This is a genomic window from Mycolicibacterium parafortuitum, from assembly GCF_002086815.1.
GTDB classification, from domain to species: Bacteria; Actinomycetota; Actinomycetes; order Mycobacteriales; family Mycobacteriaceae; genus Mycobacterium; species Mycobacterium parafortuitum.
Genome location: NZ_MVID01000036.1, coordinates 1 through 57,671 on the forward strand (window position 1 = coordinate 1; position 57,671 = coordinate 57,671).

The 57,671-nt window shown below is 69.1% G+C and carries 52 protein-coding genes and 1 tRNA gene (1 of these 53 running past the window's edge); 17 read left to right on the forward strand and 36 right to left on the reverse strand.

From position 1 onward, the window contains the following. Positions 1–352: 352 nt before the first annotated feature. The 5 genes from tyrS to BST38_RS26435 form a co-directional block, all read right to left on the reverse strand. Positions 353–1,630, reverse strand: a complete 1,278-nt coding sequence (gene tyrS / locus BST38_RS26415; protein WP_083146492.1) for a tyrosine--tRNA ligase — start codon at positions 1,628–1,630, stop codon at positions 353–355. An 18-nt stretch (positions 1,631–1,648) separates the two neighbouring features. Next, a complete protein-coding gene (locus tag BST38_RS26420; RefSeq protein ID WP_083146493.1) occupies positions 1,649–2,260 on the reverse strand; it encodes a DNA-3-methyladenine glycosylase in 612 nt (203 codons plus the stop codon). A 20-nt stretch (positions 2,261–2,280) separates the two neighbouring features. Continuing rightward, positions 2,281–2,487 carry a Trm112 family protein gene (locus BST38_RS26425; protein ID WP_083146494.1) on the reverse strand — a complete coding sequence of 69 codons (207 nt, stop codon included), beginning with the start codon at positions 2,485–2,487 and terminating at the stop codon, positions 2,281–2,283. 3 nt (positions 2,488–2,490) lie between these two features. Then, positions 2,491–3,027 carry a hypothetical protein gene (locus BST38_RS26430; RefSeq protein WP_083146495.1) on the reverse strand — a complete coding sequence of 179 codons (537 nt, stop codon included), beginning with the start codon at positions 3,025–3,027 and terminating at the stop codon, positions 2,491–2,493. Between the two features lie 64 nt (positions 3,028–3,091). Further along, positions 3,092–6,070, reverse strand: coding sequence for an acyl-CoA synthetase (locus BST38_RS26435; RefSeq protein ID WP_179963962.1), 2,979 nt, complete (start codon positions 6,068–6,070; stop codon positions 3,092–3,094). 112 nt (positions 6,071–6,182) lie between these two features. Here BST38_RS26435 and BST38_RS26440 point away from each other — a divergent pair, with 112 nt between their 5' ends. Together BST38_RS26440 and BST38_RS26445 are read left to right on the forward strand one after the other, a co-directional pair. Then, the gene (locus BST38_RS26440; protein WP_083146496.1) at positions 6,183–7,982 is read left to right on the forward strand and encodes an ABC-F family ATP-binding cassette domain-containing protein; all 1,800 of its coding nucleotides are present in this window, start codon (positions 6,183–6,185) and stop codon (positions 7,980–7,982) included. Next, the gene (locus BST38_RS26445; protein WP_083146497.1) at positions 7,983–9,269 is read left to right on the forward strand and encodes a hypothetical protein; all 1,287 of its coding nucleotides are present in this window, start codon (positions 7,983–7,985) and stop codon (positions 9,267–9,269) included. It abuts the gene before it with no gap. On the opposite strand, the gene BST38_RS26450 is transcribed toward BST38_RS26445, so the two are convergent. The 13 genes from BST38_RS26450 to pheS all read right to left on the reverse strand — a co-directional run bounded on the left by BST38_RS26450 (position 9,247) and on the right by pheS (position 22,987). Continuing rightward, positions 9,247–9,741, reverse strand: coding sequence for a hypothetical protein (locus BST38_RS26450; RefSeq protein ID WP_083146544.1), 495 nt, complete (start codon positions 9,739–9,741; stop codon positions 9,247–9,249). The genes BST38_RS26445 and BST38_RS26450 overlap by 23 nt on opposite strands. 5 nt (positions 9,742–9,746) lie before the next feature. Beyond that, positions 9,747–10,316: a hypothetical protein gene (locus BST38_RS26455; protein ID WP_083146498.1), complete on the reverse strand. Its 570-nt coding sequence runs from the start codon at positions 10,314–10,316 to the stop codon at positions 9,747–9,749. A 10-nt stretch (positions 10,317–10,326) separates the two neighbouring features. Further along, the gene (locus tag BST38_RS26460) at positions 10,327–10,956 is read right to left on the reverse strand and encodes a hypothetical protein (protein WP_083146499.1); all 630 of its coding nucleotides are present in this window, start codon (positions 10,954–10,956) and stop codon (positions 10,327–10,329) included. 11 nt (positions 10,957–10,967) lie between these two features. Further along, on the reverse strand, positions 10,968–12,380 hold the full coding sequence (gene argH, locus BST38_RS26465) for an argininosuccinate lyase (protein WP_083146500.1): 1,413 nt from the start codon (positions 12,378–12,380) through the stop codon (positions 10,968–10,970). Between the two features lie 4 nt (positions 12,381–12,384). Next, positions 12,385–13,587: an argininosuccinate synthase gene (locus BST38_RS26470; RefSeq protein WP_083146501.1), complete on the reverse strand. Its 1,203-nt coding sequence runs from the start codon at positions 13,585–13,587 to the stop codon at positions 12,385–12,387. Positions 13,588–13,629: 42 nt separating this feature from the next. After that, positions 13,630–14,115 carry an arginine repressor gene (locus tag BST38_RS26475; protein WP_083146502.1) on the reverse strand — a complete coding sequence of 162 codons (486 nt, stop codon included), beginning with the start codon at positions 14,113–14,115 and terminating at the stop codon, positions 13,630–13,632. Further along, entirely contained in the window at positions 14,112–15,047 is a 936-nt protein-coding gene (argF, locus tag BST38_RS26480) for an ornithine carbamoyltransferase (RefSeq protein ID WP_083146503.1), read from the reverse strand. Before argF ends, BST38_RS26475 begins: the two co-directional genes overlap by 4 nt. Next, positions 15,044–16,219: an acetylornithine transaminase gene (locus tag BST38_RS26485; RefSeq protein ID WP_083146504.1), complete on the reverse strand. Its 1,176-nt coding sequence runs from the start codon at positions 16,217–16,219 to the stop codon at positions 15,044–15,046. Before BST38_RS26485 ends, argF begins: the two co-directional genes overlap by 4 nt. Then, positions 16,216–17,121: an acetylglutamate kinase gene (gene argB, locus BST38_RS26490; RefSeq protein ID WP_083146505.1), complete on the reverse strand. Its 906-nt coding sequence runs from the start codon at positions 17,119–17,121 to the stop codon at positions 16,216–16,218. The genes BST38_RS26485 and argB overlap by 4 nt, the downstream gene beginning before the upstream one ends. Then, entirely contained in the window at positions 17,118–18,314 is a 1,197-nt protein-coding gene (argJ, locus tag BST38_RS26495; RefSeq protein ID WP_083146506.1) for a bifunctional glutamate N-acetyltransferase/amino-acid acetyltransferase ArgJ, read from the reverse strand. The genes argB and argJ overlap by 4 nt, the downstream gene beginning before the upstream one ends. Continuing rightward, positions 18,311–19,345 carry an N-acetyl-gamma-glutamyl-phosphate reductase gene (gene argC, locus BST38_RS26500; RefSeq protein ID WP_083146507.1) on the reverse strand — a complete coding sequence of 345 codons (1,035 nt, stop codon included), beginning with the start codon at positions 19,343–19,345 and terminating at the stop codon, positions 18,311–18,313. The genes argJ and argC overlap by 4 nt, the downstream gene beginning before the upstream one ends. A gap of 103 nt (positions 19,346–19,448) precedes the next feature. Further along, the gene (gene pheT / locus BST38_RS26505) at positions 19,449–21,944 is read right to left on the reverse strand and encodes a phenylalanine--tRNA ligase subunit beta (protein WP_083146508.1); all 2,496 of its coding nucleotides are present in this window, start codon (positions 21,942–21,944) and stop codon (positions 19,449–19,451) included. After that, complete coding sequence (gene pheS / locus BST38_RS26510) at positions 21,944–22,987, reverse strand: phenylalanine--tRNA ligase subunit alpha (protein ID WP_083146509.1); 1,044 nt, start codon at positions 22,985–22,987, stop codon at positions 21,944–21,946. Before pheS ends, pheT begins: the two co-directional genes overlap by 1 nt. A 137-nt stretch (positions 22,988–23,124) precedes the next feature. On the opposite strand from pheS, the gene BST38_RS26515 reads away from it, so the two are divergent. Then, the gene (locus tag BST38_RS26515; protein WP_083146510.1) at positions 23,125–24,012 is read left to right on the forward strand and encodes a bestrophin family protein; all 888 of its coding nucleotides are present in this window, start codon (positions 23,125–23,127) and stop codon (positions 24,010–24,012) included. A 12-nt stretch (positions 24,013–24,024) separates the two neighbouring features. Here the strand turns inward: BST38_RS26515 and BST38_RS26520 are convergent, their stop codons facing one another. Then, positions 24,025–24,888, reverse strand: coding sequence for an adenylate/guanylate cyclase domain-containing protein (locus BST38_RS26520; RefSeq protein WP_083146511.1), 864 nt, complete (start codon positions 24,886–24,888; stop codon positions 24,025–24,027). A gap of 159 nt (positions 24,889–25,047) precedes the next feature. Here BST38_RS26520 and BST38_RS26525 point away from each other — a divergent pair, with 159 nt between their 5' ends. The 3 genes from BST38_RS26525 (at position 25,048) to BST38_RS26535 (ending at position 28,261) form a co-directional block, all read left to right on the forward strand. Then, a complete protein-coding gene (locus tag BST38_RS26525) occupies positions 25,048–26,109 on the forward strand; it encodes an oxygenase MpaB family protein (RefSeq protein ID WP_083146512.1) in 1,062 nt (353 codons plus the stop codon). 4 nt (positions 26,110–26,113) lie between these two features. Then, positions 26,114–27,349 (forward strand): acyl-CoA dehydrogenase family protein, encoded by a 1,236-nt coding sequence (locus tag BST38_RS26530; protein ID WP_083146513.1) that lies wholly within the window; start codon positions 26,114–26,116, stop codon positions 27,347–27,349. A 132-nt stretch (positions 27,350–27,481) separates the two neighbouring features. After that, entirely contained in the window at positions 27,482–28,261 is a 780-nt protein-coding gene (locus BST38_RS26535) for an SDR family NAD(P)-dependent oxidoreductase (RefSeq protein WP_083146514.1), read from the forward strand. Here the strand turns inward: BST38_RS26535 and BST38_RS26540 are convergent. From BST38_RS26540 to infC, 4 genes are read right to left on the reverse strand one after another with little or no spacing between them, the layout of a single operon-like run. Continuing rightward, complete coding sequence (locus BST38_RS26540) at positions 28,258–29,007, reverse strand: TrmH family RNA methyltransferase (protein ID WP_083146515.1); 750 nt, start codon at positions 29,005–29,007, stop codon at positions 28,258–28,260. The genes BST38_RS26535 and BST38_RS26540 overlap by 4 nt on opposite strands. A gap of 23 nt (positions 29,008–29,030) precedes the next feature. Further along, on the reverse strand, positions 29,031–29,420 hold the full coding sequence (gene rplT, locus BST38_RS26545) for a 50S ribosomal protein L20 (protein WP_083146516.1): 390 nt from the start codon (positions 29,418–29,420) through the stop codon (positions 29,031–29,033). Between the two features lie 44 nt (positions 29,421–29,464). Beyond that, positions 29,465–29,659, reverse strand: coding sequence for a 50S ribosomal protein L35 (gene rpmI, locus BST38_RS26550; protein WP_083146517.1), 195 nt, complete (start codon positions 29,657–29,659; stop codon positions 29,465–29,467). Between the two features lie 8 nt (positions 29,660–29,667). Beyond that, positions 29,668–30,273, reverse strand: a complete 606-nt coding sequence (gene infC, locus BST38_RS26555; protein ID WP_232079953.1) for a translation initiation factor IF-3 — start codon at positions 30,271–30,273, stop codon at positions 29,668–29,670. A 239-nt stretch (positions 30,274–30,512) separates the two neighbouring features. Between infC and BST38_RS26560 the strand changes: the two genes are divergently transcribed. From BST38_RS26560 to BST38_RS26580, 5 genes are all read left to right on the forward strand, one after another. Then, positions 30,513–30,872, forward strand: coding sequence for a DUF1844 domain-containing protein (locus BST38_RS26560; RefSeq protein WP_083146518.1), 360 nt, complete (start codon positions 30,513–30,515; stop codon positions 30,870–30,872). A gap of 63 nt (positions 30,873–30,935) precedes the next feature. Continuing rightward, positions 30,936–34,241 carry a bifunctional lysylphosphatidylglycerol synthetase/lysine--tRNA ligase LysX gene (gene lysX / locus BST38_RS26565; RefSeq protein WP_083146519.1) on the forward strand — a complete coding sequence of 1,102 codons (3,306 nt, stop codon included), beginning with the start codon at positions 30,936–30,938 and terminating at the stop codon, positions 34,239–34,241. Positions 34,242–34,314: 73 nt separating this feature from the next. Then, the gene (locus BST38_RS26570; RefSeq protein WP_083146546.1) at positions 34,315–35,616 is read left to right on the forward strand and encodes an alpha/beta hydrolase; all 1,302 of its coding nucleotides are present in this window, start codon (positions 34,315–34,317) and stop codon (positions 35,614–35,616) included. 9 nt (positions 35,617–35,625) lie between these two features. Next, positions 35,626–35,883 carry a hypothetical protein gene (locus tag BST38_RS26575; RefSeq protein WP_083146520.1) on the forward strand — a complete coding sequence of 86 codons (258 nt, stop codon included), beginning with the start codon at positions 35,626–35,628 and terminating at the stop codon, positions 35,881–35,883. Positions 35,884–35,939: 56 nt separating this feature from the next. Further along, the gene (locus BST38_RS26580) at positions 35,940–37,118 is read left to right on the forward strand and encodes a winged helix DNA-binding domain-containing protein (protein WP_083146521.1); all 1,179 of its coding nucleotides are present in this window, start codon (positions 35,940–35,942) and stop codon (positions 37,116–37,118) included. On the opposite strand, the gene BST38_RS26585 is transcribed toward BST38_RS26580, so the two are convergent. Together BST38_RS26585 and uvrA are read right to left on the reverse strand one after the other, a co-directional pair. Continuing rightward, the gene (locus BST38_RS26585) at positions 37,115–37,621 is read right to left on the reverse strand and encodes a GNAT family N-acetyltransferase (RefSeq protein ID WP_083146522.1); all 507 of its coding nucleotides are present in this window, start codon (positions 37,619–37,621) and stop codon (positions 37,115–37,117) included. The genes BST38_RS26580 and BST38_RS26585 overlap by 4 nt on opposite strands. A gap of 3 nt (positions 37,622–37,624) precedes the next feature. Continuing rightward, positions 37,625–40,534 (reverse strand): excinuclease ABC subunit UvrA, encoded by a 2,910-nt coding sequence (gene uvrA / locus BST38_RS26590; protein ID WP_083146523.1) that lies wholly within the window; start codon positions 40,532–40,534, stop codon positions 37,625–37,627. A gap of 162 nt (positions 40,535–40,696) precedes the next feature. On the opposite strand from uvrA, the gene BST38_RS26595 reads away from it, so the two are divergent. Next, positions 40,697–41,374, forward strand: a complete 678-nt coding sequence (locus BST38_RS26595; protein WP_083146524.1) for an MBL fold metallo-hydrolase — start codon at positions 40,697–40,699, stop codon at positions 41,372–41,374. 35 nt (positions 41,375–41,409) lie between these two features. Further along, positions 41,410–42,312 (forward strand): fructose bisphosphate aldolase, encoded by a 903-nt coding sequence (locus BST38_RS26600; protein ID WP_083146525.1) that lies wholly within the window; start codon positions 41,410–41,412, stop codon positions 42,310–42,312. A 103-nt stretch (positions 42,313–42,415) separates the two neighbouring features. On the opposite strand, the gene BST38_RS26605 is transcribed toward BST38_RS26600, so the two are convergent. The 7 genes from BST38_RS26605 to uvrB all read right to left on the reverse strand — a co-directional run bounded on the left by BST38_RS26605 (position 42,416) and on the right by uvrB (position 48,801). Beyond that, the gene (locus BST38_RS26605) at positions 42,416–42,859 is read right to left on the reverse strand and encodes a universal stress protein (RefSeq protein ID WP_083146526.1); all 444 of its coding nucleotides are present in this window, start codon (positions 42,857–42,859) and stop codon (positions 42,416–42,418) included. Positions 42,860–43,480: 621 nt separating this feature from the next. Further along, on the reverse strand, positions 43,481–44,119 hold the full coding sequence (locus BST38_RS26610) for a cutinase family protein (protein WP_232079764.1): 639 nt from the start codon (positions 44,117–44,119) through the stop codon (positions 43,481–43,483). Between the two features lie 175 nt (positions 44,120–44,294). Next, complete coding sequence (locus BST38_RS26615) at positions 44,295–44,618, reverse strand: DMT family transporter (protein WP_083146528.1); 324 nt, start codon at positions 44,616–44,618, stop codon at positions 44,295–44,297. Further along, on the reverse strand, positions 44,615–44,941 hold the full coding sequence (locus BST38_RS26620) for a DMT family transporter (RefSeq protein WP_083146529.1): 327 nt from the start codon (positions 44,939–44,941) through the stop codon (positions 44,615–44,617). The genes BST38_RS26615 and BST38_RS26620 overlap by 4 nt, the downstream gene beginning before the upstream one ends. Positions 44,942–45,049: 108 nt before the next feature. Next, positions 45,050–45,120: transfer RNA gene (locus tag BST38_RS26625), tRNA-Cys, on the reverse strand. Positions 45,121–45,180: 60 nt separating this feature from the next. After that, a complete protein-coding gene (locus BST38_RS26630) occupies positions 45,181–46,602 on the reverse strand; it encodes an MFS transporter (RefSeq protein ID WP_083146530.1) in 1,422 nt (473 codons plus the stop codon). A gap of 39 nt (positions 46,603–46,641) precedes the next feature. Continuing rightward, complete coding sequence (uvrB, locus tag BST38_RS26635) at positions 46,642–48,801, reverse strand: excinuclease ABC subunit UvrB (protein ID WP_083146531.1); 2,160 nt, start codon at positions 48,799–48,801, stop codon at positions 46,642–46,644. Positions 48,802–48,956: 155 nt separating this feature from the next. On the opposite strand from uvrB, the gene BST38_RS26640 reads away from it, so the two are divergent. Beyond that, positions 48,957–49,460 (forward strand): ribonuclease FAU-1 family protein, encoded by a 504-nt coding sequence (locus tag BST38_RS26640; protein WP_083146547.1) that lies wholly within the window; start codon positions 48,957–48,959, stop codon positions 49,458–49,460. Positions 49,461–49,490: 30 nt separating this feature from the next. Next, positions 49,491–50,033 carry a hypothetical protein gene (locus tag BST38_RS26645; RefSeq protein WP_083146532.1) on the forward strand — a complete coding sequence of 181 codons (543 nt, stop codon included), beginning with the start codon at positions 49,491–49,493 and terminating at the stop codon, positions 50,031–50,033. On the opposite strand, the gene coaE is transcribed toward BST38_RS26645, so the two are convergent. The 4 genes from coaE to BST38_RS26665 all read right to left on the reverse strand — a co-directional run bounded on the left by coaE (position 50,009) and on the right by BST38_RS26665 (position 55,420). Next, positions 50,009–51,253, reverse strand: coding sequence for a dephospho-CoA kinase (gene coaE / locus BST38_RS26650; RefSeq protein WP_083146533.1), 1,245 nt, complete (start codon positions 51,251–51,253; stop codon positions 50,009–50,011). The genes BST38_RS26645 and coaE overlap by 25 nt on opposite strands. 25 nt (positions 51,254–51,278) lie before the next feature. Next, positions 51,279–52,505, reverse strand: coding sequence for a zinc metallochaperone AztD (gene aztD, locus BST38_RS26655; RefSeq protein WP_083146534.1), 1,227 nt, complete (start codon positions 52,503–52,505; stop codon positions 51,279–51,281). A gap of 115 nt (positions 52,506–52,620) precedes the next feature. Beyond that, on the reverse strand, positions 52,621–54,075 hold the full coding sequence (gene rpsA, locus BST38_RS26660) for a 30S ribosomal protein S1 (protein ID WP_083146535.1): 1,455 nt from the start codon (positions 54,073–54,075) through the stop codon (positions 52,621–52,623). An 88-nt stretch (positions 54,076–54,163) separates the two neighbouring features. After that, positions 54,164–55,420 (reverse strand): threonine/serine exporter family protein, encoded by a 1,257-nt coding sequence (locus tag BST38_RS26665; RefSeq protein ID WP_083146536.1) that lies wholly within the window; start codon positions 55,418–55,420, stop codon positions 54,164–54,166. Positions 55,421–55,488: 68 nt separating this feature from the next. Here BST38_RS26665 and BST38_RS26670 point away from each other — a divergent pair, with 68 nt between their 5' ends. Then, positions 55,489–56,682 carry a PrsW family intramembrane metalloprotease gene (locus BST38_RS26670; protein WP_083146537.1) on the forward strand — a complete coding sequence of 398 codons (1,194 nt, stop codon included), beginning with the start codon at positions 55,489–55,491 and terminating at the stop codon, positions 56,680–56,682. Positions 56,683–56,711: 29 nt separating this feature from the next. Continuing rightward, a protein-coding gene (locus tag BST38_RS26675) for an adenylate/guanylate cyclase domain-containing protein (RefSeq protein WP_083146538.1) crosses the window boundary here: on the forward strand, positions 56,712–57,671 show its 5' portion. 603 nt of this gene lie beyond the right edge of the window; the window shows 960 of its 1,563 coding nt (coding positions 1–960); the start codon lies at positions 56,712–56,714; the stop codon falls past the right edge of the window.

The window sequence follows — 57,671 nt, forward strand, 5'->3', positions numbered from 1 at the left end:
ACTGGCATCAAAAAACAACCCACCCCTAAACGGGAAAAAGAGGCGGATCAAAAAAACAACAAACAAAAACCACCAAACACACTATTGAGTTCTCAAACAACACGCCCCAGTCTGGCCGCGCAAGAAATCCCCGGCTAAAAGCCGTGGTCTCTGTGCGGACAGTAGAGGATGTTCACCGAAGTGAACTTCCCTCTGGAGGCCGCCGCGCTCTCCGGGTTTCTGGCCCGTGTCGCAGCGACTCGGTAAAGTTACGTCAGGGATAACTCAGAGTCAAATCGCCTGGTAGAGCCGGTTTTTGAACCGCGACCATGACGCCGCCGGGACGCCACCAGACGCCTGCCGGTTCCCGCCCTCATCCAACGCGCTCGACCCCGGCGATATTCCGCTTGCCCCGCCGCAGCACCAGCCACCGGCCGTGCAGGAAGTCCGATGGTTGCGGAACCCAGTCGTCACGGTCGATCTTCACGTTGTTGACGTACGCCCCGCCTTCGGCGACGGTCCGCCGCGCGGCGCCCTTACTCGCCGACAGCCCGGTGGCGACCAGGAGATCGACGATCGAGTCGGGACCCCCGGGTTCCAGCTGTGCGACCGATGCCTCCCGGACCGCGCCGGCCAACGTCGCCTCGTCAAGATCGGCGAGCTCGGCCCGGCCGAACAGGGCCTGGCTGGCGAGTTCGACCGCGGCGGTCGCGTCCTCGCCGTGCACCAGGTTGGTCAGCTCCCGCGCGAGGCGGCGCTGAGCAGCGCGTTCGTGCGGCCGCTCCGCGGTGGCCTGCTCCAGGTCGGCCAACTCGTCGGCGGTCAGGAACGTGAACCACCGCAGATACGGGATCACGTCGGCATCCGCGGTGTTGATGAAGTACTGGTACCAGGCGTACGGGCTGGTCATCTCGGGGTCGAGCCACAGACTGCCGCCGCCGGTCGACTTCCCGAACTTCTTCCCCTCGGAGTCCGTGACCAGCGGCGTCGTCATCGCGTGCACCGAGGCGCCGGCTTTCTGCCGCACCAACCGCACCCCGGCGATGATGTTGCCCCACTGGTCCGAGCCGCCGATCTGCAGCGTGCAGCCGTACCGCTGATGCAACTCCACGTAGTCGTTGGCCTGCAGCAGCATGTAGCTGAACTCGGTGTAGGAGATGCCGTCCCCCTCCAGCCTGCGCCGGACGGTGTCGCGGTCCAACATCACATTTACCGAGAAGTACTTACCGACGTCACGCAGGAACTCGATGGCCGACAGCTCAGCCGTCCACGACAGGTTGTCGGCGATCACGGCGCCGGTTGGGGATTCGTCGAACTCCACGAAGCGCTCGAGCTGACCGCGGATGCGCCCGGCCCAGTCGGCGACAGTGTCGGCGGTGTTCAGGGTGCGCTCCCCCACATCGCGCGGGTCACCGATCATTCCGGTGGCGCCGCCGGCGAGGACGATCGGCCGGTGCCCGGCCTGCTGGAACCGGCGCAGGGTCAGCAGCGGGATCAGATGCCCGGCGTGCAGGCTCGGCGCGGTCGGATCGAAACCGGAGTAGACGGTGATCGGGCCGGCGGCGAGCGCCTCGGCCAGCGCGTCACGGTCGGTGGACTGGGCGACCAGTCCACGCCATTCCAACTCGTCCAGGATGTCCGGCGTGCTCATGGCCCCGATCTTTCCGTACTAGTCGCTCTCCCCCGGAGCCGGTGCCCGCGGGCTGCGCCGATACGCCGACACCTCGGGGTGACCGGGAAGCCACATCCGCCACGGCCGGTCGGCCGCCTTGCTGACCCCGACCCGCGGGCCGGCGTCCCCGACCCGCAGTTCGCCGAGCCTCAGCCGCACCGGGGATCGCGGATCGAACAGGTCGGTCCCGTTGTCGTCCATGGTGATGCCCAACGCCGAGCACAGATTGCCTGGTCCGCGCGCCAACCCGGATTCGCGCACCGCCGCACCCCGTCGGGACCAGGCCACATCGAGGCCGGTGTCGACGACCGCCGCGCGGAGCAAGACCGCTGCGGCGACGCCGTCGGAGGCACATACAACGTTCGCGCACACATGGATGCCGTGGCTTCGATAGGTGTAGAGCCGACCGGGCGGACCGAACATCACCGAGTTACGCAGCCCGGGGCCCCGGTACGAGTGGGCGGCCGCATCCGGCCACGGACCGTCGGCGGGGCCGCCGTAGGCCTCCACCTCGACGACCGTCGCTGTCACACCGCGGCCGGTCAACTCGGCACCGAGCAACAGACGCGCCGCACTGAGCGGATCGATCTCCAGGTCCGCGGAACTCATCGAGAGGCGGAACCGCCCGGTTACGACTGTTCGGCAGCGGCGACAAGGCGCCGGTGCTCGTCATCGTCGACCGAGACGGCCTCGTCGATGAGCAGCACCGGGATTCCGTCGTCGATGCGGTACTTCCGCTTCAGCCTCGGGTTGTACAGGCATCCGTCGACCGCCAGCAGTGGCCCGCGGTCCTGCGGGCAGACCAGGATGGCGAGCAACGTGTCATCGAGCGCCATCGGTCAGCGACCGGGCATCGGGAAAATGGTCTCGCCGCCCTGCTGCATCGGATTACCGGGAGACCAGGCCGGCGAACCCATGCCGCCACCGGGGCTGCCCGGCGTGGCGACCGGCGGTGCACCGCCGCCCGACGGCATCTGGTTCGCCCCCTGCGCCATCACCTTGCGCTGGTAGATCAGCGTGGACTGAAGCGCGTCGATCAGCGGCTTCTGGTTCGGGCGGGCGTCGAGCCCGGCGAGCAAGGCCTGGGTGTTGGCGACCGACGGACGGATGCCGCGCTTGCGCAGCGTCATCACCTGCTCGATCAGCTTCGACACCTGGCCGCCGCTGGCTCCGGTCTGGTACTCCTGCGAGATCGCCATCAGCACCTGGTCGGGGTTGACCCGCGGGGGCGGCGGGACCTCGGCCTTGGTGGTCGGCTGCGCGGCCGCGAGCGGCGCGATGCCGGTGACCGTGCCGAAGGCCAGAGCGGCACCGAGGACTGCCCCCGCCGCGATGCGGGGCAGAGACACACCGTCGGTGCTGTTGTGCGAAGTCATTCAATCCTCCAGCGCGTTGGGGCAGCCGACCCGGCGAGCGTAACAGTGCGCGTCGGGCCCGGCATCACTGTGAAGTGCCCGCGAGCTCGCTGCGCACGGCAACGGTCAACCGCTTGTACCGATGGGTATCGGGGTCCAGGTACCAGGCGTTACGCGACGCTCTCGGCAGGCCCTTCTTCTGCAGCGGCCCGGCCAGCGGCCGGAACGTCGCGGTCAGCGTCATGTCCGGGGCGACGTGCACGATGTCGGGCGGTGACCCGACCGGAAGGTCGGCCAGCGCCTCCGACAGGTCCGCCGACGGGACGCTTCCGCCGGGTCGCAGCGCCAGCGCCGTGACGGCCAGCGTCCTGCCGTTGCTCTGCACCTCATAGGTGACCGCCATGTCGACCGCGTCCAGCCTGCCGACGGCGTCGTTGACCGTCGCGGCGAACACCACCCCCCGCGGGGTGCGGATCACCGCTGCGCGGTTGTCGACCAGCCAGTAGTCGCCGTCCTCGTCGCGGCGGAACAGGTACTCGGTGGACACCCAGGTGTCCGCGGGCGCGAACACGCCCCGCTTCACCGACGCCAACGGGTCGACCGGCCCGCGCGGGTGAGCCAGCAGCACACCCACCTCGCCGACGTCCGCGCGCCGGACGAACCCCTGCTTGTCTTCGAGGATCAGGTTGTCCTCGGGGTCGTAGGCGGCCAGCGCGATCTCCCCGCCGCCGGGCAGCGGCCTGCCCTTGCTGCCGATCTTGGCGCCCTTGACGTTGGCGAGCACGGCCTGGCCGTCGGTGGTCGCGAAGAACTCGACGACGTTCGCCGGGGCGAACACGTCCACGACGCGCTGCCACAGCCCGGCGGGCATACCGGCGCCGATGAACAGCCGCATGGGATGGTTGCCGTTGAGCGAGAAGCCCGGATCGTCGATGACCTCGCGCAGCATCGCCCACGTATAGGACACGACGGTGACGCCGTACTGACGGATCTCCTGGACGAAGCGGTCGGGGCGCAGTTCGCGCGACAACGCGATGCGGGAGCCGCCGACGACCGCGCCGCCGAGGCTGACCAGCAGCCCGGACTGGTGATGCAGCGGCGTCAGGCAGTAGACCGTGTCGTTACGGCTCAGGTTGGCCGCCGACGCGGTGCCGAACGCCGACAGCGCCCACCGGTAGTTGGTGATCTGGCGGGCGACGAGTTCGCCGCTGACCGTGCTGAACCCGATGAACGCCAGGTCCCGCGCCAGACCGGGATTGGGCCGGTACCAGCCGGGCAGTTCGACGCGGTCGGGGTCGATCTTCTCCATGTCGATGATCTGCGCGCGGGCACCGGACTCCGGCACGTCCAGGTCGCGGGATTCGCCGCCACCGAGCACGAGCACCCGCATGTCCAGTGCGCTGGCCGCGGCGAGGTGGGTGGGGTCGGCGATGATCTCGGTGACCGCGCCCAGGCGCGCGGCCTCGGCCAGGTCCGCGTCGGGCGGCATCAGCACCGCCACGGCACCGAGCCGGGACAGTGCCGCGATCGCGACCAGCGCGCTGGGCCGGGTCTCCATCAGCACACCGACGCGCGCGCCCTGCCGGACACCGACCTCGATCAGGCCGCGCACCACGTTGTTCACGCGGCGGTCGACCGCCTCGATGGTGTGCACCCGCCCGTCGAACAGCAGTCCCTCGTTGTGCGGCATGTCGCGAGCCTGCTCGGTCATGATGCGGCCCAGCGAGATCCTGGTGTGGTCGTTGACCTGTCCCAGACGGGCCAGCCGTGGCAGCGTGCGTGCGGTCTCGACGGCCAGGGTGCGGGCGGACCGGTTCGCCGCGACCAGCGCGTCGGCGGCCGACTTAGCCAGGGTCAGCGCCATCTCGGTGGCCGCCGCGGTGCTGTGCGCCAGCCGCGACGCGAGCGTCACGCCGCTCTCGGACGGCGCGGACGGCTGCACCGGCATCGGCGACACACCCTCGGGCATCGGGCCGCCGCTGTCGAGCCAGCGCACCCAGTCGGCGACGGTGGGCCAGGTCTGGGTGCTGGCCTTGGATCCGACGACCAGACCGAAATGCCCTGCGCGGATCAGGAATTCGTAGACGTCCGCTTTCGGTGCGGCCCTCTTGATGCCGCGCACCGACGCCGGCTGACCGATGTCGTCGACCTCACCGATGACAGCCAGAACCGGGATGTCGATGTCGGAGAGCGTGACCAGGTCACCGTGGATCGCGAAGCCGCCGCTCATCATCCGGTTGTGGGCGATGAACTGTTTGAGCAGCTCCGAGATCGCCGGGCCCGACCAGGCGATCCAGCCGTCGGACGCGAGGAACCGGCGCTGCTGCTCCCGCGGCAGCAATGCCTCCCGGTCGTGCAGCTGGCGCAGGAAGTCGATGCGCGACTGGGCCGTCTTGACCGGGTCGAGCATCTGGAATCCGGTGCGCGCCAACCAGCCCGGAATGTCGATCCGGCTGAACACGTGGTCGGCCATGAAGTCCGCGGCCGCCGGTGCGATGCTCGCCGGCAGGTTCATCGGCAGCGCGGCCAGCGTGTCGACCGGCGAACCGAACGCGACGATGCTGGCGAGGTCTTTGGACCGGCGGTACGCCGCGGTCTGGTAGGCGAACATCCCGCCCTGGGAGTAGCCGGCGAGGTGCACGTCGCGGCCCGTCACCGTCTTGACGGTGTCGATGGCCTCGCTCAGCCCCACGATGTGGTCGGCGAGGGTGCGCTGCATCCCGCCCTCGATCTTGTCCGGCGAACCGAAGTCGATGACCCACGGGTCCACGCCGGCCCGGTGCAGGATGCCGACGGCGCCGTCTTCGCGGGTGACGTCCCACATGTCGGCCGACATCATCATCGGGTGCACCATCAGCACCGGCGGTCCCGGCTTGGTGGCGCCCGGTCGCGAGTCCGGCGGGAAGTAGCGCCGCAGCCGGTACATCGGCACGCTCTCGATGATCTGGAACGGCGACGGCACGGCGCCGGTTTCGAGTCCGCCGTAGCGCAGCACCTCGAGACCGTTCTGGGCCGTAGCGACCAATCGTCCTACCGGCTTGGTGATCGCCGAGAGGTCCACCACTGCACGCTCCCCACTTTGCTGTTCGCTCCACCGATCGAGACCTGGTCATGATCGCACAGGGCCGACCGCCGGTTTCTGCTATCGACCGCGGGCCCACTAGTCTCGAAAATCGATGGCACACCTGCTCGGGGGCGAGAACCTCCACCTGGAGTACCCCACCGGGGTGGTGTTCGATTCGGTGACCGTCGGCGTCAGCGACGGCGACCGGATCGGCATCGTGGGTCGAAACGGCGACGGCAAGTCCACCCTGCTGGGGTTGTTGACCGGCCAGATCGAACCGCACGGCGGACGGGTCACCCGCCGCGGCGGTGTGCGGGTCGGCGCGCTGGACCAGTCCGACATCCTGGATCCCGACCGCACCGTCGGCTGGTCGCTGGTGGGTGGCCGCGCCGAGCACGAATGGGCCGGCGACGCCCGGATCCGCGACGTGATCGGCGGTCTGGTCGCCGACATCCCGTTCGACGCACCTGTGGGCACGCTGTCGGGCGGGCAGCGCCGCCGGGTACAGCTGGCCGCGTTGCTGATCGACGAATGGGACGTCGTCGCGCTCGACGAGCCGACCAACCATCTCGACATCCAGGGCATCACCTGGCTCGCCGAACACCTCAAGCAGCGGTGGGCGCGCGGAACGGGCGGGCTGCTGCTGGTCACCCACGACCGCTGGTTCCTCGACGAGGTCGCGACGGCCACCTGGGAGGTTCATCCGGGCGGCAGCGGCGTGCCGGGCAGCATCGTCGAACCGTTCGAGGGCGGCTACGCGGCGTACGTGCTGCAGCGCGTCGAGCGGGACCGCCAGGCCGCGGCCGTGGAGGCCAAACGGCAGAACCTGATGCGCAAAGAGCTCGCGTGGCTGCGTCGCGGACCGCCGGCCCGGACGTCGAAACCGAAGTTCCGCATCGACGCGGCCAACGCGCTGATCTCCGATGTCCCGCCGCTGCGCAACAGCGTCGAGCTGTCCCGTGCGGCGATGGCGCGCCTGGGCAAGGACGTCATCGACCTGCTCGACGTGTCGGTGACCTACCCCGGCGGCCGGGAAGTGTTGCGCGACATCGAATGGCGTATCGCCCCCGGTGAGCGCACCGGCATCCTCGGCGCCAACGGCGCCGGGAAGTCGACGCTGCTAGGCCTGATCGCGGGCACCGTGACGCCGACGGCCGGCCGGGTCAAACGCGGTAAGACCGTGCAGCTGGCGGTGCTGGACCAGGAGTCGCGCGAGCTCGACGCGCTGGCCGGTGACATGGTGCGCGAGGTGCTCGGGCGGCTGCAGACCACCTACCAGATCGACGGCAAGGACGTCACCCCCGCGCAACTGCTGGAGCGCCTGGGCTTTCCGCGCGCGCACCTGTCGGCGCGGGTCGGTGAACTGTCCGGCGGGCAACGGCGGCGGCTGCAGTTGATGCTCGTGCTGCTGTCGGAGCCCAACGTGCTGGTGCTCGACGAGCCGACCAACGACGTCGACACCGACATGCTCACCGCGACCGAGGATCTGCTGGACTCCTGGCCCGGAACCCTGATCGTGGTCTCCCACGACCGCTACCTGCTCGAGCGCATCACCGATCAGCAGTACGCGATCCTCGACGGACGGCTGCGCCACCTGCCCGGCGGCATCCCCGAGTATCTGCGGCTGACCGCCGACCGGCCCGAGCCCGCCGCGGCCCAAGCGAAACCCGCTGTCACAGAGCAGCTCTCGGGTGCCGAGCTGCGCAGCATCGAGAAGGAGATCTCGTCGGTCGACCGGTCGCTGGCCAAGCTCGCGGACCGCATCAGCGCCAAGCACGACGAGATGGCGCGCCACGACCAGTCGGACCATGTCGGTCTGGGTAAGCTCACCGAAGAACTGCGTGAGCTCGAAACCCAGGTGGCCGAACAGGAGTCACGCTGGATCGAGCTCTCGGAGAGACTCGAGGGCTAGATGACCTATCTGCTGCGGCCGTTCGTACTGTTCGTTCGATACTGGCCGCAGCTGGCCGCGTGTTATCTGCTCGGGCTGCTCGGCCGCCGCGGCGCCATCGAACTGGCGGCGTGGGCGGGCTGGGACAACGACGTGTGGGCGTCGCTGATCATGCCGCTGGCCGGCCTGTCCCGCCTGGGTTCGTATGTCGCGATGTTCTTCGTGCTGCGGCGGGCCATCCCGGCGCTGGCCGCGGTGCCGTCGCGTTCCGCACGGAGCATCGACGTGTTCTCGACCGTCATCGTGCCGTTCTTCGCGATCTATCTCGCGTGGAAGATGTTCGCCGAGGACTGGATCGCGTTCGAGGCGCGCGCGCTCGACTACCGGATCGGCGACGCGATGACGTCCCCGGCCCCGACCGAACTGCATCCGGAGACGCTGCCGATCAGCAATCTGACCTGGGTGCTGATCCTGGCCGCGCTGGTGGCGCGGTACGTGCTGAGTATGGTCAAGGACCGGCTGCCGGGATGGATGATCGGCGTCCGGGTCTACGTGGACACCCTGTGGGTGTTCCTCGGTGTCAGCTTCGCCGCCAGCAAGGACCTGACGTTCTTCCTCAATCCCACCGGATGGCTCTCCGAGCGGCGGATCGTGGTCTGGTTCAACGAGACCCGTGCGGGCCTGTTCTCGTATCTGGGACCGCTCGACGCGGTCTGGGACGCCATGATGTGGGCGGTACGCACCGTGTTCGGCGGCGCGACGATACCGCTGCTGTGGCTCGCGGTCGCGGCGATCGTCTACGGGGTCACCGCGCCCCGGGACTGGCGGGGAGCCGCGCGCCGCGTGGCCGGCCAGCGCGCCGACTGGGTCTTCGAACGCACCGCCGGGCGGCAGAAGCGGGTCCGGGAACGGTGGTCGCGGCTGCCCGAGGTGCACCGCGCGGACGCCCGGGACTGGTTCGTGTCGAAACTGGGCAACTACCGGACCATCACCGACGCCGCTCGACTGATCCTGCACGGCGGGGTGCTGGCGTTGTCGTTGTACGTCCTCGGATATCTCGGTCTGGCGTGGCTGGACATGGCGGGCAGTTTCTACCGTCCCGAGATGCGGGCCGGATATCTCTTCCGGGGCGCGGCCGAACTGTTCGGCCCGAACCCTCTGGCGTTCTGGAACTTCGCGCAACCGGTGCTGGTCCTGATATCCCACCTGATCGTCGAGCCGCTCCGGGTGTGCCTGATCGCGTCGACCGTCGCCTACTGCCTGGAGAACGTGCGGCCGAGCGCACCTACAGCAGCATCCGCACCGTGATCGCGTCGTTGTGGGTGACGTCCAGTGCGGTGGGTACGGCATCCTCGGGCAGCACGAACGCGAACTGAATGCGTCCCGGTGCATCGCATCGGGCCTTCATCCCGTCCGGCGGGATCGGCGCGAATCCGCCGAGCCTTTCGGCATCCCAACGACGTTCACCGTCGGTGAGGACCCCGGTACACAGTCCGGGCAGCGCCGTGCCGGACCAGTCCACGACGATCACCGTGATCACCGTGCCGTCGGGAAGCTGCGGCCCGAAGTTCAACGGTCTGCGGTTCAGCTGCCGGATGGATTCGATCTCCCAGGTCTGCCCGTCGGCGGCGCCGCTCTGACCGGCGGGCACGACCAGCTGGGGTGTCTGCGTGTGGCGATACGCCGACCAGGCCGGTCCAAAGTCGATGGCGGTGTAGGCGCCGAGAGCGCATGCGACGACGACGGCACCGATCGCGTTGCGCTGCCACAGCGCCGGCATCCGCATCACCGCCCGCTCTCCGTGCGCTCGGCGAGTCCGACGTCGTCGGCGCGGGTGATCAGCGGGTCGTCGGCCGGGATGTCGATGACCAACCGGGATCCCAGGTAGTCGCTGCCTGCCCACACCCTGAGCAACAGCGGCGTCGAGGACCCCGCCTCGACGAGCGGTGGGTCGACCTCGAACAGCCAGCTGCCGTGCTGGGCGATCCCCGGCGAGATCTCCTCGCCGAGCGTGTCCAGAGAGAACTGATCGGATCTGGCGTACGTGTTCGGTCCGACGATCAGGTCCGCGCGCGGCAGCTCGGTGGCCCGCACCGCCTCCAGGGTGGTGTCGATGACGACCCACATGCCTGCTGCCGGAACGGAATCCAGCCGGGGCCCGATGCGCACCGCGGTGACCGTGGCGCGCAGCGCGCTGCCCTGTACCGGTTCTCCCGCGCGGCCGCGGACCTCGAACGGGCCGTAGATGTCCAGCGTCGTCGGAAGGTGGTGCCACACCAGCGCCGCGGCGGCCACGGTCACGACGACGCAGAGGGTGGACAGCAGCGCCTTGACGTTCGCGTTCAGGGTCCTCACGGTGATGTCCTCACGGTGACGGCGCCCCGACCACCAGCTCGGTGACCCCGTAATCGGTGAGACTGTCCAGCCACTCCTTACCGCCGTAGGTGACCATCAGCTGCTTGAAGCTCTTCTTCCACACCCGGACGGTGACGGTGCTGCCCTGCGCCAGCGCGTCGGCGGGGACCTGCCAGGCGAACACCACCTGCTCGGTCAGGCCGGGACCGAGGTTGGTGATCGGCGAGCCGTCCCGGAACCGGAACACGCCGTAGAACCTCTCCCCCGGCACGCCGCGCAGATCCAGCTCGTCGCGCAGCCGCCCGGGGATGGTTCCGTCGTTGCGCAGCGTCGCGACCACGCCCAGATAGAGCTGTCCCGGGGTGGCCGGACCGACGGTCAGACCCCCACCCTGGATCGTCTCGAGCAGTCTCGCCCGATCGACGGTGACGGTGTACTGCCCGTCGCTGAACTCCTCACCGGGCGCGAACGGTGTCGCGCCGTTGTCCACCCGGTCCAGCCCGCCGAACAACGCCGTGAATGCGACGAACGCGGCCACCGCGGCTTTCGACCACTGGCTCACCCTGCGGCTCGCCAGCCACTGCCCCACCCGCGACCGTCGGCCGGCGGACACCGCCGGTGCGGCGGGCTGGGGGTCCATACCGCTGAATGCTAGCGGCGCAACCGCGACCTCAGGGCGTCCGCGGTCTCGTGCACGGCACCGAGTTGCCGGGCCACCTGGACGGGCGCGGTACCACCGCGCGCATCGCGCGAGTTCACCGAGCCGTCGATGGTCAGCACGTCACGCACCTCGGCCGTCAGCTCGGGGTGGATACCCGCCAGTTCGGCATCGGCGAGGTCCTCCAGGCCGACGCCGCGCGCCTCGGCGGCGCGCACCGCCGCACCCGCGGCCTCGTGCGCGACGCGGAACGGCACCCCGCGGCGCACCAGCCATTCGGCGACGTCGGTGGCCAGTGTGTATCCCAGCGGGGCCAGCTCGGCCATGCGGTCGACGTCGAAGCGCAGCGTGCCGACCAGACCCGCCATCGCGGGCAGCACCAGCTCGAGCTGGGCGACCGAGTCGAAGACGGGTTCCTTGTCCTCCTGCAGATCCCGGTTGTAGGCCAGCGGCTGCGCCTTGAGCGTGGCCAGCAGACCGGTGAGGTTACCGATCAGGCGGCCTGCCTTGCCGCGCGCGAGCTCGGCGATGTCGGGGTTCTTCTTCTGCGGCATGATCGAACTGCCCGTCGACCACGCGTCGTGCAGCGTGACATACCCGAATTCGGTTGTGCTCCACAGGATGATGTCCTCGGCCAGCCGAGACAGGTCGACCCCGATCATCGTGAGGACAAACGCGGCCTCGGCCGCGAAGTCCCGGGACGCGGTGGCGTCGATCGAGTTGTCCGCCGCGGCGGTGAAGCCGAGCTCCTCGGCGATCGCGTCGGGATCGAGCCCCAGCGACGATCCGGCCAGCGCGCCGGATCCGTACGGCGACACCGCCGTCCGCTTGTCGAGGTCGACCAGCCGGTCGACGTCGCGCAGCAGCGGGTGCGCATGCGCCAGCAGCTGGTGCGCCAGCAGCACCGGCTGCGCCGACTGCAGGTGGGTCTTGCCCGGCATGATCGCGGTGGGGTGCGCGGCGGCCTGGGTCGCCAACGCCGACACCACCTCGAGGACACCGTCGGCGACCCGCCGCACCGCGTCACGCAGCCACAGCCGGAACAGCGTGGCCACCTGGTCGTTACGGGACCGGCCGGCCCGCAACCGGCCGCCCAGGTCCGGACCGACCCGGTCGATCAGGCCGCGCTCCAGCGCGCCGTGCACATCCTCGTCGGTGACCAGCGGGCCGAAGCTGCCGTCGGCGACGTCGGATCCGAGGCTGTCCAGCCCGGCGAGCAGTCCGTCGCGCTGCTCCTCGGTCAGCAGCCCCGCCCGGAACAGCACGCGGGCATGGGCTTTCGACGCCTGCACGTCATACGGCGCGAGCACCCAGTCGAAGTGCGTCGACTTGCTCAGTGCGGCAAGGGCGTCCGCGGGCCCGTCGGCGAACCGGCCGCCCCACAGCGAACCCTCGTTGGTGCTCACGGCGCTACTTCCCCGCCAGGTCCCGGCGCGCCGACAGGCTCGACGACAGGCCGTGCACGTGCACGAAGCCCTTGGCCGACGACTGGTCGAAGCTGTCGCCCTCGTCGTAGGTGGCGAGGTTGAAGTCGTACAGCGACTCGCTGCTGCGCCTGCCGTTGACCGCGATGTGCCCGCCGTGCAGCACCAGCCGGATCTCACCGCTGACGTGCTCCTGGGTGTTCGCCACGAAGGACTCCAGCGCCCGCTTGAGCGGCGAGAACCAGAGGCCGTCGTACACCAGCTCGCCCCACTTCTGGTCGGTGGTGCGCTTGAACCGGCCGAGCTCACGCTCCAGCGTGACGTGCTCGAGCTCGGTGTGCGCGGTGATCAGCACCATCGCGCCCGGCGCCTCGTAGATCTCGCGGCTCTTGATGCCCACCAGCCGGTCCTCGACGACGTCGAGCCGGCCCACGCCCTGGGCGCCAGCGCGCGCGTTGAGCTCTTCGATGGCCTCCAGCACGGTGACCGGCTTGCCGTCGATCGAGACCGGGACACCCTTCTCGAAGCCGATGATGACCTCGTCGGGGCTGTTCCAGTTGACCGTCGGGTCCTCGGTGTAGTCGTAGACGTCCTTGGTCGGGGCGTTCCACAGGTGCTCCAGGAAGCCGGTCTCCACCGCACGGCCCCACACGTTCTGGTCGATCGAGAACGGCGACCGCTTGGTGACGTTGATCGGGATCGCGTTCTCCTCGGCGAACGCGATGGCCTTCTCACGGGTCCACGCGTAGTCGCGCACCGGGGCGAGCACCTTGAGATCCGGTGCCAGCGACGCGAATCCGACCTCGAAGCGAACCTGGTCGTTGCCCTTGCCGGTGCAGCCGTGGGCGACGACGCCGCCGCCGTGCTCGCGCGCGGCCTCCACCAGGTGCTTGACGATCAAGGGCCGGCTCAGCGCCGACACCAGCGGGTAGCGGTCCATGTAGAGCGCGTTGGACTGGATGGCCGGCAAGCAGTACTGCTCGGCGAACTCGTCGCGGGCGTCGACGACGACCGCCTCGACGGCGCCGCAGTCGAGGGCGCGCTGGCGCACCACCTCCATGTCCTCGCCGCCCTGACCGAGATCGATGGCGACGGCGACGACCTCTTTACCGGTCTCCTTGGCGATCCAGCTGATCGCAACCGAGGTGTCCAGGCCACCGGAATAGGCCAGGATGACGCGGTCGGACATAACGAAACTCCTTCTTCTAAGGGCTAGTTCAGGTCTGCAATATCAAGTTTTGGACAGGTTCTCGATGGCGACGGCCAGTTCGGCGCCGGTCATCGGCTCGCGGGCGATCACGAGGATCGTGTCGTCCCCGGCGACCGTGCCGACCACGTAAGGCAGCACCGCACGGTCGATCGCGCTGGCCAGGTAGTGCGCGGCGCCGGGAGGCGTGCGCAGCACCGCGAGGTTGCCGCTGGCATCGGTGGACACCAACAGGTCGCCGAGTAACCGGGTGACCCGTTCGGTACCGCCGGCGACGCCGCGGACGGGGCTGCCGTCCTCGGGCACCACGTAGACCCCGACACCGCCGTCGGCGCCGCGCAGCTTCACCGCGCCGAGTTCTTCGAGGTCGCGCGACAGCGTGGCCTGGGTGACGTCGATCCCCTCGTCGGCGAGCAGCGCGGCCAGTTCGGTCTGGCTGCGCACCGAGTTCGACGACAGCAGCGCGACGATGCGGGCCTGCCTGCCCGCCCGGGTGGTGGCGGCTGTCACGGCCCGACCCCGGAGCTCTCCAGCAGCCACACCATCAGCGCTTTCTGCGCGTGCAGCCGGTTCTCGGCCTCGTCCCACACCGCGCTCTGCGGTCCGTCGATCACGTCGTCGGTGATCTCGTGGCCGCGGTGCGCCGGAAGGCAGTGCAGCACCACGGCTTCGGAGTCGGCGTGGCCGAGCAGTTCGGCGTTGAGCTGGAACGGCCGGAACGGCCGGACCCGGTCGAGCCCGTCGTTCTCCTGGCCCATCGACGTCCAGGTGTCGGTCACCAGCACGTCGGCCCCGGATGCGGCGGCGATCGGATCGTCGGTCAGCGTGACCTTCGCGCCCGTCTGGTGCGCGCGGGTCTCCGCGGCCGCGACGAACATCGGGTGCGGTGCGAAACCGGGCGGCGCCGCGATCGTCACGTCGATACCCGCGGTCACCCCGCCCAGCATCAGCGAGTGCGCCATGTTGTTGGCGCCGTCGCCGAAGTACGACAGCCGCAGGCCCTTCAGCGAGCCCTTGCGCTCGGCCAGGGTCTGCAGATCGGCGAGCACCTGGCACGGATGGAACTCGTCGGACAGCGCATTGATGATCGGCACGGTCGCGCCGCTGGCCATCGCGGTGAGCCGCTCCTGCGCGAACGTGCGCCACACGATCGCGTCGACGTACCGCGACAGCACCGCACCGGTGTCCTCGAGGGTCTCCTCACGGCCGAGTTGGGTGCTGCGGCCGTCGACGACGACGGCGTGCCCACCGAGCTGCGCGATCCCCATCTCGAACGAGAACCGGGTGCGGGTGGAGTTCTTCTCGAAGATCACCGCGACGCCGCGCGGGCCTTCGAGGGGCCGCCGGCTGACCGGGTTCTTCTTCAGCTCCGCCGCCAGGGCGAGCACCTCGGCCTGCTCGTCGGGCGAGAAGTCGTCGTCACGAAGGAAATGCCGGATCATCGGGAACTCTCCACCTGGTTGAGGATTCGCGGCAGGGCCGCCAGGAACGATTCGACCTCGGCCTCGGTGATCACCAGCGGCGGCGCCAGCCGGATCACGTCACCCGCCGCGGCGTTGACGAGGAAACCCGCTTCGCGCGCGCCGGCCTCGACCGCTTTGGCCACGTCGGCCGTCAGCACGATCCCGCGCAGCAGGCCGCGACCGCGGACATGGTCGACCAGCGGATGGTTCAGCTCCTCCACGCCGTGCGCGATGGTCTTGCCGAGCACGTCGGCACGCTCGACGAGACCTTCGTCGGCGAGCACCTTGAGCACCGCGAGCGCGGCCGCGGTGCACACCGGGTTACCGCCGAAGGTGCTGCCGTGCAGGCCGGGAGTGAGCAGGGCCGCGGTGTCACCGACGGCCAGGCACGCGCCGATCGGCAGACCGCCGCCGAGGCCCTTGGCCATGGTCACGACATCCGGGGTGATGCCGTCATGCTGGTGGGCGAAGAACGCCCCGGTACGCCCGACCCCCGTCTGCACCTCGTCGAGGACGAGCAGCGCGCCGTGCGCGGCGGTGATCTCGCGGGCCGCCACCAGATAGCCGGCCGGCGGCACGACCACGCCGCCCTCCCCCATGATCGGCTCGAGGAACACCGCGGCGGTCTCCGAATCGACGACGGCGCGCAACGCGTCGACGTCCCCGTACGGCACGTGCGTGACGTAGCCGGGCAGCGGCTCGAACGGCGCCTGCTTGGCCGGCTGGCCGGTCAGCGCCAGCGATCCCATCGTCCTGCCGTGGAAAGCGCCTTGCGCCGCAATGATCTTCGTCTTGCCGGTGAGCCGGGTGATCTTGAAGGCGACCTCGTTGGCCTCGGTTCCGGAATTACAGAAGAACACCTTGGCCGGCGCGCCGAGCTGGGCGACCAGCGCTTCGGCGAGCGCGACACCCGGTTCGGTGGCGTACAGGTTCGAGGTGTGTCCCAGCGTGCTCATCTGACGGGTGACCGCCTCGATCACCGCCGGATGGCCGTGGCCGAGCACGTTGACGGCGATGCCGCCGAGCAGGTCGATGTAGCTCTTACCGTCGACGTCGGTCACCACCGCGCCGTGCCCGCTGGCCAGCGCCAGCGGCGGGGTGCCGTAGTTGTCCATCATGACCGCCGACCAGCGGTCCAGCAGGTTGCTCACGCTCCAGCCTCCTTGTCCGGCTCCTTCGTCGCCGAACGCATCACCTTCGTCCCCGCGCCTTCATCGGTGAACAGTTCGACCAGCACGCAGTGCTCCACCCGGCCGTCGATCACATGGGCGCTCGGCACGCCGCCGTTGATCGCGCGCAGGCACGCCTCGATCTTGGGCACCATGCCCTCTTCCAGCGTCGGGAGCAGCTCGGTCAGCGCATCGGAGTTGATCTGGCTGACCAGCGAATCGCGGTCGGGCCAGCGCGTGTAGAGGCCTTCGACATCGGTGAGCATCAGCAGCTTCTCGGCCCCGAGGGCTTCGGCCAGCGCGGCGGCGGCGGTGTCGGCGTTGATGTTGTAGACCAGCCCCGAGGCGTCGGGCGCGATCGTCGAGACCACCGGGATCCGGCCCGCGGCGATCAGGTCCAATACGGCGCCGGTGTTGACCTTCTCCACATCGCCGACCAGGCCGATGTCGGTGGCGACACCGTCGACCAGCACGGTGCGCCGCACCGCGGTGAACAGATGGGCGTCCTCGCCGGTGATGCCCACCGCGTAGGGACCGTACGCGTTGATCAGATTGACCAGCTCGCGGCCGACCTGACCGAACAGCACCATGCGCGCGACGTCGAGCACCTCAGGGGTGGTGACGCGGAAGCCGCCCTTGAAATCGCCTGGGATGCCCAGCTTCTTGAGCATGGCCGAGATCTGCGGCCCGCCGCCGTGCACCACGACCGGGTGGATCCCGCAGTTGCGCAGAAACACCATGTCGGCGGCGAACGCGGCCTTGAGCCGATCGTCGACCATCGCGTTGCCGCCGTACTTGACCACGACGATCTTGCCGTTCAGCGCGGTCAGCCATGGCAGCGCGTCGGCGAGCACCTGCGCCTTCTCGGGTGTCGTCAGGCTCATGAGCTGTAGGCCGAGTTCTCTTCGACGTAGGCGTGCGACAGGTCGGTGGTGCGGATCGACGCCGACGCGGACCCGACACCGAGATCCACCACGACGCCGATGTCCTCACCCGACAGGTCGACCTCGCGTGCGCCGGGCGTCCCCGTACTGTCCACGCACACCGGGAAACCGTTGAACGACACCGCGATCCGCCCGGCGTCGAGCTTGACCGGGGCCATCCCGACCGCGGCGAGCACCCGGCCCCAGTTCGGGTCGGAACCGAACAGTGCGGTCTTGACCAGGCTGTCGCGGGCGATCACGCGTGCCGCGGTCACCGCGTCGTCCTCGCTTTCGGCGCCGGTGACGGTGACGATGATCCGCTTGGTGACACCCTCGGCGTCGGCCTGCAGCTGCGCGCACAGGTCTTCGCACACCTGCAGCACCGCGTCGTCGAGCGCCTCCTGGCTCGGGGTGACCTCACTGGCCCCCGAGGACAGCAGCAGCACGGTGTCGTTCGTCGAGCAGCTGCCGTCGATGTCGAGCCGGTCGAAAGTCCTTGCGGCGGCGTTCTTCAGCGCGGACTGCAGCGCCTGCGGGCTCGCGACGGCGTCGGTGGTGATCACGCACAGCATCGTCGCCAGCGACGGCGCCAGCATGCCGGCGCCCTTGGCCATCCCGCCGACGGTCCATTGGTCCCTGTGGTGGAGCGCGGCCTGTTTGGGCACGGTGTCGGTGGTCATGATGGCCCGGGCGGCCTCTTCCCCGCCGCTCAGCCCGCCGGCCATCTCGCGCACGATCTCCTCGACGCCGGCGAGCACCTTGTCCATCGGCAGCCGGTCGCCGATGAGCCCGGTCGAGCACACCGCGACCTCGACAGCCCCGGTCTCGGTGCCCCAGTTGGACAGTGCGGACGCGACGGCCTCGGCGGTGGCGTGCGTGTCCTGGAATCCTCCGGGGCCGGTGCAGGCGTTGGCGCCGCCGGAGTTCAGCAGCACCGCGCGCAGCCGACCGGTGGTGAGCACCTGCTGTGACCACAGCACCGGGGCGGCCTTGATCTTGTTGCGGGTGAACACGCCCGCGGCCGCATGGTCGGGCCCTTCGTTGAAGACCAGCGCCAGGTCGAGCTTGCCGGACGCCTTGATGCCCGCGGCGATGCCGGTGGCCCGGAAACCCGCGGGCGCGGTGACACCCTGGGTGCGCAGCAGCCGCGTCACGGCGCGACCCCCACCGTCGAGAGGCCCTCGGCCTCGGGCCAGCCCAGGGCGAGGTTCATCGACTGCACAGCCGCTCCTCCGGTTCCCTTCACGAGATTGTCGATGGCGGCGATCGCGATGAACGTCGAAGCGTCCTCGTCGACCGCGATGGCGAGCTGCGCGGCGTTGCTGCCGGTCACCGCTCCGGTCTTGGGCAGCTGTCCGTCGGGCAGCAGGTACACGAAAGGCTCGTCGCTGTAGGCCTTCTCGTACGCGGCACGCAGCTCGTCGACGGAGGCCTGGGTGCGCGCGGTGCACGTCGCGAGGATGCCGCGCGACGTCGGGATCAGCACCGGGGTGAACGACACCGTGACGTCGACGCCGGAGACGCCGCGCAGCCCCTGGGCGATCTCGGGCGTGTGCCGGTGCTTGCCGCCGATGTTGTAGGCGCGCGCCGAACCGATCACCTCGGAGCCGAGCAGATCCACCTTCGCGGAGCGGCCGGCGCCCGAGGTGCCGCTGACCGCGACGACGGTGACCGCGGGCTCGACCAGACCCGCGGCCAGGGCGGGCCACAGCGCCAGCAGCGCGGCGGTCGGATAGCAGCCGGGCACCGCGACCCGCCTGGTCCCGCGCAGCCGGTCCCGGCCCCCGGGGAGTTCGGGCAGGCCGTAGGGCCAGCTGCCGGCGTGCTCGGAGCCGTAGAACCGCTCCCAGTCGCCGGCATCGGTGAGCCGGAAGTCGGCACCGCAGTCGATGATCAGGGTGTCCGGGCCCAGTTGCTCGGCCAGGGCTGCCGAATGTCCGTGCGGCAACGCGAGGAACACCACGTCGTGCCCGGCGAGAATGTCGAGCTCGGTCGGCTCCAAGGTCCGGCCGGCGAGCGGCAGCAGATGCGGATGATGCTCGGCGAGCAGGGACCCGGCGCTGGCGGCGGCGGTCAGCGCACCGATGGTCAGCCTGCCGTCGGCGTAGGCGGGATGGCCGAGGAGCAGACGAAGGATCTCGCCTCCTGCATATCCGCTGGCACCGGCGACAGCCACAGAAGTCATGACTACCATGATGAATGGTTATGCATCGATATGCAAATTCATTATGCAGGCCACTGACAGGCGCCAGAGGTCCCGTCGAACGAGGCGGAGGCGACGACCAAATTCAGCGCTGAACCGCGCCGACCCGCTCCCCGGCAACAGCCACCGCGGCCTCGCGGGCGGCGCTGGCCTCCTCCTCGGTCAGTGTGCGGTCGGCCGCGCGGAACCGCAGCGCGAGCGCCAGCGACTTCCGTCCCTCGCCGATCTGCGGACCGGTGTAGACGTCGAAGATCCGGACGTCTTCGAGCAGGTCTCCCGCGCCGGCCCGCACGGCCTCGACGACACTCTGCGCGGCGACGTCCTCGGCGACGACGAGCGCGACGTCCTGGAACACCGCCGGGAACGGTGAGACCTTGGGCGCGGGAAGGGTTTCGGTGATCGGCACCGCGTCGAGGTCGATCTCGAGGGCGCAGGTCCCCTTCGGCAGCCCGGTCCGCTCGATCACGGCCGGGTGCAGCTGACCCGCATGACCGACGACGACGTCGCCGAGCAGCACCTCCGCGCACCGTCCCGGATGCCACGGCAGGACCTGCGCGGAGCGCAGCGTGAACTCGACGCCCGCGGCGCGACCGATCACCCGCACGGCCTCGAACGCGTCAGCCGCCTCGACGGCACGCCCGGCACCCCACGGTCCGGCAGCCTCGCGCAGACCCGCCAGCACCGCGGCGACGTGCCGGGGCTGACGTGGCAGCGACGCGTCCAGCGTGGCGATCTCCTCGTCGGTGGGCCTGCGATCGTTCGGGATCCGCTCGACCGCGCGGGTGTCCGGTGTCGGCTCCACCACCTGGGCGATGGCGAACAGCGCCACGTCCACCGCACCCCGGGAGACGTTGCGGTGCAACGCTTCCAGCAGTCCCGGCAGCAGGGTTGTCGCCAGGCCGGGCCGGTCGGATTCCAGCGGGTTGAGCACCTTGGTGGTGTTGCGGCGTGGATCGTCGGCGTCCAGTCCCCACTGGTCGAAGACGCCCGCGGGCAGGAACGGGGTCGGCAGGATCTCGACGAAACCGCTGAGCGCCAAGGACTTTCCGACCGCACGACGACGCTTCTGGTCCGGTGTGAGACCTCTGCCCGCCGGCGCGCTCGGCAGCACGGACGGGATGAGGTCGAGCCCCTCGAGGCGCAGCACCTCTTCGACGAGGTCGGCGGGCTGGCGGATGTCGGGGCGCCAGCTCGGCGGGGTCGCGGTCAGCCGGTCGCCGTCGACCTCGACACGGGCGCCGATCTGCGTCAGCCGCTTCACCGCGGCGCCGGGCGCGTACTCGACGCCCGCGGTTCGGTCGGGCAGGTCGACGGGCATACTCACCGGCGCCGGTGACCAGTCGTCGCGCGGCGGATCGCCGCGCCAGTCGGTCAGCGTGGGTTCGACTGTGCCGCCCGCGATCTCGGCCAGCAGTGTCGCGCAGCGATCGAGCGCGGCGACCGACACCGCGGGATCGACGGTGCGTTCGTAGCGCCGGCCCGCCTCGCTGTGCAGGTGCAGGCGGCGCTGCGTCCGCGACACCGCCGCCGGATCCCAGACCGCCGCCTCCAGCATGACGTCGGTGGTGCTGTCGCGGACCTCGGTGGTGCCCGCGCCCATCACGCCGCCGATCGCGGCGGTGGCGACGTCGTCGACGATCAGCACGTCGACCGGGTCGAGTTTGCGTTCCACGTCGTCGAGGGTCACGACGGTCTCCCCCGGCTCGGCGAACCGGACCCGGAATCCGCCGGTGATCAGGCTGCGGTCGTGGGCGTGCATCGGATGCCCGAGCTCGAGCATCACGTAGTTCGTCACATCCACCGCCGGCGAGATCGCCCGGATCCCGCTGAGCACCAGGCGCCGTTGCAACCACCACGGTGACACGGCCTTCGGGTCGATGCCGGTCACGGGGCGCAGCCCGAACCGCTGCACACCGGTGCCCGGATCGATGGTCACCGGCAACGCCTCGCCGGTGGCGGGCAGCGGGGTGACGTCGGCGGGGTCGACGTAGTCGAGGTCGAACGCGTTGGAGATCTCGCGTGCCAGCCCCCGCACCGACAGGCAGTAGCCGCGGTCGGGGGTGATCGCGAGGTGGAACACCACGTCGTCGAGGCCCAGTACGCCGTGCGCGGGAGTTCCGGGTTCGGCGGTGCCCGGCGGCAGCACCAGGATCCCGGAGTGGTCCGAGCCGAGGTTGAGTTCGGACACCGAGCAGATCATGCCGTCGGAGGTGCGCCCGTAGGTCTTGCGGGTCGCGATGGTGAAATCGCCGGGCAGCACGGTGCCGGGCAGCGCGACGACCACCAGGTCACCGACCGCGAAGTTGGTTGCCCCGCAGACGATGTCGCGCGGCGCCCCGTCGAGGTTCTCGGATCCGACGTCGACCTTGCACGCTCGGATCGGCTTCTTGAACTCGGTGAGTTCCTCGATCTCGACGACGCGGCCGATGGTCAGCGGACCACTGACCGGGCCGACCGGGATGATCTCCTCGACCTCGTGCCCGATGCGGATCAGCGCCTGCTCGAGCTCCTCGGCAGAGACGTCCCAGCCGGGCGCGCCGGCCTGGACGGTGTCACGCAGCCAGCTGTACGGAACGCGCATCAGGCCCCCACTCCGAACGGCAACGAGAACCGGACGTCACCCTCGACCATGTCGCGCATGTCGGGGATGCCGTTGCGGAACTGCAGGGTGCGTTCCAGGCCCATGCCGAACGCGAAGCCCGAATACACGTCCGGGTCGATACCGCACGCGCGCAACACATTCGGGTTGACCATGCCGCAACCGCCCCATTCCACCCAGCCGGGCCCGCCCTTCTTGTCCGGGAACCAGATGTCGACCTCGGCCGACGGTTCGGTGAACGGGAAGAAGTGCGGCCGGAACCGGGTCCGCCCCTCCGGCCCGAACTCCGAGCGCGCCAGTGCGTCCAGCGTGCCGCGCAGATTGGCCATGGTCAGCCCCTTGTCCACGGCGAGCCCTTCGACCTGGTGGAACACCGGGGTGTGGGTGGAGTCGAGCTCGTCGGTGCGGAAGGTGCGCCCCATCGCCACGATGTAGACGGGCAGGTCACGTTCGAGCAGGGCCCGGATCTGCACCGGCGAGGTGTGGGTGCGCAGCACCTGCCGCGACCCCTCGGGCGCGACCTGGAACGTGTCCTGCTCGCTGCGCGCGGGATGGTCGGGAGGGAAGTTCAGTGCGTCGAAGTTGAACTGCTCGGTCTCGACCTCGGGCCCCTCGGCCACCTCCCAGCCCATCGCGACGAACGTGTCGGCGATGCGCTCGGACAGGATGGTGATCGGGTGCCGCGCGCCGACCGGCTGCCGCGTCGACGGCAGCGTGACGTCGATGCGCTCGGCGACCAGCACGGCGGCGTCCCGCTCGGCGCGCAGTGCCGCCAGACGCTCGTCGTACGCGGCCTGCGCACCGGTGCGCGCCACGTTGACGCGTTTGCCCGCATCGGCGCGCTCGGCCTTCGGCAGCGCGCCGAGCGCCTGCCGGGCGAGCGCGATCGGCGACCGGTCCCCGAGGTGCTCGGTCTTGGCTTTCGCGAGCTCGTCGAGGCTGGACGCCGCGTCGAACGCACGCCGGGCTGCGCTGACCGCTTCGGCCAGCGCGTTGTCTGAGAGGTCCACAGGCTGATCAGCCACCCGGCCATCCTAGGGGACGCGTTCGGGCGCACTTCGCCTGCATTTGGCACTCGTCGGCGATACCCTCGCGCGATGGTGATCCGGCTCTCCATCCGTCGACACCGCCTGCGGGTTTCCGCGGTCCGGCCGGGTGACAGGTGATCAGATCGGTGGGCCCGGCCGGGCCGGTCAAGGTGTCGGCGCGGGTGATCTGGGCGCTGCGTGTCGACCTGCTGGTCATGGTCACCGTGGCAGCGGTGATGGCGCCCATCCCGGACTCGCTGCAGGACGAGAACGCCACCGCGGTGCTGTCCGTGCTCGGCATCTGCGCGACGATCTTCATCGGCTTCCGCAACAGCAACGCCTACAGCCGATGGTGGGAGGCGCGCACGCTGTGGGGCGGGGTGATCATCAACGACCGGGCGCTCGACAACGACCTCGTCAGCCTCGACGATGGTTCACCGGCGATGGCCCCGGTCCTGGATCGTCTGCGCCGGCGCCAGGTCAGGCACGCCTGGCAACTGGCCGCCGAGCTGCGCGGGGTGCGGCCCCCGGCCGGCGTCACCGATCTGACCCCGGAGGATCCCGCCGAGATCAGCGCCACCGAACTCCTCACCCGACAGGCCCACGACGTCCAGCTGCTCGCGCGCGACGGGCACATCGACTCGCAGAGCCGGATGATGCTGATGTCGCTCAACACCGCGGTGGTGACTGCGCAGAGCGGGCTGGAACGCATCCGCAACCAGCCGATCCCGGTCCACTACGACGGTTTCATCCGACTGCTGGCGTGGGTTTTCGCGATCGTGGCGTTCAACCGGCTCGACGCCGCCAGCCACCATCCCGGCAGCATCGCGATCGGGCTGGTGATCATGGCGGTGTTCATCACCGCAGAACGGTTGGGACACTTCATCGAAGAGCCGATGAGCAACCGGATCTTCGACCTGCCGCTGTACCGGTTCTGCGCGACGATCACCGGGAATCTCCTGGGGCCCGATCACCCGCTGGCGCAGCCCCGCGAGGACGCGAAGGCCACCGTCTGGATGTGACCGGCCTGGCTGTCAGTACACCTGGTCCCCGTCGTCCCCGCTGACCGCCCGCTGGTATCGCGTCCTGAGCCGGTACATGGTGAAGTCGGCGGGCACCCCGTCGGGTTTGGGCGCGAACACCTGCCGGCGCAGCTTCTTCGCCGTCACCCCGAGTGCGTCGAGTTCCCCGTCGGGAATCCGTTCCAGCGTCGCCTCCGACACCACCAGTTCGCCGCGGGTGGCCCGCTCCATCACCCGCGCCGCGAGGTTGACGTCGATGCCGAGCCAGTCCGAACCGATCCGTTGCGGACGTCCGGTGTGGACGCCGACCCGCATCCGGGGTGTGTAGCCGTCCACGTCAACGAGTTTCACGGCGCGCCGGGCCTCGACGGCCGCGGCCACGGCGGTGATCGGATCGGTGAAGACCGCCATCAGACCGTCCCCCATCCGTTTGACGATGTGCCCGCCGGCTTCCAAAAGCGGCGGCTCGACGACCTGCGAGACACGGCGCAGCAGGCGCAGCGTGGCGTCGTCGCCGGCGTCGAGCGACCAGGCCGAGAAACCCACCAGGTCGGTGAACACCAGGGTGGCCTCGGCATTGGCCGGGCGGCCGGAGACCCGTTCGGTCAGCGCCTGCCACACCTGCAGCGCTCCGAGGCTCACCTCACGGGTCGCGGCGTTGCGCTCCAGCAGCCGGTCGGCGGCGCGGGCCGCGGCCCGGGGACCGCCGACCCCGTCGACCGACAACGGGTCGCCGAATTCGGGGTCACCGGGCAGGGCGCGGCGGGTGCGCCGGAGGAACGAGACCACGCCGTCGTGGTGGTTGACACTCCTGAACCACGACAGCGGCCCGCCAGGCCGCCCGCCCTCTGGCTCACCCGGCGGCTCATCCTCCACGGCGTCAAGCCTAAACGAGCGCCGAATCCGGGTTAAACAGCCAGGTCACGCACGGATGGCACCACGGTGGAATCTCCGTAACAGCCCGGCCGCGCCGACCCGATTTCGTAGACAACGAGTGTTGTCAAGCTTATCTTGGGAAGGGTGCGATCAAAGGCGATGGCAAACACTTCCCCGGGCGCCGGTTCTGGCGCCGACGCGTCCGAATCCTCCGTCGTTCCCGACGATTTCCCGCTCGGGCCCGACTCCCTGACATGGAAATACTTCGGCGACGTCCGCACCGGCATGCTCGGGGTGTGGATCGGCGCGATCCAGAACATGTACCCGCAGCTGGGCGCCGGCGTCGAGGACCACTCGATCCTGCTGCGTGAACCGCTGCAGCGGGTCGCCCGGTCGGTCTACCCGATCATGGGCGTGGTGTACGACGGCGACCGCGCCGCCGAGACCGGGGCGCAGATCCGCGGCTACCACCAGACCATCAAGGGCGTGGACGGCGAGGGCAGGCGCTACCACGCACTGAACCCCGACACCTTCTACTGGGCGCACGCGACGTTCTTCATGCTGATCATCAAGACCGCCGAGTACTTCTGCGGCGGTCTCACCGAGGCCGAGAAACATCAGCTGTTCGACGAGCACGTGCAGTGGTACCGGATGTACGGGATGAGCATGAAACCGGTGCCCGAGTCGTGGGAGGCGTTCTGCGAGTACTGGGATCGCAAGTGCCGCGAGGAGTTGGAGATCAACCGCGCGACGCTGGACATCTTCGAGATGCGGATCCCGAAACCGTGGTTCGTGCTGATGCCGACCCCGGTGTGGGACCAGATGTTCAAACCGATGATCGGCGCCCAGCGCTGGATCGCCGCCGGCGTGTTCGACCCGGTGGTGCGCGAGCGGGCCGGACTGCGGTGGACGCCCGGCGACGAGGTCGTGCTGCGGCTGTTCGGCAAAGCCGTCGAGCTGGCGTTCGCCGCCGTGCCGGACGAGATCCGGCTGCACCCCCGCGCCGTGGCGGCCTACCGCCGGGCCGAGGGCAAGATCCCCGCCGACGCCCCGCTGGTGGAGGCGCCGGCGTTCATGGCGCCGCCACGCGACCGCCGGAACATGCCGATGCACTACCTGCCGCCGCACAAATCGTTGCTCGACAAGGTCGGCTCGCTGGTGCACACGACGTTCTCTTTGGCGGGGCGGCGTCCGGCGCGCGGAACCGGTAAGGCAGCCTAGGCACATGCTTGATTGGTCAGACGTTGACATTGCCGTGCGCGACGCCGTTCGCGAGTTCGTCGACAAAGAGGTGCGCCCGCACCTCGACGAGCTCGAAGACGGCGACATGGAGCCCTACCCGATCATCCGGAAGTTGTTCTCGACGTTCGGGATCGACGCGATGGCCAAGGAGGCCCTCGACAAGAGACTGACCCGGATGCGCGAGGGCGGCGACAAGCCGTCCAAGAGCGCGGGCGGCGGCATGTTCGGGGGCGGTTCCCCCGGAATGGGTTTCGTGCTGATCAGTGAACTGTGCCGGGTGTCGATGGGCCTGGTGACCGGGATGGGTGTGAGCCTGGGCCTGACCGTGCCGACCATCCAGAGCCGCGGCACCCTCGCGCAGCAGGAGCGCTGGCTGCCCGGCCTGGTCACCTACGAGAAGATCGGCGCGTGGGCGATCACCGAGCCCGATTCGGGTTCGGATGCCTTCGGCGGCATGAAGTCCTATGTGGTCCGCGACGGGGACGACTACATCCTCAACGGCCAGAAGACGTTCATCACCAACGGACCCGACGCCGACGTCGTCGTCGTCTACGCGAAGCTCGACGAGGGTGACGGCGCGGACAAGCGTGACCGCAAGGTCCTGACCTTCGTGCTCGACAAGGGCATGGAGGGCTTTGTGCAGTCGAAGCCGTTCCGCAAGATGGGAATTCACAGCTCACGCACCGGCGAGCTGTTCTTCAACAACGTCCGGCTCGGCCGCGACCGGCTGCTCGGCGAGACCGAGAACAATGAAGCCGGCGACGGGCGCGACAGCGCCCGGTCCAGCTTCTCCGCCGAGCGGATCGGTGTGGCGGCGATGGCCCTCGGCGTCATCGAGGAGTGCCTGCGCCTGAGCGTCGACTACGCCAAGACCCGCAAGCTGTGGGGCCAGGAGATCGGTCAGTTCCAGCTGATCCAACTCAAGCTCGCCAACATGGAAGTCGCGCGGATGAACGTGCGCAACATGCTGTTCCGGGTCATCGAGTCTTCGCAGAGCGGTTCGCCGATCTCGCTGGCCGAGGCGTCGGCGATCAAGTGGTACTGCTCGCAGGCCGCCACCGACGTCGCGATGGATGCCGTGCAGCTGTTCGGCGGCAACGGCTACATGACCGAATACCGCGTCGAGCAGCTGGCCCGCGATGCGAAGTCGCTGATGATCTACGCCGGAAGCAACGAGGTGCAGATCACCCACGTCGCCAAGGGCCTGCTGAACGGCTGACCCCGCGGTTTCGCGAGACCGCCACCACGGTAGTGGCCGGGCTGGAATCACTACCGTGAGGGCGGTTTCGCGAGACGGCGCGCAGCTCGCGGGCGAGCGCTAGCCTGGATGGGGCCCGACCGAGGAGCACCCATGGAGTTCAGCAACACCACCGCACTGGTCACCGGCGCGAGCGGAGGCATCGGCGAGGAGTTCGCCGTGCAGCTCGCCCGCCGCGGCGCCCATCTGGTCCTGGTCGCGCGGCGCGCTGAGAAGCTGGAGGCGCTGCGGCAGACCCTCACCGCACGGCATCCCGGCATCGTCGTCGACATCGTCACCGCCGACCTGTCCGTGCCGGGCTCGGGGGCCGACGTCGAGGCGCAGGTGCGCACGCTCGGCCGATCGATCGACGTGCTGATCAACAACGCGGGCATCGGGTTGCACGGCAAGTTCGTCGACCAGGAACCCGATCCCAACGCCGCCCAGATCCAGTTGAACTGCGGCACATTGGTGGACCTGACCGCGCGGTTCCTGCCCGCGATGGCAGAGCGCCGGCAGGGCGTGGTGCTCAACGTCGCGTCGACGGCGGCGTTCCAGCCGACTCCCGGCATGGCGGTCTACGGCGCCACCAAGGCGTTCGTGCTGTCCTACACCGAGGCGCTGTGGCAGGAATGCCGCGGCACCGGGGTCAAGATCCTGGCGTTGTGCCCGGGAGCGACGGAGACCGAGTTCTTCGACCGCACCGGCGAACAGTTCCTCACCGACGGCAGGCAGAGTGCCGCGCAGGTCGTCGACAACGCGTTCTCCGCACTCGACAAGTCCGACCCGACCGTGATCTCGGGCTTCCGCAACGCACTGCTGGCGTCGGGCTACCGGATCGCGCCGCGCAAACTGCTGCTGGCGGTGTCGGAGCGGATGCTGAAGTCGACCTAACGGGCACGGCGGCGGGCGGCCGCGCTCTGGTACAGACAGATCGCCGCGGCCGATGCGACGTTGAGGCTCTCCGCGCCGCCGGCCATCGGGATCTCCACACCGGCGCTCGCGAGTGCGACCACGTCGTCGGGAAGGCCGTGCGCCTCTGGACCGAACAACCACGCGGTCGGGCCGGACAGATCGACGTCGTCGAGGGACACGGAGCCGCCGAGCACCGTCGCGAGCGCCTGCAGGCCGGCGTCTTTGAGCGCCACCACAGCGCCCGCGGCATCCTGGTGACTGACCACCGGAATCGAGAAGATGCTGCCCGCCGACGCGCGCAGACACTTGCCGTTGTAGGGATCCACGCTGTCACCGGCGAGCACCACCGCGTCGGCGCCCATCGCGTCGGCGACCCGGATCAACGTGCCCGCATTGCCGGGCTCGGAGATCCCCACCGGCACCGCCACCAACGTCGGTGCGGTGGCCAGCACATCGGCCAGGGTGGTCTCCGGCATCGCGCACACGGCGACCAGGCCGACCGGGGTCACGGTGTCGGACAACACCTTTGCCGCTTTGTCGGTGACCAGGTCCACCTGCGTCCCGGACAGCAGCGCACCGAACTTGTCCGCCGCGGCCTCGGTGGCGAAGACCTCACAAACACGTCCGCGCCGCAACGCTGCCTCGACGAGGTTGGGACCTTCGGCGAGAAAGCGTGCGGCGCGGCGGCGCCCGGTGTGGCGGTGCAGTTTGACCGCAGCTGCCACCCGGGCAGAACGCTCGGTGAGGGTCAGGCAGCCTCGCCCGACGGCGCGTTCACGTCCTCCGGCAGCGCAGCCTTGGCGACCTCGACCAGCGCGGTGAACGCGGCGGCATCGCTGACCGCGATCTCGGCGAGGTTCTTGCGGTCGACCTCGACACCGGCGGCCTTCAGGCCCTGGATCAGCCGGTTGTAGGTGATGTCGTTGGCGCGCGCGGCGGCGTTGATACGGGTGATCCACAGCCGGCGGAAGTCGCCCTTGCGTGCCTTGCGGTCACGGTAGGCGTAGGTCAACGAATGGAGCTGCTGCTCCTTGGCCTTGCGGTAGAGGCGCGACCGCTGCCCGCGGTAGCCCTTCGAGGCCTTCAGTACTGTGCGCCGCTTCTTCTGCGCATTCAGAGCGCGCTTCACGCGTGCCATGGGGTAGTCCTATCTCGGTCGGGTCAGGTTCGAGTTCTGGCGGTCTAGCCGTTGAGCATCTTCGCGACGCGCTTCGCGTCGTTCGGGGCGACCACGGTGCGGCCGTCGAGGCGACGGGTGCGCTTGGTGGGCTTGTGCTCGAGCAGGTGCCTGCGGTTGGCCTTCTGGCGCACGATCTTTCCGGTCCCGGTGGTGCGGAACCGCTTCGACGCGCCGCTGTGGGTCTTCGCCTTGGGCATTGGTGTCCTCAGTTCTGTGTTTCGGTGGGTGCTTCGTCGGCCGGCGCGTTCACCCGCGGGGCCGGGGCGTCTGCATCGTGAGCCGCCTTGGCGCGAGTCTTCGCGCCGCGATGCGGTGCCAGCACCATCGTCATGTTGCGGCCGTCCTGCTTGGCGGACGTCTCGACGAAGCCGTAATCGGCGACATCGGCGCCCAGGCGCTGCAGGAGGCGGAACCCGAGTTCGGGTCGCGACTGCTCGCGCCCGCGGAACATGATCGTCACCTTGACCTTGGATCCGGCTTCGAGGAAGCGGATGACGTGACCCTTCTTGGTCTCGTAATCGTGCGGATCGATCTTGGGACGCAGCTTCTGTTCCTTGACGACGGTCTGCTGCTGGTTCTTGCGAGACTCGCGAGCCTTCTGTGCCGTCTCGTACTTGAACTTGCCGTAGTCCATGATCTTGCACACCGGAGGCTTGGCATCCGGGGCTACTTCGACAAGGTCGAGATCGGCATCCGCGGCGACGCGGAGTGCATCTTCGATGCGCACGATGCCTACCTGTTCACCGCCCGGTCCGATCAGGCGGACTTCAGGTACGCGGATACGCTCGTTGACGCGGGTCTCAGTGCTGATGGGGCCTCCCTGGATAGTTCCTGCTGTCCTCAGGAGCCCCTCGATCCGCCGGCGCTGTTCCTCAAGGAACAGATAAGCCCTGCTCAACGCAGGGCCCAAGCCGACCAGGACAGACATCGCAGATGTCTGTGACCGGACCGCGTAGCCTTCGGGTAACCCGTGGCCGGCGGTGGGAGTTGGGACTCCACTTGCTGTCCCTGGCTTAAGCCGGGACGGTCGCGCATGCAAGTCTAGCAGGCATGACCGATAGTTCCGACATCCCCGAAGCGGCGGATCCCGCCGTGCGCGAGCTGGCCGAGATCCCGGCCGTCGAAGTCATCACCCGTTCCGCGGTCATGCTGATGAGCGCGGCCGCCGAAAAGCTCGGCCTGTCGGACCCCGATCCGGACGAGAGCCCGCGCCGGGACCTCGACGAGGCGCGTCGGCTGATCACCGCGCTGGCCGGGCTCGTCACCGCATCCGTCGAGTACCTCGGCCCGCACGCCGGGCCGGTGCGTGACGGGCTCAAGAGCTTGCAGCTGGCGTTCCGCGAGGCCAGCGCCGCACCCGATGAGCCAGGGAAGGGCCCGGGAGAGAAATACACCGGCCCGGTCTGGTAACGCCACTCCCCACGCCACGAACATCCCCGCGACGGGGTCGTCGAGCGAATATCCTCCCCGGCTATGACACCCACCAGCCTCGTCAGGGCGGATCCGAAGTCCAGCCATCGGTGGGTGCCCGCGGCTGCGGGCTGGATCGTGGGCGTCATCGCGACGCTGTCGCTGCTGGCGAGCGTGTCACCACTGGTCCGGTCGATCATCCGGGTGCCGCGCGAATTCGTCGACGACTACATCTTCAACTTCCCGGACACCAGCTTCGCGTGGGCGTTCGTGCTGGTGCTGCTGGCCGCTGCGCTGGCGGCACGCAAACGCATCGCCTGGTGGATCCTGACCGGTTACATGGTCGCGGCGGTGTTCTGGAATGTCGCGGGCCTGATCGGCGACGACGGACGCTGGGGCGCCGAGGCCGGCGAGCTGGTCGGCCTGGCGTTCCACCTGGCCGCGATCGTGTTCCTGCTGCTGGCCCGCAAGGAGTTCTGGGCCCGGGTGCGCCGCGGCGCACTGCTCAAGGCCGCGGCGACGCTGGTCGCGGGCATGGCCGTCGGAACGCTGGTCGGCTGGGGTCTGCTCGAACTGTTCCCGGGCACGCTGGCCCGGTCGGACCGCTTCCTGTACGCGCTGAACCGCGTCAGCGCGTTCGCGGGCGCCGACGCCAGTAACTTCTCCGGCCACCCGCACGTCTTCGTCAACGCGCTGCTCGGTCTGTTCGGCGCGATGGCGCTGATGGTCGCCGCGGTGGTGCTGTTCCAGTCCCAGCGCGCCGACAACGCGTTGACCGGCGAGGACGAATCCGCCATCCGCGGGCTGCTGGACGTCTACGGCAAGAACGATTCGCTGGGCTACTTCGCGACCCGGCGCGACAAGTCCGTGGTGTTCGCGCCGAACGGCCGCGCCGCGATCACCTACCGGGTCGAGGTCGGCGTCTGCCTGGCCAGCGGTGACCCGGTCGGCGACCCGAAGGCCTGGCCGCAGGCCATCGGCGCGTGGCTCAAGCTCTGCGAGACCTACGGCTGGGCCCCGGGGGTGATGGGTGCCAGCGCGGGCGGCGCCGAGGCGTTCCGCGACGCCGGGTTGCATGCGCTGCAACTCGGCGACGAGGCGATCCTGCACCCGGAGAACTTCCGGCTGTCGGGGCCCGACATGCGCGCGGTGCGCCAGGCCGTCACCCGCGCGCGGCGGTCCGGGGTGACGGTGCGGTTCCGCAGGCACCGCGAACTGTCGGCCGAGGAGATGGCCGAGGTGATCGCCAACGCCGACGCCTGGCGCGACACCGAGGACGAACGAGGCTTCTCGATGGCGCTGGGCAGGCTCGGCGATCCGGCCGACGGCGACTGCCTGCTGGTCGAGGCGGTGCAGGACGAGCGCGTCGTGGCGATGCTGTCGCTGGTGCCGTGGGGCAGCACCGGGGTGTCGCTGGACCTGATGCGCCGCTCCCCGCAGTCCCCCAACGGCACCATCGAGCTGATGGTCAGCGAGTTGTGCCTGCGCGCCGAGGACATCGGCGTCACCCGGATCTCGTTGAACTTCGCGATGTTCCGGTCGGCGTTCGAACAGGGCGCCCAGCTCGGGGCCGGTCCGGTCGCGCGGCTGTGGCGCTGGCTGCTGGTGTTCTTCTCGCGGTGGTGGCAGCTGGAGACGCTGTACCGCTCGAACATGAAGTACCAGCCGGAGTGGGTGCCGCGGTACGCATGTTTCGAGGACGCGCGATTGGTGCCGCGCGTCGGTGTCGCGTCGGTGATCGCCGAAGGCTTTCTGGTACTGCCGTTCTCGCGCAGGCACGAGCAGCCGCACACCGGGCATCACATCGCCGCGCCGGGGTCGCTGGTCGAGACGGGACTGCTGCACAGTGACGGCACCGCACCCGACGGCATGGGCATCCAGGACGACGACATTCGGGACGGGCCGGCGCCCCGCCTGCCCGAGCAGGTGCGGGTCCGGATGGCGAAACTCAAAGCCCTGCAGGCTGAAGGTGTGGACGCCTACCCGGTGGGCAGCCCACCGAGCCACACCGTCGCGCAGGCGCTGGACGCCGGCGAGGGCACGGAGGTCACCGTCGCGGGCCGGGTGCTGCGGATGCGTGACTACGGCGGGGTGCTGTTCGCGCAGCTGCGCGACTGGTCCGGGGAAACCCAGTTGGCCCTGGACAATTCGACACTCACCGACGCGACAACCGCGGATTTCACCCGGAGCATCGACCTCGGCGATCTGATCGAGGTGACCGGCACGATGGGCCGCACCCGATCCGGGAAGTGGTCGGTGCTGGTGACCCGGTGGCGGTTGATCGGCAAGTGCCTGCGCCCGCTGCCCGACAAATGGAAGGGCCTGACCGACCAGGAGGCGCGGGTTCGCGCCCGCTACGTCGACCTCGCGGTCAACACCGAGGCCCGCGACCTGATCCGGGCCCGCAGCGGTGTGCTGCACGCGATCCGGGAAACCCTTGTCTCCAAGGGATTCCTGGAGGTCGAGACCCCGATCCTGCAGCAGATCCACGGCGGGGCGAACGCCCGTCCGTTCCTGACCCACATCAACGCCTACGACCTCGACCTGTACCTGCGCATCGCCCCGGAGCTGTATCTGAAGCGGCTGTGCGTCGGTGGCGTCGAGCGCGTCTTCGAGCTCGGCCGCGCGTTCCGCAACGAGGGGGTCGACTTCAGCCACAACCCGGAGTTCACGCTGCTGGAGGCGTATCAGGCGCATGCGGACTACAACGTGTGGATCGACGGGTGCCGGGAGCTGATCCAGAACGCGGCGATGGCCGCCAACGGCTCCCACGTGTTCATGCGGCCCCGCGAGGACGGGGTCCTCGAACCCGTGGACATCTCCGGTCAGTGGGCGGTCAAGACCGTGCACGGCGCGGTGTCCGAGGCGCTCGGCGAGCACATCGACGTCGACACCGGCCTCGCCACGCTGCGCACGCTGTGCGACAAGGCCGGCATCCCGTACCTGACGCACTGGGACGCCGGCGCGGTGGTGCTGGAGATGTACGAGCACCTCGTCGAGGACCAGACCACCGAGCCGACGTTCTACAAGGACTTCCCGACGTCGGTGTCGCCGCTGACCCGGCCGCACCGCAGCACCCCCGGCGTCGCCGAACGGTGGGACCTGGTCGCGTGGGGTGTCGAGTTGGGCACCGCGTACAGCGAACTCACCGACCCGGTGGAACAGCGCCGCCGGTTGCAGGCGCAGTCGCTGCTGGCGGCGGGCGGTGATCCGGAGGCGATGGAACTCGACGAGGACTTCCTGCAGGCGATAGAGTACGCGATGCCGCCGACGGGCGGGCTCGGCATGGGGGTGGACCGTGTGGTCATGCTGATCACCGGCCGCAGCATCCGCGAGACGCTGCCGTTCCCGCTGGCCAAGCCTCGCTAACACCTCGCAGCGATGTCACAGCCGGCACCAAGGTCGGCGATCCAGTCTGGACCCCGTGACGCATGTCTCGTTGATGCACGGGTGGCTGCCGATGACCGTGCAGGTCCTCGCCGGGCTGGCCGTGGTGCTCGCGGTGGGCCGGCGGGCAGGGCGCTGGCGCAGGGTGTGGCTGCCCTGGTCGGCGTTGATCGGGGCATGCCTGGCCGCGGCGGTCTACGCCTACATCGAGTCCGCGGGCATCGCCGACGACAGCAATCCGGCACCGGTCACCCTGTGGCTGTGGATCGCGTTGTCGGGGTTGGCCGTCGGGATTCTGTTGTCCGGCTGGCGGGGCGCCCGGTGGGGATTGCGGGCGGTGTCGATGCTGGCCGTGCCGTTGTGCGTGCTGGCCGCGGCGCTGTCGCTGAACCTGTGGGTGGGCTACTTCCCCACCGCCGCCACGGCCTGGGACCAGCTCACCGCGGGACCCGTTCCCGACCAGACCGATCCGGTCGCGGTCGCGTCGATGCAGAAGCGGCACGCGGTGCCGATCAAGGGCAGTGTGGTCCCGGTCGACATCCCGGACACCGCATCGGGTTTCAAACACCGGCAGGAGTTCGTGTATCTGCCGCCGGCCTGGTTCGCCGCCGACCCGCCGCCGGCACTGCCCGCGGTGATGATGATCGGCGGCGAGTTCAACACCCCCGCCGACTGGCTGCGCGCGGGCGGGGCGATCAAGATCCTCGACGACTTCGCCGCCGCGCACGGCGGCTACGCACCGGTGTTCGTGTTCGCCGACCCGGGCGGCACGTTCAACAACGACACCGAGTGCGTGAACGGCCCGCGCGGGAACTCCGCCGATCATCTCGTCAAAGACGTTGTGCCGTATATCGAATCGCACTACGGCGTGAGCACGCGCCCGGCGGGCTGGGGTGTGGTGGGCTGGTCGATGGGTGGCACCTGCGCCGTCGACCTCGGGGTCATGCATCCAGACCTGTTCGGCGCGTTCGTCGACATCGCCGGTGACGCCGCACCCAATTCGGGCAACCAGAACGAAACCGTGCAGCGGCTTTTCGGCGGCAACAGCGCGGCGTACGTGGCGTTCGATCCGAGCGCGGTGATGACCGCACACGGCCCCTACTGGGGACTGACGGGCTGGTTCGCGGTCAACACGGCCGCAGGCGATCGTGGACCCAACGATCAGGCCCGCGCCGCCGACCAGCTGTGCGGCCTGGGTGCCCGCACGGGGATCGGATGTGCGGTCGTGCGCCAGCCCGGCAACCACGACTGGCCGTTCGCGTCCAACGCGTTCGCGACCGCGTTGCCGTGGCTCGCAGGTTCGATCGGCACCCCCGGCGTTCCCCGGATCGGCTTCCCGCCGACGCTGCGCGGGTAACGTGGGGCCATGCCGGACGAACCCACCGCCGAGCCCTCCGCGCCGGTCGACACCGGGTACACCGCCGACGGCGTCCCGACGTTCGACTCGGTGCGCGAGAAGATCGAGACGCGCTACACGACCTCGATCGGTGCGGCCGAACTCGACGCCGAGACCGTCGAGGGCCGCACGATCGAGGAGCAGTACGACGCGCGACAACGCGCCGCCGCCGAACGCCTGGCCCAGATCCGCGAGTCGATGACCCAGAAGCCCGAGACCGGTCAGTAGTCGCTCTTCGGCGGGGCTGTCGGGGTGACCCGGTACGTTCTGCGTCCATGGGGTCTGTGCGGTCCTTCTCCACCGACGAGCGGCGTGCCCGGCTGGCCAGACGTCACCACCTGGCGCCCGGCGCGGACCCCGCCGCGTCGATCGGTGCCGTCACGGCGGGACTGGTCGGGCTGCACGCCACCGACCCGTCGACGCCGTACCTGTCACTGTGGGCGCGGCTGCCCGGGTTCACCACCGCCGATCTGAACTCCGAACTCTACCAACGGCGTTCGGTGGTCAAGCAGCTCGCGATGCGGCGCACGCTGTGGCTGGTGCACCGCGACGACCTGGCCGCGATCCAGTCCACGGCCGCCGACCGGGTCGCGGCCAACGAGACGCGCAGGCTGGCCGCCGACGTGGCGCGGGCCGGGGTCGCCGCCGACGGGCACGTGTGGCTGGAGACCGCGTGCGCTGCGGTCGAGCGCCACCTGCGCGACCACGGGCCGTGCTCGGCGCGGGACCTGCGGGAGGCGCTGCCGGAGCTGACCGGGACCTACGATCCGGCCCCCGGCAAGTCCTACGGCGGGCAGGGCCACCTCGCACCCCGGGTGTTGACCGTGCTGTCGGCGCGCGGCCGGATCGTGCGCGGCCCCAACGACGGCGGATGGACGGCATCGCGCCCGCTGTGGGCGGCGGCCGACCAGTGGCTGCCCGGCACCGAACCGACGGGTCCGGACGACGCCCGCGCGGCGTTGGTCCGGCGGTGGCTGTACGCGTTCGGTCCGGCGACCGTCACCGACCTCAAATGGTGGTTCGGGACCACCCTCGGCTGGGCGCGCCAGGCCCTCGCCGAGGTCGGGGCGGTCGAGGTCGAGTTGGCGGACAGCCGTGACGGCAGCCCCGGGTACGTCCTGCCCGGCGACGACACCGCGGAACCGGCCGTCGAACCGTGGTGCGCACTGCTGCCCGGTCTGGATGTGACCGTGATGGGGTGGTTCGACCGGGACTGGTACCTGGGTGCGCACCGGTCCCAGGTGTTCGACCGCAACGGCAATGCGGGCCCGACCGTGTGGGTGGACGGCAGGGTTGTCGGGGCGTGGCGTCAGGACGCCGACGGGCACGTGGAGTTGCTGCTGCTGGAGAAGGTGGGCGGGGCGGCCGGGCGGGAGCTGAAGGCGCGCGCCGCGGAGCTCACGGCGTGGCTGGGCGGGGTGCGGGTCAGCCCGCGGTTCCCGTCACCGCTGAGCAAGTGCTAGTCGAAACTCTTCTGCAGCAGGATGGTGTCCAGCCACCGGTCGTGCTTGAAGCCGACCCGCACCAGACGGCCCGCGTCGGTGAAGCCGCGCCGCCGGTGCAGTGTCAACGAGCCGTCGGCGTCGGCGTCGACCACCACCGCGATCATCTGGCGCACCCCGACCTGGCCGCACCACGCGATCAGCCCGTCGAGCAGCGCGCCGCCGACACCGCGGCCGAGGGCGTCAGGTGCGACGTAGACCGAGTCCTCCACGGTGAACCGGTAGGCCGGCCGGGTCTTCCACGGCGCGCAGTACGCGTAGCCGGCCACCGCACCGTCGAGGGTGGCCACCAGGTAGGGCAATCCGGCCGCGGTCACGGCGTCGATCCGCCGCAGTATCTCGTCGCGCGTCGGCGGTTCGACCTCGAACGTCGCGACGCCCGACGTCACGTAGTGCGCGTAGATCGCACAGATCGCGTCGGCGTCGTCCGGGGTGGCGGCCCGCACGGTCACGGGGTCGGCCATCGCTCAGGCGCTGACCTTGCGCCGGCTGCGCGCCTTGGGCTTGGGCTTGGGCCGGTCGACGTCGAGGATCTCGGCCAGGAAGTGGCCGGTGTAGCTGTCCGGGTTGGCCGCGACGTCTTCGGGCGTGCCCGTCGCGACGACGGTTCCGCCGCCGGACCCACCCTCGGGACCCATGTCGATGATCCAGTCCGAGGTCTTGATGACATCCAGGTTGTGTTCGATGACGATCACCGAATTGCCTTTGTCGACAAGGCCGTTGATCACCGTGAGCAGCTTGCGGATGTCCTCGAAGTGCAGACCGGTGGTCGGCTCGTCCAGGATGTAGATCGTCCGGCCGGTGGAACGCTTCTGCAGTTCCGAGGCGAGCTTGACGCGCTGGGCCTCACCGCCGGACAGCGTCGGGGCGGGCTGCCCCAGCCGCACGTACCCGAGACCGACGTCGACGAGGGTCTTCAGGTAGCGGTGGATCGAGCTGATCGGCGCGAAGAACTCGGCCGCCTCCTCGATCGACATGTCGAGCACTTCGGCGATGGTCTTGCCCTTGTAGTGCACTTCGAGCGTCTCGCGGTTGTAGCGGGCGCCGTGGCACACCTCGCACGGCACGTACACGTCGGGCAGGAAGTTCATCTCGATCTTGATGGTGCCGTCGCCGGAGCACGCCTCGCAGCGGCCGCCCTTGACGTTGAACGAGAACCGGCCCGGCTGGTATCCGCGGACCTTGGCCTCGGTGGTGGCCGCGAACAACGTCCGGATCTTGTCGAACACCCCGGTGTAGGTCGCGGGATTGGAGCGCGGGGTGCGCCCGATCGGCGACTGGTCGACACGGACGAGCTTGTCGAGATGGTCGAGCCCGTTGATGCGGGTGTGCCGGCCCGGCACCAGCCGCGCACCGTTGAGCTTGTTGGCCAGCACCGTGGCCAGGATGTCGTTGACCAGCGTGGACTTACCCGAGCCGGACACCCCGGTCACCGAGGTCAACACACCGAGCGGGAACGACACGTCGATGTCGCGCAGATTGTGCTCGCGCGCACCGACGACCGTCAGCTGGCGTTTCTTGTCGACGACGCGGCGCAGCTCCGGGATCTCGATCTGCTCCTTGCCGGACAGGTAGGCGCCGGTGATCGACTCCGGGTTCTTCAGCAGGTCGACGTAGGTGCCGCTGTGCACGATCTGGCCGCCGTGCTCCCCCGCGGCCGGGCCGATGTCGACGACCCAGTCGGCGTGGGCGATGGTGTCGAGGTCGTGCTCGACGACGATCAGCGTGTTGCCGAGGTCGCGCAGCCGCACCAGGGTGTCGATCAGGCGGCGGTTGTCGCGCTGGTGCAGACCGATGGACGGTTCGTCGAGCACGTAGAGCACACCGACCAGACCCGAACCGATCTGGGTGGCGAGCCGGATGCGTTGCGCCTCGCCGCCGGAGAGGGTGCCCGCGGCGCGGGACAGGGACAGATAGTCGAGCCCGACGTCGAGCAGGAACCCCAGCCGCGACTGGATCTCCTTGAGCACCTGGCCGGCGATCGCGGCCTCGCGGGTCCCCAGGGTCAACGCGTTGAGGAACTCGGCGCACTGCGCGATGGACAGTTCGGCGACCTCGGCGATCGACTTCGCACCGAAGTTGCCCGCCGACATCGTCACCGCGAGGATCTCCGGCTTCAGACGGGTGCCGTCGCACTCCGGGCACGGCACGTCGCGCATGAACCCTTCGAGGCGTTCCTTGGTCTGCTCGGAATCGGTCTGCTCCATGCGGCGCTGCAGGAACGCCATCACGCCCTCGAAGTCGGCGTAGTAGGACCGGGTGCGGCCGTACCGGTTCTTGTACCGGACGTGCACCTGCTCGTCGCAGCCCTCCAGGATCGCCCTGCGGGCCTTCGCCGGCAGCTTCTTCCACGGGGTGTTGACGTCGAACCCGAGCTGATCGCCGAGACCGGACAGCATCCGGGTGAAGTATTCGGCGGTGTTTCCCATCGACCACGGCGCGACGGCGCCCTCGGCCAGCGTCAGGTCGGGGTCGGGGACGACCAGGTCGGGATCGACCTCCTTGCGGATGCCCAGACCCAGGCATTCCGGGCAGGCGCCGTAGGGCGAGTTGAACGAGAACGACCGCGGCTCCAGGTCGTCGACGGCCAGCGGGTGCCCGTTGGGGCAGGCCAGCTTCTCGGAGAAGCGCTGCTCGCGGTGCGGATGGTCGTCCTCACGATCGACGAACTCCAGCACCACGATGCCGTCGGCGAGGTTCAGCGCGGTCTCGATCGAGTCGGTGAGGCGCTGCTTGGACGACGCCTTGACCGTCAACCGGTCGACGACGACCTCGATGTCGTGCTTCTCCTGCTTCTTCAGCTTCGGCGGATCGGTCAGCGAATGCACCACTCCGTCCACCCGCACCCGGCTGTAGCCCTGGGTGTTCAGCTTGTCGAACAGGTCGACGAACTCGCCCTTGCGGGTGCGCACGACCGGGGCCAGGACCTGGAAGCGCAGGCCCTCGTCCATCGCGAGGACCTGGTCGACGATCTGCTGCGGGGTCTGCCGGGCGATGCGCTCACCGCACACCGGGCAGTGTGGGGTGCCCGCGCGCGCGTAGAGCAGACGCAGGTAGTCGTACACCTCGGTGATGGTGCCGACGGTCGAGCGCGGGTTGCGGTTGGTGGACTTCTGGTCGATCGACACCGCGGGCGAGAGGCCCTCGATGAAGTCGACGTCGGGTTTGTCCATCTGGCCGAGGAACTGCCGGGCGTACGCCGACAGCGACTCGACGTAGCGGCGCTGCCCCTCGGCGAAGATGGTGTCGAATGCCAGCGACGATTTCCCGGAGCCCGACAGCCCGGTGAACACGATCATCGCGTCACGCGGCAGTTCCAGGTCGACGCCACGAAGATTGTGCTCCCGGGCACCTTTGACAACTAGGCGGTCAGCCACCGATGCCCTTTCTGGTTTGCAAACTCAGCCCACATTCCGTGCGGTGGGCGCAGTACAGACCCATGCTAGGTCCGACCACCGACAAGTCCCCTCCCGAGATTGGCCACAGGTTTCTCCCAGGCCTCGCCGACGCGCGCGAGCAGGGAAGTAACGTGAGTGACCATGACCACCGCCGACGACAACTACACCGGCCACGTCGAGCCGCGGAAAGCGGCCCGCCGGGTGCTGCCCGGCGCCTCGATCGTCAAGGTGTCGGTGGGCCCGATGGACAACAACGCCTACCTCGTCACGTGTTCCCAGACCGGCGAGACGCTACTCATCGACGCCGCCAACGATGCGGCGCTCCTGCTCGAGCTGATCGAGCGTTACGCGCCGACGCTGTCGCTGATCGTGACCAGTCACCAGCACCAGGACCACTGGCTGGCGCTCCAGGAGGTGGCCGCCTCGACCGGCGCGCCGACCGCCGCCCACAGCCTCGACGCCGGGGCACTGCCCGTGACTCCGGACCGGCTGCTGGCCGGCGGTGACACGGTCACCATCGGTGAGCTGACCTTCGACGTGATCCACCTGCGCGGCCACACCCCCGGCTCGGTCGCCCTGGCGCTGCGCGGCCCGGCCACCGACGACCGGGTGCACCTGTTCACCGGCGACTGCCTGTTTCCCGGCGGCGTCGGCAAGACCTGGAAGGAAGGAGACTTCGAACAACTCCTCGGCGACGTGACCAGCCGGGTGTTCGACGTCTTCTCCGATTCAACCGTCGTGTATCCAGGGCACGGCGACGATACGACGCTCGGGACCGAACGCCCGCATCTCGGCGAATGGCGCGAGCGCGGTTGGTGACCCGCCGTTAATCGAAAGAAATCAGGAAAGGGATCATGAGCAGCGATCAGTACAACAAGGCGCGCAGTGGCGCCGGCTTCATTGCCGCGCTGGACCAGAGCGGGGGAAGCACGCCCAAGGCGCTGAAGCTCTACGGGATCGCCGAGGACGCGTACTCCAGCGACGCTGGTGAAGTCGACGACGCGGCGATGTTCGACATGGTGCATCAGATGCGCACTCGCATCATCACCAGCCCGAGCTTCGACGGCGAGCGCATCCTCGGGGCGATCCTCTTCGAGGACACGATGGACCGCCAGATCGAGGGCCGCGACACCGCGGACTACCTGTGGAACGTCAAGCAGATCGTGCCGTTCCTGAAGGTGGACAAGGGCCTTGCCGAGGAGAAGGACGGCGCCCAGGTCATGAAGCCGATTCCCGGCCTCGACGATCTGCTGGCGCGCGCCAAGGACAAGGGTGTGTTCGGCACCAAGATGCGCTCGGTCGTCAAGCTGCCCGGCGCCGGTCTCGACGAGGTCGTCGCCCAGCAGTTCGAGGTCGGCAAGCAGATCCTGGCCGCCGGCCTGGTGCCGATCATCGAGCCCGAGGTCGACATCCACAGCCCCGAGAAGGCCAAGGCCGAGGATCAGCTCAAGGCCGCGATCCTCAAGGAACTGGACGGTCTCGCCGACGACCAGGCCGTGATGCTCAAGCTCACGCTGCCCGACGTCGACAACCACTATCGCGAGCTCGTCGAGCATCCGAAGGTGCTGCGGGTGGTGGCGCTGTCCGGTGGCTACAACCGCGAGCAGGCGTGCGACAAGCTCGCCGCCAACCAGGGTGTCATCGCCAGCTTCTCGCGGGCGCTGACGGAGGGCCTGACCGCCCAGCAGAGCGACGACGAGTTCGACGCCGCGCTGGACGCCGCGATCACCGCGATCGCGAAGGCCTCCGCTTCCTGATCCGGGGCCTCCTGATCCGGGGCCTCCTGACACAGGGGCGCTGACATGCGAAAACCCTGGGTCGGCTGCGGCCGGCCCAGGGTTTTTCGCGTGTTGTGCCCTGTCAGGAGGTGTGCACGATGAGCACGTCGGTCTTGGACCGCCGTGCCACATTCGCGGGCACCGATCCGAGCAGGCGTCCGGCGATCGTGCTCAAGCCGACGTTGCCGACGACGAGCAGGTCCGCCTTGACCTCTTCGGCCAGTTCGACTAGCGCGTCGACGGGTGCCCCGACAACAGCCTTCTCCTCGATGTTCTGGGCTCCGGCGGCCTTGGCCCGGTCCCGCGCCTCACGCAGGATCGCGTAGATCGGCGCGTTGCCGGACATCTTGTAGCCCTCGTCCTTGAGGACGTCGGCCGCGCGCGCATCCTCGTTCTGCGGGAAGTAGGCCGTCGCGACGACGAGCCTCGCGTTCGCGCCTGCCGCGATCTGACCGGCGCGGTCCACGGCACGCAACGACGAATCAGATCCGTCTGTACCAACCACCACCGTCTGATAGCCGGTCATCAATATCCTCCCAGTGTCGGTTGCAACGCCAACGGAGACAGTAACCCGCTCAGCGCCGAACATGGGTGCGATTCACCACACATCGAAGGCTTTTACCCAGGATCCGTGTGCTGAACCACGATCAAGATCACTCGATCGCACGGACGTGACGCCGGGTACACGACGGCGCAAAGTGATGCTGCGGCAAGAAAACTGGCTCGCCGTTGGCGACGGCCGAGCCACGGATCACATGGCCTCGCCGAGATCTTCCGGCCGTGCGACGGCAACCGCGTGTTCGTCGGGCGTGGCGGCCATCGTCGGCATCGGCAGGGTCGCGGGCAGGCAACGGCACACCGGCCGGCGCGTCACCGGACGGGACAGCGGGAATCGGCGGTGACCCCCGCGACAGGCACGACCGGACCCGGACGGCCGGATGCGAGTCCGAGGACCGGTGCCTCTCCGGCGACCGGCGGGGCGGACCGCGGTTCCTCCGGTGGCGCGGCGGAAACAGGTTCTGCAGCAAGGAATCTGTGGCGGGTATGGCAGGCGACGCCCCAATCGCGGCATCATCGCCAGGCAGAGCATCCCCGGGGTGGGTTCGACGGAGACGCCGAGAAGTGTTGCCCCAGAGGAGGTCTACAGTCAGCTCTGGGTGCCGAGCACCCGCCCGGCGACATACGTCGCCGCCTCGTTGACCATGCCGTTCCACGGATACGCGAAGTGGGCGAAGAAGTTGTTACCCGACGAGCAGTACGGATCGCCCGGGGCACACAGGTCGATGGTCCTGGAACCGTACAGCGGGCTGATCTTCGTCAGCGGCCCCAGGGTCGACACATCGCGCGACGGATTGCCGAACACCGCAATCGCCGCAACATGATTGACCATGGTGTCCGGCAGCGGCGCGGGCTTGAAGAACCAGATGACCCGGTTGCCGATCGTGATCAGGTCGATCACCCCGGCGCCCTGGGACATTCCGCCGAGCACGATCTTCGTCTTCGGGCAGATCGCGGCGACGTACTGGACGTGCTTGTTCGCGTCGACGGCGCCCTGACTGGTGGACTTCGGGAAGTTCCAGCTCGCCGGATAGTTGACGGCGTACACCGACACCGTCTTGCCGGGCAGGCGCTTCTTCAGCGCGGTGACGAACTGCCGCCCGGTGAAGCCGATGCCAGGTTTGTCGGCGGTGCCCCGCGCGAAGACCACCTCGACATCCGGGCAGGATGCGGCTTCAGCAACGGGAGCACGGACGGTGGCGAACGACAGGGCCCACGCTGTCACCACCGCTACACCGAGGAGACGGGCAACCTGGCGTGCGAGCACCTGACAACGCTGTCACAATTTCAGCAAATCTGAACCGTCCCGCGATCCAATGGTGATCCAACGGTTGCGAATCCGTGTCGGATCGCCGGTGTCCGACACCGCCGGCATGTGGATAATCCGCCGACTCCTTCACAAATCAATGGTTGGCGCCGAGTTCGACGAGCAGCACGCCGACGGCGATCAACGCGATTCCGCCCAGCATCGTCCGGGTCAGCGGCTCGCCGAACAGCACCCGCGACATCACCGCCGTCAGGGCCACTCCGGCGGCGGCCCAGATGCCGTACGCGACGCCCAGTGGAATTCCGTGTCGCAGCGTGCCCCACAACAGGGTGAACGCCAGCATGTAACCGACGACGACCACGGCGTAGAAGGAGACGCCTCCGCGGGCGGCCACCCTCAGCGCCAAGGTTCCGGCGACCTCGCTGACGATGGCCGCGACGAGGAGGAGGTAGCCGATCATTCGTGGTCCACGCGAGAGCCGTTCTCCACCAGGACGACGCCGCCGATGATGCAGGCCAGCCCGAGGACCATCACCGCGGTCAGCGCCTCGCCGAACACGATCGCGGACAGCACCGCGGTCAGCGCCACCCCGGCGGCACCCCAAATCCCGTATGCCACACCGAGGGCCATGCCACGGCGCAGCACGAGCGCCAGCAGCACGAACGATGCGAGATAACCGAACACCACCACGGCGTACAGCGCGGGAACGGTCGCCGAACCCTTCAACGACAGCGTCGCCGCGACCTCACTGCAGATCGCCAGACCGAGCAGCAGCCAGGTCACCGCGGCAACCCTCGCGCACCTGAAACGACGCGCGGCCGTTCGAGTTTCGTCACCGGCGGGGCCGGACTTCAGTTGGCACCGGCACACTTTACCGTCCGGTGTCGTGCGAGCGAGTGGCGGGATTCGAACCCGCGTAAACGGCTTTGCAGGCCGGTGCCTAGCCACTCGGCCACACCCGCACTGCACCTGAGGTTGCCAGGTCCCCAACGCCGCGAACAGGTTTCCGATCGGCGTGATCGTTACCCGGCCGGCGCAGGCCGGCCGCTGCGGGTGGAGGCGATCACCGCCAGCGCGGCCAGCACCGCAAAGCAGGCGAACAGCCACCGCGCCCCGCCGGCGTCGCCGCGGTCGGCGACGTTGACGATGACCCCGGCAAGCGCGGCACCGAGGGCCGCGCAGATCACCTGCACCGTGTTGATCGCCGCGGCAGCCGCGGGGCCCTCCGCCGGATCGTCCACCTTGCTCATCGCCCACGCCGACAGATGCGGCCACGCGATGCCGATTCCGGCTCCGGTGATCACCAGGCCGATCGCCCACACCGCCACCCGTAAGGCCGACGCGTCCTCGTGCAACGTCAGCGCACCGATGGCCAGCCCCGTGGCCATCACCAGCGGCGCCACCGCCACGGTTCGCACGATCACCCGGGGCCGGTTCAGCGACGCGCTGCTGATCTCCCCCACCGTCCAGCCGATCGCCAGGCCGGCGCCGAGGAACCCCGCCGCGACCGGCGTCAGGTGGGCGAGCCGCTGGCCGTAGAGCGGCACGTACATGTCCACCATCGTCGCGGCCATCAACGCGCCCAGCGTCAGGTAGATCCACTTCAGCGGACCCGGACCGAACGCACTCGGCGGCAGCACCGACGCACTCATGCGCCGGTCCACGACCACGAACACCGCGACAAGCCCGGCTCCGACGGCGACCAGCACCGCGGTGACCCGAAGGTCGCGCGGGATACCGGCGATGCTGACCAGCAGCGCCGCCGCGCCAAGCAGCAGCAGCGACCAGACCGGAATGCGCACCCGGGCGGTAGGCACCGCTCCCCCGGTGTCACCGCGGGCCGGGAGCGCGATCGGCACGAGCACCGACATCGCCGTGGTCATCACCACCAGCACTCCGAAAGCCCAACGCCACGAACCGTATTGGGCGAACAGCCCACCGGCGGCCGGGCCGACCAGCGTGCCCACCCCCCACATCGCCGACACCAGCGCCGACGCCTTGGTCCACAGCACGCTCGGCAGCGCCGTATTGATCACCGCGTATCCCAGACCGGCCAGCATGCCGCCCGCGGCGCCCTGCACCGTCCGACCCACCAGCAGCACCTCCATGCTGGGCGCCACCGCACACCCCAGGCTGCCCAGTCCGAACACGGTGAGGCCGAGCAGGTACGCCAGCCGCGGCCCGAGCCGCATCAGCACCGCATGCACGGTGGTCGCGGCCATCACCGAGCCGACCAGATACACCGTCGTCACCCACGCGTAGAAGCGCTGACCGCCGATGTCGGCGACGGCGCTGGGCATCAGGCTGATCGTCAGGAACTCGTTGGTCGCGTACAGCGCGACACCGCCGGCCAGCACCAGCGACGCACCGAGGTTCCTGGGTCCGAGCAGTTCCCGCCAACCGCCCGAGGCGACGGTCCTGCTGTTTGTTCCGGTGTGGGTCACGGCGTCGACCGTAGGACCTCAACGGCGGTTGAGATCAAGCTATTTCAGACCGGCGGCGTCCATGCCGCGCAATTCCTTCTTCAGATCCTGGATCTCGTCGCGGATGCGAGCGGCCAACTCGAACTGCAGATCGCGGGCGGCCGCCATCATCTGGTCGGTCAGATCCTTGATCAGGTCGGCCAGTTCAGCGCGCGGCATGTTCGACGTGTCGCGGCCCTCGAACACCCCGGCGCTGACGGCGCGGCCCGGCTCGCCCTGGGCGCGCCGGCCCCGGGACGCGTTGCGCCCGGACCCGCCGACCTCGACGGCTTCGGTGTCGTCGGCCTCCCGGTACACCTGGTCGAGGATGTCGGCGATCTTCTTGCGCAACGGTTGCGGGTCGATGCCGTGTTCTTTGTTGTAGGCGATCTGCTTGTCGCGCCGGCGTTCGGTCTCGTCGATGGCCTGCTTCATCGAGTCGGTGATCTTGTCGGCGTACATGTGCACCTCGCCGGACACGTTGCGGGCCGCGCGGCCGATGGTCTGGATCAGGCTGCGCGGCGAGCGCAGGAACCCTTCCTTGTCGGCGTCGAGGATCGCGACCAGCGACACCTCGGGAAGGTCGAGACCCTCACGCAGCAGGTTGATGCCGACGAGCACGTCGTACTCACCGAGCCGCAGCTGGCGCAGCAGCTCGACGCGGCGCAGCGTGTCGACCTCGGAGTGCAGATACCGGACCCTGATGCCCATCTCGAGCAGGTAATCGGTGAGATCCTCGGCCATCTTCTTGGTCAGCGTCGTCACCAGCACCCGCTCGTCGCGTTCGGTGCGTTTGCGGATCTCGGCGATCAGATCGTCGATCTGGCCCTTCGTCGGCTTGACGATGACCTGCGGATCCACCAGGCCGGTCGGGCGGATCACCTGCTCGACGAACTCGCCGCCGGTCTGGGCCAGCTCGAAGTTGCCCGGCGTCGCCGACAGGTACACCGTCTGGCCGATCCGGTCGGCGAACTCCTCCCACGTCAGCGGTCGGTTGTCGACCGCGGACGGCAGCCGGAAGCCGAAGTCGACCAGGTTGCGTTTGCGGGACATGTCGCCCTCGTACATGCCGCCGATCTGGGGCACGGTGACGTGCGACTCGTCGATGACGAGCAGGAAGTCCTCGGGGAAATAATCGAGCAGGGTGGCGGGCGCCGAACCCGCGGGCCGTCCGTCGATGTGCCGCGAGTAGTTCTCGATGCCGGAGCAGAATCCGACCTGGCGCATCATCTCGATGTCGTAGTTGGTGCGCATCCGCAGCCGCTGCGCCTCCAGCAGCTTGCCCTGACCCTCCAGTTCGGCGAGGCGCTCCTCGAGTTCGGCCTCGATGGAGGAGATGGCCTGCGCCATGCGCTCCGGTCCGGCGACGTAGTGGGTGGCCGGGAAGACCCGCAGCGAGTCCACCTTCCGGATCACGTCGCCGGTCAGCGGGTGCATGTAGTACAGGGCCTCGATCTCGTCACCGAAGTACTCGATGCGCACCGCGAGCTCCTCGTACGACGGGATGATCTCGACCGTGTCGCCGCGCACCCGGAACGTCCCGCGCGTGAAGGACATGTCATTGCGGGTGTACTGCACGTCGACCAGCAGCCTCAGCAGCGAGTCCCTGGGCACCTCGTCGCCGACCTTCAGCTCGACGGAGCGGTCCATGTACGACTGCGGCGTGCCCAGGCCGTAGATGCACGACACGGATGCGACCACCACCACGTCGCGCCGGGACAGCAGATTCGACGTGGCCGAGTGCCGGAGCCGCTCGACGTCGTCGTTGATCGAGCTGTCCTTCTCGATGTAGGTGTCGGTCTGGGCGATGTACGCCTCGGGTTGGTAGTAGTCGTAGTACGAGACGAAGTATTCGACCGCGTTGTTGGGCAACATCTCCCGCAGCTCGTTCGCCAGCTGCGCGGCCAGGGTCTTGTTCGGCGCCATCACCAGCGTCGGCCGCTGCAGCCGTTCGATCAGCCACGCGGTGGTCGCCGACTTGCCCGTTCCGGTCGCGCCAAGCAGCACCACATCCTTCTCGCCCGCGCGGATCCGGCGCTCCAGCTCGTCGATGGCGGCGGGCTGGTCACCGGCGGGCTCGTACTCACTGACCACCTCGAAGCGCGCGCCACTGCGGACCACCTCGTCGACGGGGCGGTACTCCGAATGCGCGAGCACAGGATGTTCGGTAGCGAAAGCCATGTTCCCAGGTTAAGCGCGCCCGCCGACATGTTCATTCCCCGCCGGGGCGACCAGGCAGGTTACCGTGACGCCGTGCCCGAACCGCTGCGGATCGCACTCCGTCCGCTGAGCCTGGTGCTGATGCTCGCCGGCCTGAGGAAGTGGAGGCCGTGACGGTGCACGCCCCCAAGCGCGAGGTGTTCGACGTCCGGGCCCGCACCAACACCGACCCGAAGGGCATCGTCCGCGACGTCGAGACGTACACCGAACAGCCCTGGGGCCTCTACATGGCGCGGCCGGCTCCCGGCCGCGCGCAGTTCCACTACCTGGAGTCGTGGGTGCTGCCGTCGTTGGGGTTACGGGTGACGGTGTTCCATTTCAACCCGGGCCACGAAAAGGACCAGGACTTCTACCTCGACGTCGGCGAATACACCCGCGACGGCGACCGTTGGGTGGGCGTGGACCACTACCTGGACCTGGTGCTGCGCACCGGGCGGGACGTGCGGATCGTCGACGTCGACGAACTGCTCGCCGCGGTCGCGGCCGGGAGGTTGTCACCCGAGGCGGGTGAGCGGGCCGTCCGCGTCGCCGTCTCGACGGTCGAGGCGCTGGCCCGGCACGACTACGACCTGCATCGTTGGCTTGGCGCGAACGGCATGTTCCTCACGTGGCGGGACTAATAGACTCCTGCTGTGAGTCCGAGGAGACGTATGCGTGCCGCACGCGCGGCGGCCGGAGCTGCCATCCTGGCGACCGCGGGCGTGCTGGCCTTCCCCGCCCCGGCGCCGGCGCAGCCCGAGCCGCAGCCCCAGATCGAGGCACAGACCCCCGAGATCCTGCGCAACATCACCTACCGCGCCCGGGTCGACGGAGTCTCCCGCGGCGCGTCGATCACCTACCGGACCGAGGGCGACAAGATCCAGGCCGCGAATCCGACGATGGTGCCGGGCCGGGTCTTCGAGGCGATGGCGGTGCTCCCGGAGTCCCAGGTCGCGAACATGCGGGTGTCGATCGAATGGCCGTACTCGGCCAACCTGCACTGCGAGATCCTGGTCGACGACCAGTTGGTCGCCCAGGCCGACGACTTCATCGCACCACGGGTGCTGCCCCAGCGTGACGATCCGGACTACGGTGCGCTGACCTGCGAGGCGCCGGTCAGCCCGACGGGTATTGCGGTGCCCGTGGCCGGCGATCCCGCCGCGCCGTCCCCGGACGCGGGGCCGCCCGATCAGCCGGCTCCGCCACCTGCCTGAGCCGGACCGCCGGGACGCCATCCCGTGGTGTCGGCCCATTCCCACGCCCTGCGATAGGCGTCGAGGAACCACGGTTCCTTGGCGTCGGCATAGGCGCCCGTCGTCGCGTGCTCCTGAGCCGACACCCGGCGCTTGAGGGCGAGATATTCGGCGCGTACCTCGGGGTTGGCGGTCACCCAGTCGACGAACAGCAGCGCGAACTGCTGACCCGGCCAGCCGTCCACCCGCACGTGCACGTTGGTCGGCCGACCCGGGTCGGCCGAGCAGAACAGCCGCTTCTGCCAGTGTGAATCATCGGTGACGTGGTCGAACCCGGCGACGGTGCTGCGGGCGTCCGGTTTGGCGACGTCGGCGGTGATCGGTACCTGGACGTATCCGGCGGCCGACATCGCGTCGGCCAGTTCGTCGGCGACCTGCAGGGACGCAACGGTGACCTGGATGTCGATGACGTCCTTGGCGTCCAGGTCCGGCACCGCGGTGGAGCCGATGTGGTCGACGCGCACCGCGCGGTGACCGCACGCGGTGCGCAGCCGGGCCAGGATGCGCTGCGCCTGCGCGGCCCACTGCGGATCGGGGGGGACGATGTGCGGCTTCGCGGGGGCCGGCTGTCCCGCTTTCAGGTTGTGCGCGAACGGCTGGATCCGCTCGTGCCACAGCGCCCTGGCCTTCTCGACGAGCTCGCCGGCGCTTCCGGAATTGTCCAGCCACACATCGGCGACCGCGCGCCGCTGCTCCTCGGTGGCCTGCGCGGCGATGCGCGCCCGCGCGTCCTCCTCGGAGAAGTTGCGGTATTCGATGAGTCGCCGGACCCGCAGCTCCGCGTCCGCGTGCACGATGATCACGAGCGGGAACATCGGCGCCATCTGCGATTCCACCAGCAGCGGGATGTCCTCGACGATCACGGCGTCATCGTGGGCCGCAGCGATCAGCTCCGAACGCCGGTGCGCCACAAGGGGATGCACGATCCCGTTCAACGTGGCCCGCTTCTCGTCGTCGCTGAACGCGATCGCCGCCAGCGCCGGGCGGTTCAGCGCGCCGTCGGGGAGCAGGATCTCGTCGCCGAACGCATCGACGAGCTTGGCCAGGCCCGGCGTTCCGGGCTCGACGACCTCGCGGGCGATCACGTCGCCGTCGACGACGACGGCTCCCAGGTCGCTGAAGGTGGCCGACACCGTCGACTTGCCCGCCCCGATACCTCCGGTCAATCCAATGCGCAGCACCGCACCAGTGTGTCAGGCCCGCCGCTCATCCTTCGACGCCCGTCAGCTCGATCGTGGGCCGGCCGACGGTAGCCTCGGCGACCACCGCACCGTCGGCGAGACCGATCGCCACGACACGCTGCGTGGCGGGGTCGCTGACGTAGGCGACGCCGTCCTGCACGTGCAGATTCGGCATCGGCGCCTGCCACTGCCGTGGTTCCGTCCACGCGCCGATGGCGGGATAGTGCGCGATGCGCCGGGCGCTGACGGGATCGAACACGTGCAGGGCTCCGTCGGTGCCCAGGACGACGGCTTCGCCGCCGGGTCCGCGGTCCAGCGAGCGGAAGCTGTAGCTCGCCTGCAGCGGGACCACCCGCAGTGCGCCCGTGGCCGTGTCGATCAGCGTGATCCGCTGGGGCCGTTCGATTTCCGCGTCCGGGTCGGTCTTGTAGTCGCCGAGGACGACCGGGGAGGCCGCGCTGCCGGCCTGGTTCCCGATCCGCCCGTACGGGTCCGGGCTCGTGAGCTTCTCGATGGTGTTGCCCCGCACGATCAGCACGCCGTCCTCGCAGCCGAACGTCAGCGCGCCACCGGACGCGGCGGCTTCGCCGTGCAGGTTCGGGCACCGGTCGCTCACGGCGATCCGCGTCCCTGCCGCATCCAGGATCTCCAGGCCGCTGCGCCCCTGCTCGTCGCCGACGCTGACGACGACGCTGCCGTCGGCACGCGCGACCGCCACACCGTGGTGCGGCGCGGTCGTCACCACGGTGTCCGCTGTCGCGTGACCGTGGAGCAGCTCACCCGGGTCCACGACGTCGACCGTCCCGGTGCCGTCGCTGAACAGGGTCAGCCGGTCGTCGTGGGCGACGACGTGCCCGGGTTCCTGCCCGCCGAACCGCATCTCGGTCATCGCGGGCGCCGCGGTGTAGTGGTGTCCGTGGTCACCGTGGGTGTCGGTCCAGGTGCCCATGTCGAGTACCGCGAATCCGTCGCCCTGCGAGACCAGCACGTGGCGGCCGTTGCCCGCGCTGTTCAGCCGCACGAAGCCGTCGATCGGGATGTCGGCGACCTGGTTCAACGTCCGGGCGTCGAGGACCAGGACGCCCCCGTCGTAGCTGAGCGCCAGCCGTGGCGTCGCGGACGATTCCTCGGTCGGCGCACTCGGCGCACTCGGCGCACTCGGGCCGGGTGGGGCGGGACTGTCGGGCGCCGCGGTGCACCCGGCCCCGAAGGCGACGACGGACAGCAGCGCGAGGAGGCGAGAGGTCATCATGGCCACGATCCAACCGCTTAATGAAAATCATTGTCAAAAAGCGATACGTGCACATGTCGCCGGAAAACGACGATGGCCCGGCTCTGCGAGCCGGGCCATCGATCGGTATTCGTGCTTAGGCGTTGCCTGCGAGCTTCTCCCGCAGAGCAGCCAGCTGCGCATCGCTGGCCAGCGATCCGCCCGCCGACTCCTCGGAGCGGGACGAGCTGCTGCTGCTGGTCGGCCGCGTCGCGGCCTCGGCGACCGCTTCGGCCTCAGCCTTGGCGAACTTCTCCATCTGCGCAGTGTGCATCTTGTGGCGGCGCTCGGCCTCGGCGTAGCGCGCCTCCCACTCGTCACGCTGCTTCTCGAAGCCTTCGAGCCATTCGTTGGTCTCGGCGTCGAAGCCCTCGGGGAAGATGTAGTTGCCCTGGTCGTCGTAGCTGTCGGCCATGCCGTACTTCCAGGCCTCGAACTCGTCGGAGTAGTCCTCGTTGGCCTGCTTGAGGCTCAGCGAGATCCGGCGACGCTCCAGGTCGATGTCGATGACCTTGACCATCGCGTCGTCGCCGACCTGGACCACCTGGTCCGGGACCTCGACGTGGCGCTCGGACAGCTCCGAGATGTGCACCAGGCCCTCGATGCCCTCCTCGACACGCACGAACGCGCCGAACGGGACGAGCTTGGTGACCTTGCCCGGGACGATCTGGCCGATCGCGTGGGTACGCGCGAAGTGGCGCCACGGATCTTCCTGAGTCGCCTTGAGCGACAGCGAAACCCGCTCGCGGTCCATGTCGACGTCGAGCACCTCGACGGTGACCTCGTCGCCGACCTGGACGACCTCGGACGGGTGGTCGATGTGCTTCCACGACAGCTCGGAGACGTGCACCAGGCCGTCGACGCCGCCGAGATCGACGAAGGCGCCGAAGTTGACGATCGAGGACACGACACCCTTGCGGATGGCGCCCTTGGTGAGCTGGTTGAGGAACTCGCTGCGCACCTCGGACTGCGTCTGCTCCAGCCAGGCGCGGCGCGAGAGCACCACGTTGTTGCGGTTCTTGTCGAGCTCGATGATCTTGGCCTCGATCTCCTTGCCGATGTACGGCTGCAGATCGCGGACGCGACGCATCTCGACCAGCGATGCGGGCAGGAAGCCGCGCAGGCCGATGTCGAGGATCAGGCCGCCCTTGACGACCTCGATGACGGTGCCCTTGACGGCCTCGTCCTTCTCCTTGAGCTCTTCGATGGTGCCCCAGGCCCGCTCGTACTGAGCGCGCTTCTTGGACAGGATCAGACGGCCTTCTTTGTCCTCTTTGGTGAGAACGAGGGCCTCGACCTCATCGCCCACGGAAACGACCTCATTGGGGTCGACGTCGTGCTTGATGGAGAGTTCGCGCGAAGGGATGACACCTTCGGTCTTGTAGCCGATATCGAGCAGGACTTCGTCGCGGTCCACCTTGACGATGGTCCCTTCGACGATGTCGCCATCGTTGAAGTACTTGATGGTCTTGTCGATGGCGGCGAGGAAGTCTTCCGCGGAGCCGATGTCGTTGACGGCAACTTGCGGGGACGTGACGGAGGGACTTGGCATGTGGTGGGTTGCTCCGGACAGGTTTTATCGTAGGGACAGTTTTGTGATTTTTGGCACCTGAGATCGAACACACAGGTGCTTGTCGAGCTTACGCGACATGCTCACGCAGGCCAAACCCGCCCCGTCCGCGCCTGCGCACCCGCCGCGCCAGCTGCCAGCCCACCAGTCCGGCCTGGAGGCCGAACGCCACCGAGAACATCGACACGAACGTGACGGTGATCGCAGAATCGCCGTCGGCGCCGAAGAGTTCGGCGATGCCGATCAGCCCCATCGAGCCCGGCACCAGCAACCAGAAGCCGGGCAGGATCAGCGAGATCGCCGGTGGTGCGCCGGGGCGGCTGGCCATCGCCATCGCGCACAGCGTCAGCGCAAACCCTCCGGTGACCCCGCTGACGTAGCTGCCGAACGCCAGGTCGCCGAAGAACTGCGCGGCGTAGGCGGCGTAGACGACGATCAGCAGCCACGGGACGAAGCGCACCGGCGGCCCGAGGAACAGCATGATCCCGAGGGTGTAGACCGCCACCCCGACCCACGGCGCCCAGGGACCCAGTTTGTTGACGGCGATCGAGGTCAGCTGAGATTCGCTCTCCCCCAGGATCTGGACGGCGATGAAGATCCCGAACGCCAGTTGGGCGAGTTGCGCGAACCCCGCCACCAGCCGACTGGTCCCGGAGATCATGTCGCGTGAGGTGAGCTCGACGACGGCCAGGGTCATCGCGACCCCCGGCAGGAACATCGCCAGCGGAGGGATCAGCGCCCGCAGGCCCACGTGGTCGAGACCGAGCCGGTGCGCAGCCAGGATCGCCAGCGAAGTCACGGCGAACGCGCTGATCACCGGGACGAGCTGGGCCAGCAGCGGCCGCCCCCGCGACGCCGTGGCGATGGCACCGACGAGAAGTCCGAACACCGTCGCTCCGAGCAGGTTCAGCGGTGTCGGCTCGAGGACCAGCGCCAGCCCGGCGCTCTGGATGCCGTAGCCGATGACGCTGACCCAGGAGGGCAGCCGGTGCGGGGCGGCCGTGATCCGGCGCAGTTCGGCCTCGCCGGCGGCCGGCTCGACGGCGCCTCTGCGCGCCGCGGAGACCAGACGGGCCAGCGGGAAGGTCTGGTCGAACCGCAAATCGGTGTCGACGGCCGCCGATTTGATGGTCGTGCCGTTGGGGCCGGCCGGACCGATCACCTGGACGTTGTTGGGCAGCACAACGGATTCGGTGGTGATGCCGTACGCCGCCGATGCGCGTTGCAGCATCTGCCGGATCAGCGTGACCGGATAGTTGGCCGCCGCCATCGAGGCACCCAGACGCGCAAGGAACTGGATGTGTGCGTCTGCGCGTGTGGTTTCCATAGGGATGAGTCCGGCGCCGTCGGCGGCCTTTCCCGACCGTACCCGACCCCGCGGTTTAGCCTGCGAGGATGTCGTTCCGTCCGGCGCAACCGGTCCCGCCTGCCCCGCACCTCTATGGAGCGCCGTTCACGCGCCAGATCCGCAAGGTCGGGGCGCCGCTGGGGGTGCTCATCGCGCTGGGCACGGTGGCGGGCCTGATCGTCATCGTGCTGACGCTGGCGAACCCGGTCGGCACCGCCGTCGGTTTCGTGTTGTCCAGCGTCGCGATGGCCGTCGTGGTGCTGGCCTACCTGTGGCTGGACCGCTGGGAACCCGAACCGCCCCGGCTGTTGATCTTCGCGTTCATCTGGGGCACGTCGGTCGCCGTGGTCGTGTCGGCGATCCTGCAGGTCGTCCTCGACACCTGGCTCAATCCCGGCGTGGACCCGGATGCCACCGGGACCAGCGCGTTCACCCTGGTCGTCGGGGCGCCGATGACCGAGGAGGCGGCCAAGGGCCTGTTCCTGCTGTTGATGATGACGGGGGCGCGCCGCAGGGAACTGAACTCGCTGACCGACTGCCTGGTCTATGCCGGGCTGGTCGGTGCCGGATTCGCCTGGCTGGAGGACATCCTCTACATCGCCAACGGCGAGTCGTTGGCGGAGTCGCTGTTCACCGCCGCGCTGCGGCTGGTGATGGGGCCGTTCGCGCATTCGCTGTTCACCACGATGTTCGCGCTCGGAGTGTGGTTCGCCCTGCACCGGCGCAGTGGGGTCGCGAAGGCGGGCTGCGTGCTGCTCGGTTACGCCGGTGCGGTGGTGCTGCACGCGATGTGGAACGGGTCGTCGCTGCTCGGGGCCGGCGCCTACTTCGGCACCTACGTGTTCTGGATGGTGCCGATCTTCGGGCTGACCATCGCGCTGGCCGTGCACAGCCGGCGCCGCGAACAGCGCATCGTGGCCGAGAAACTGCCGGGCATGGTCGCCGCCGGGGTGATCAGCCCCAACGAGGCGACGTGGCTCGGCTCGATGAAAACCCGCAAGCAGGCCGTGGCCGAGGCGGCCCGCTTCGGCGGTAAACCCGCCGCGACGTCGGTGCGGAGGTTCGCCCAGCAGGTCACCGAGCTGGCGTTCGTCCGCGACCGCATCGACCGGGGATTCGGGGACCCCCGGGTGACCGCGCTGCTGCACGAGGAGACCTATGCGGTCTACGCGGCCAGGGCCGAATCCCCCGCACTGCACCAGATGGCCTACTACCGCGCGCAGGCACCGATCCACAGATAACCGGCACCTCCGCCAGTTACGCTCAGGCGATGGCGGAGACGTCATACGCGCCGTGCGGGGATCTCAGCCTGGCGTATCAGGTGTTCGGCGACGGGCCCATCGAGATGGTCTTCGTCGGACCGTTCGTGAGTCACATCGAACTGTTCTGGACACTGCCCGAGTTCAAATCGTTCTTCGATCATCTGGCGACGTTCTGCCGGGTGGTGATCTTCGACAAGGCCGGTCTCGGATTGTCGGACCCGATCCACGGCATTCGCACCCTCGACCAGCGCGCCGAAGAGATCGAGGCCGTCATGGACGCCGTCGGCTTCTCCACCGCGGTGATCTTCGGTATGAGCGAAGGCGGCACGGCGGCAATGCTTTTCGCGGCGACGCGACCCCAGCGGACACGCGCGCTGGTGGTCTACGCGTCATACCCGTTCATGTCGGCGGACTGGGAGGACCTCGATTCCGACCCCGGCGAGGTCTACGCGCGTCTGCTCGCCGATGCCGACGAGACCGACGTCCGCTACCTGCCCACCACCGATCAGCTCGCCCTGCTGTTGCAGATGGGCCTCGCCGTCCGCGATCACTGGGGCACCGGCATGGCGGCGGGCATCGGCTTTCCGTCGATCCACGGCCGGCGTCAGCTCGCGATGTTCGAGCGGATGAGCGCCAGCCCCGGCATGGTCCGGGCGACGATCGAGTCCTTGTTCCACATCGACATCCGCGCCGTGCTGCCCACCATCGCGATACCGACGCTGGTGATCCACTCCCGCGACGACAAGGTCATCCCCGTCCCCTGCGGACGATACCTCGCCGATCACATCCCCGGCGCTCGCTATCTGGAGGTGGGCGGCGCCGACCACGCACCGTGGCACACCGAACCGAACCGGATCCTGGCCGAGGTGGAGAACCTCGTCACCGGCACCCATCACACTCCCAGGCAGGCGCACCGGGCGCTGCGGACAGTGCTGTTCACCGACATCATCGCGTCCACCGAACGCGCG

Excerpts from the sequence above, each read along its gene's own strand:
- BST38_RS26585 (WP_083146522.1), bottom strand. The coding sequence starts at position 37,621 with ATGGCCGACCCCGTGACCGTGCGGGCCGCCACCCCGGACGACGCCGAC.
- rpmI (WP_083146517.1), bottom strand. The coding sequence starts at position 29,659 with ATGCCCAAGGCGAAGACCCACAGCGGCGCGTCGAAGCGGTTCCGCACC.
- pheT (WP_083146508.1), bottom strand. The coding sequence starts at position 21,944 with ATGCGCGTTCCGTACAGCTGGCTGCGTGACACCGTCCAGGCCGGCGCG.
- BST38_RS26600 (WP_083146525.1), top strand. The coding sequence starts at position 41,410 with ATGAGCAGCGATCAGTACAACAAGGCGCGCAGTGGCGCCGGCTTCATT.
- argF (WP_083146503.1), bottom strand. The coding sequence starts at position 15,047 with ATGATCCGGCATTTCCTTCGTGACGACGACTTCTCGCCCGACGAGCAG.
- BST38_RS26570 (WP_083146546.1), top strand. The coding sequence starts at position 34,315 with ATGCACGGGTGGCTGCCGATGACCGTGCAGGTCCTCGCCGGGCTGGCC.
- BST38_RS26595 (WP_083146524.1), top strand. The coding sequence starts at position 40,697 with ATGACCACCGCCGACGACAACTACACCGGCCACGTCGAGCCGCGGAAA.
- BST38_RS26450 (WP_083146544.1), bottom strand. The coding sequence starts at position 9,741 with ATGCCGGCGCTGTGGCAGCGCAACGCGATCGGTGCCGTCGTCGTCGCA.
- BST38_RS26470 (WP_083146501.1), bottom strand. The coding sequence starts at position 13,587 with ATGTCCGACCGCGTCATCCTGGCCTATTCCGGTGGCCTGGACACCTCG.
- BST38_RS26460 (WP_083146499.1), bottom strand. The coding sequence starts at position 10,956 with ATGGACCCCCAGCCCGCCGCACCGGCGGTGTCCGCCGGCCGACGGTCG.
- BST38_RS26445 (WP_083146497.1), top strand. The coding sequence starts at position 7,983 with ATGACCTATCTGCTGCGGCCGTTCGTACTGTTCGTTCGATACTGGCCG.
- rplT (WP_083146516.1), bottom strand. The coding sequence starts at position 29,420 with ATGGCACGCGTGAAGCGCGCTCTGAATGCGCAGAAGAAGCGGCGCACA.
- BST38_RS26525 (WP_083146512.1), top strand. The coding sequence starts at position 25,048 with ATGGCAAACACTTCCCCGGGCGCCGGTTCTGGCGCCGACGCGTCCGAA.
- lysX (WP_083146519.1), top strand. The coding sequence starts at position 30,936 with ATGACACCCACCAGCCTCGTCAGGGCGGATCCGAAGTCCAGCCATCGG.
- argB (WP_083146505.1), bottom strand. The coding sequence starts at position 17,121 with ATGAGCCTGACGACACCCGAGAAGGCGCAGGTGCTCGCCGACGCGCTG.
- BST38_RS26440 (WP_083146496.1), top strand. The coding sequence starts at position 6,183 with ATGGCACACCTGCTCGGGGGCGAGAACCTCCACCTGGAGTACCCCACC.
- tyrS (WP_083146492.1), bottom strand. The coding sequence starts at position 1,630 with ATGAGCACGCCGGACATCCTGGACGAGTTGGAATGGCGTGGACTGGTC.
- BST38_RS26530 (WP_083146513.1), top strand. The coding sequence starts at position 26,114 with ATGCTTGATTGGTCAGACGTTGACATTGCCGTGCGCGACGCCGTTCGC.
- BST38_RS26430 (WP_083146495.1), bottom strand. The coding sequence starts at position 3,027 with ATGACTTCGCACAACAGCACCGACGGTGTGTCTCTGCCCCGCATCGCG.
- argC (WP_083146507.1), bottom strand. The coding sequence starts at position 19,345 with ATGACTTCTGTGGCTGTCGCCGGTGCCAGCGGATATGCAGGAGGCGAG.
- aztD (WP_083146534.1), bottom strand. The coding sequence starts at position 52,505 with ATGATGACCTCTCGCCTCCTCGCGCTGCTGTCCGTCGTCGCCTTCGGG.
- BST38_RS26665 (WP_083146536.1), bottom strand. The coding sequence starts at position 55,420 with ATGGAAACCACACGCGCAGACGCACACATCCAGTTCCTTGCGCGTCTG.
- BST38_RS26645 (WP_083146532.1), top strand. The coding sequence starts at position 49,491 with ATGCGTGCCGCACGCGCGGCGGCCGGAGCTGCCATCCTGGCGACCGCG.
- BST38_RS26420 (WP_083146493.1), bottom strand. The coding sequence starts at position 2,260 with ATGAGTTCCGCGGACCTGGAGATCGATCCGCTCAGTGCGGCGCGTCTG.
- rpsA (WP_083146535.1), bottom strand. The coding sequence starts at position 54,075 with ATGCCAAGTCCCTCCGTCACGTCCCCGCAAGTTGCCGTCAACGACATC.
- BST38_RS26560 (WP_083146518.1), top strand. The coding sequence starts at position 30,513 with ATGACCGATAGTTCCGACATCCCCGAAGCGGCGGATCCCGCCGTGCGC.
- uvrB (WP_083146531.1), bottom strand. The coding sequence starts at position 48,801 with ATGGCTTTCGCTACCGAACATCCTGTGCTCGCGCATTCGGAGTACCGC.
- BST38_RS26605 (WP_083146526.1), bottom strand. The coding sequence starts at position 42,859 with ATGACCGGCTATCAGACGGTGGTGGTTGGTACAGACGGATCTGATTCG.
- BST38_RS26575 (WP_083146520.1), top strand. The coding sequence starts at position 35,626 with ATGCCGGACGAACCCACCGCCGAGCCCTCCGCGCCGGTCGACACCGGG.
- BST38_RS26670 (WP_083146537.1), top strand. The coding sequence starts at position 55,489 with ATGTCGTTCCGTCCGGCGCAACCGGTCCCGCCTGCCCCGCACCTCTAT.
- BST38_RS26425 (WP_083146494.1), bottom strand. The coding sequence starts at position 2,487 with ATGGCGCTCGATGACACGTTGCTCGCCATCCTGGTCTGCCCGCAGGAC.
- BST38_RS26535 (WP_083146514.1), top strand. The coding sequence starts at position 27,482 with ATGGAGTTCAGCAACACCACCGCACTGGTCACCGGCGCGAGCGGAGGC.
- BST38_RS26615 (WP_083146528.1), bottom strand. The coding sequence starts at position 44,618 with ATGATCGGCTACCTCCTCCTCGTCGCGGCCATCGTCAGCGAGGTCGCC.